40 protein-coding genes are annotated in these 50,881 nt (G+C 75.2%); 21 read left to right on the top strand and 19 right to left on the bottom strand.

What is annotated here, in order from left to right; translation table 11 throughout:
• Positions 1-149: 149 nt before the first annotated feature.
• Together CS2_RS07390 and rfbB are read right to left on the bottom strand one after the other, a co-directional pair.
• Positions 150-1,400 carry an LCP family protein gene (locus CS2_RS07390; RefSeq protein WP_233421098.1) on the bottom strand — a complete coding sequence of 417 codons (1,251 nt, stop codon included), beginning with the start codon at positions 1,398-1,400 and terminating at the stop codon, positions 150-152.
• Positions 1,401-1,512: 112 nt separating this feature from the next.
• On the bottom strand, positions 1,513-2,508 hold the full coding sequence (gene rfbB / locus CS2_RS07385) for a dTDP-glucose 4,6-dehydratase (RefSeq protein ID WP_070319479.1): 996 nt from the start codon (positions 2,506-2,508) through the stop codon (positions 1,513-1,515).
• A 304-nt stretch (positions 2,509-2,812) separates the two neighbouring features.
• Between rfbB and CS2_RS07380 the strand changes: the two genes are divergently transcribed.
• From CS2_RS07380 to CS2_RS07360, 5 genes are all read left to right on the top strand, one after another.
• Positions 2,813-5,521, top strand: a complete 2,709-nt coding sequence (locus CS2_RS07380; protein WP_156442038.1) for an N-acetylmuramoyl-L-alanine amidase — start codon at positions 2,813-2,815, stop codon at positions 5,519-5,521.
• A gap of 69 nt (positions 5,522-5,590) precedes the next feature.
• Positions 5,591-6,466 (top strand): class I SAM-dependent methyltransferase, encoded by an 876-nt coding sequence (locus tag CS2_RS07375; RefSeq protein WP_070319477.1) that lies wholly within the window; start codon positions 5,591-5,593, stop codon positions 6,464-6,466.
• A gap of 5 nt (positions 6,467-6,471) precedes the next feature.
• The gene (locus CS2_RS07370) at positions 6,472-7,299 is read left to right on the top strand and encodes an ABC transporter permease (protein WP_070319483.1); all 828 of its coding nucleotides are present in this window, start codon (positions 6,472-6,474) and stop codon (positions 7,297-7,299) included.
• A complete protein-coding gene (locus tag CS2_RS07365) occupies positions 7,296-8,477 on the top strand; it encodes an ABC transporter ATP-binding protein (RefSeq protein ID WP_070319476.1) in 1,182 nt (393 codons plus the stop codon). Before CS2_RS07370 ends, CS2_RS07365 begins: the two co-directional genes overlap by 4 nt.
• Positions 8,474-9,871 (top strand): glycosyltransferase, encoded by a 1,398-nt coding sequence (locus tag CS2_RS07360; protein ID WP_233421097.1) that lies wholly within the window; start codon positions 8,474-8,476, stop codon positions 9,869-9,871. The genes CS2_RS07365 and CS2_RS07360 overlap by 4 nt, the downstream gene beginning before the upstream one ends.
• Before the next feature lie 37 nt (positions 9,872-9,908).
• On the opposite strand, the gene CS2_RS07355 is transcribed toward CS2_RS07360, so the two are convergent.
• Both CS2_RS07355 and CS2_RS07350 read right to left on the bottom strand, forming a co-directional pair.
• Complete coding sequence (locus CS2_RS07355) at positions 9,909-11,408, bottom strand: glycosyltransferase family 2 protein (protein WP_070319475.1); 1,500 nt, start codon at positions 11,406-11,408, stop codon at positions 9,909-9,911.
• Positions 11,405-11,755 (bottom strand): hypothetical protein, encoded by a 351-nt coding sequence (locus CS2_RS07350; protein ID WP_070319474.1) that lies wholly within the window; start codon positions 11,753-11,755, stop codon positions 11,405-11,407. Before CS2_RS07350 ends, CS2_RS07355 begins: the two co-directional genes overlap by 4 nt.
• A 68-nt stretch (positions 11,756-11,823) precedes the next feature.
• On the opposite strand from CS2_RS07350, the gene CS2_RS07345 reads away from it, so the two are divergent.
• Together CS2_RS07345 and CS2_RS07340 are read left to right on the top strand one after the other, a co-directional pair.
• Positions 11,824-14,400, top strand: a complete 2,577-nt coding sequence (locus CS2_RS07345; protein WP_070319473.1) for a glycosyltransferase — start codon at positions 11,824-11,826, stop codon at positions 14,398-14,400.
• A gap of 122 nt (positions 14,401-14,522) precedes the next feature.
• The gene (locus CS2_RS07340) at positions 14,523-17,183 is read left to right on the top strand and encodes a SpoIID/LytB domain-containing protein (RefSeq protein ID WP_070319472.1); all 2,661 of its coding nucleotides are present in this window, start codon (positions 14,523-14,525) and stop codon (positions 17,181-17,183) included.
• Between the two features lie 187 nt (positions 17,184-17,370).
• Here CS2_RS07340 and CS2_RS07335 read toward each other — a convergent pair whose 3' ends face one another.
• The 7 genes from CS2_RS07335 to CS2_RS07305 are packed head-to-tail and all read right to left on the bottom strand — an operon-like array spanning position 17,371 to position 23,531.
• Positions 17,371-17,772 (bottom strand): DUF2304 domain-containing protein, encoded by a 402-nt coding sequence (locus CS2_RS07335; RefSeq protein WP_070319471.1) that lies wholly within the window; start codon positions 17,770-17,772, stop codon positions 17,371-17,373.
• Positions 17,769-18,551 carry a glycosyltransferase family 2 protein gene (locus tag CS2_RS07330; RefSeq protein WP_070319470.1) on the bottom strand — a complete coding sequence of 261 codons (783 nt, stop codon included), beginning with the start codon at positions 18,549-18,551 and terminating at the stop codon, positions 17,769-17,771. The genes CS2_RS07335 and CS2_RS07330 overlap by 4 nt, the downstream gene beginning before the upstream one ends.
• Before the next feature lie 47 nt (positions 18,552-18,598).
• Positions 18,599-20,068 carry a lipopolysaccharide biosynthesis protein gene (locus CS2_RS07325; RefSeq protein ID WP_156442036.1) on the bottom strand — a complete coding sequence of 490 codons (1,470 nt, stop codon included), beginning with the start codon at positions 20,066-20,068 and terminating at the stop codon, positions 18,599-18,601.
• Positions 20,065-20,940, bottom strand: coding sequence for a glycosyltransferase (locus tag CS2_RS07320; protein WP_070319468.1), 876 nt, complete (start codon positions 20,938-20,940; stop codon positions 20,065-20,067). Before CS2_RS07320 ends, CS2_RS07325 begins: the two co-directional genes overlap by 4 nt.
• Positions 20,937-21,992 carry a glycosyltransferase family 2 protein gene (locus tag CS2_RS07315; RefSeq protein ID WP_070319467.1) on the bottom strand — a complete coding sequence of 352 codons (1,056 nt, stop codon included), beginning with the start codon at positions 21,990-21,992 and terminating at the stop codon, positions 20,937-20,939. The genes CS2_RS07320 and CS2_RS07315 overlap by 4 nt, the downstream gene beginning before the upstream one ends.
• Positions 21,989-22,921: a glycosyltransferase family 2 protein gene (locus tag CS2_RS07310; protein ID WP_070319466.1), complete on the bottom strand. Its 933-nt coding sequence runs from the start codon at positions 22,919-22,921 to the stop codon at positions 21,989-21,991. Before CS2_RS07310 ends, CS2_RS07315 begins: the two co-directional genes overlap by 4 nt.
• Positions 22,914-23,531 carry a dTDP-4-dehydrorhamnose 3,5-epimerase family protein gene (locus CS2_RS07305; protein WP_070319465.1) on the bottom strand — a complete coding sequence of 206 codons (618 nt, stop codon included), beginning with the start codon at positions 23,529-23,531 and terminating at the stop codon, positions 22,914-22,916. The genes CS2_RS07310 and CS2_RS07305 overlap by 8 nt, the downstream gene beginning before the upstream one ends.
• 104 nt (positions 23,532-23,635) lie before the next feature.
• On the opposite strand from CS2_RS07305, the gene rfbD reads away from it, so the two are divergent.
• Positions 23,636-24,481, top strand: coding sequence for a dTDP-4-dehydrorhamnose reductase (gene rfbD, locus CS2_RS07300; protein ID WP_070319464.1), 846 nt, complete (start codon positions 23,636-23,638; stop codon positions 24,479-24,481).
• On the top strand, positions 24,481-25,536 hold the full coding sequence (gene pseI, locus CS2_RS07295) for a pseudaminic acid synthase (RefSeq protein WP_070319463.1): 1,056 nt from the start codon (positions 24,481-24,483) through the stop codon (positions 25,534-25,536). Before rfbD ends, pseI begins: the two co-directional genes overlap by 1 nt.
• 40 nt (positions 25,537-25,576) lie before the next feature.
• Here the strand turns inward: pseI and CS2_RS07290 are convergent, their stop codons facing one another.
• Positions 25,577-27,022: a bifunctional UDP-2,4-diacetamido-2,4,6-trideoxy-beta-L-altropyranose hydrolase/GNAT family N-acetyltransferase gene (locus tag CS2_RS07290; RefSeq protein ID WP_070319462.1), complete on the bottom strand. Its 1,446-nt coding sequence runs from the start codon at positions 27,020-27,022 to the stop codon at positions 25,577-25,579.
• A complete protein-coding gene (locus tag CS2_RS07285) occupies positions 27,022-27,777 on the bottom strand; it encodes a cytidylyltransferase domain-containing protein (protein ID WP_233421096.1) in 756 nt (251 codons plus the stop codon). The genes CS2_RS07290 and CS2_RS07285 overlap by 1 nt, the downstream gene beginning before the upstream one ends.
• Positions 27,778-27,859: 82 nt before the next feature.
• Between CS2_RS07285 and pseB the strand changes: the two genes are divergently transcribed.
• Genes pseB through CS2_RS07270 form a run of 3 tightly spaced genes read left to right on the top strand, consistent with a single transcriptional unit; the run spans position 27,860 to position 31,451 of the window.
• The gene (gene pseB / locus CS2_RS07280) at positions 27,860-28,843 is read left to right on the top strand and encodes a UDP-N-acetylglucosamine 4,6-dehydratase (inverting) (RefSeq protein WP_070319461.1); all 984 of its coding nucleotides are present in this window, start codon (positions 27,860-27,862) and stop codon (positions 28,841-28,843) included.
• A gap of 10 nt (positions 28,844-28,853) precedes the next feature.
• Positions 28,854-29,984: a UDP-4-amino-4,6-dideoxy-N-acetyl-beta-L-altrosamine transaminase gene (gene pseC, locus CS2_RS07275; protein ID WP_070319460.1), complete on the top strand. Its 1,131-nt coding sequence runs from the start codon at positions 28,854-28,856 to the stop codon at positions 29,982-29,984.
• Between the two features lie 3 nt (positions 29,985-29,987).
• The gene (locus tag CS2_RS07270) at positions 29,988-31,451 is read left to right on the top strand and encodes a lipopolysaccharide biosynthesis protein (RefSeq protein WP_070319459.1); all 1,464 of its coding nucleotides are present in this window, start codon (positions 29,988-29,990) and stop codon (positions 31,449-31,451) included.
• A 42-nt stretch (positions 31,452-31,493) separates the two neighbouring features.
• Here CS2_RS07270 and CS2_RS07265 read toward each other — a convergent pair whose 3' ends face one another.
• Genes CS2_RS07265 through CS2_RS07255 form a run of 3 tightly spaced genes read right to left on the bottom strand, consistent with a single transcriptional unit; the run spans position 31,494 to position 35,265 of the window.
• On the bottom strand, positions 31,494-33,857 hold the full coding sequence (locus CS2_RS07265; protein WP_070319458.1) for a hypothetical protein: 2,364 nt from the start codon (positions 33,855-33,857) through the stop codon (positions 31,494-31,496).
• Entirely contained in the window at positions 33,854-34,819 is a 966-nt protein-coding gene (locus CS2_RS07260; protein WP_070319457.1) for a glycosyltransferase family 2 protein, read from the bottom strand. The genes CS2_RS07265 and CS2_RS07260 overlap by 4 nt, the downstream gene beginning before the upstream one ends.
• A 35-nt stretch (positions 34,820-34,854) precedes the next feature.
• Positions 34,855-35,265, bottom strand: coding sequence for a GtrA family protein (locus CS2_RS07255; protein WP_070319456.1), 411 nt, complete (start codon positions 35,263-35,265; stop codon positions 34,855-34,857).
• Between the two features lie 94 nt (positions 35,266-35,359).
• Here CS2_RS07255 and rffA point away from each other — a divergent pair, with 94 nt between their 5' ends.
• Entirely contained in the window at positions 35,360-36,508 is a 1,149-nt protein-coding gene (rffA, locus tag CS2_RS07250) for a dTDP-4-amino-4,6-dideoxygalactose transaminase (protein WP_070319455.1), read from the top strand.
• Between the two features lie 3 nt (positions 36,509-36,511).
• On the top strand, positions 36,512-37,300 hold the full coding sequence (locus CS2_RS19410) for a GNAT family N-acetyltransferase (protein ID WP_070319454.1): 789 nt from the start codon (positions 36,512-36,514) through the stop codon (positions 37,298-37,300).
• Between the two features lie 19 nt (positions 37,301-37,319).
• On the opposite strand, the gene CS2_RS07240 is transcribed toward CS2_RS19410, so the two are convergent.
• Positions 37,320-38,348, bottom strand: coding sequence for a hypothetical protein (locus CS2_RS07240; RefSeq protein WP_156442034.1), 1,029 nt, complete (start codon positions 38,346-38,348; stop codon positions 37,320-37,322).
• 83 nt (positions 38,349-38,431) lie between these two features.
• Between CS2_RS07240 and CS2_RS07235 the strand changes: the two genes are divergently transcribed.
• From CS2_RS07235 to CS2_RS07220, 4 genes are all read left to right on the top strand, one after another.
• Positions 38,432-39,112: a glycosyltransferase family 2 protein gene (locus CS2_RS07235; RefSeq protein WP_070319452.1), complete on the top strand. Its 681-nt coding sequence runs from the start codon at positions 38,432-38,434 to the stop codon at positions 39,110-39,112.
• Positions 39,113-39,116: 4 nt separating this feature from the next.
• Positions 39,117-39,500 (top strand): DUF2304 domain-containing protein, encoded by a 384-nt coding sequence (locus CS2_RS07230; protein ID WP_070319451.1) that lies wholly within the window; start codon positions 39,117-39,119, stop codon positions 39,498-39,500.
• Between the two features lie 88 nt (positions 39,501-39,588).
• Positions 39,589-41,139, top strand: a complete 1,551-nt coding sequence (locus CS2_RS07225; protein WP_070319450.1) for a DUF2142 domain-containing protein — start codon at positions 39,589-39,591, stop codon at positions 41,137-41,139.
• Positions 41,140-41,280: 141 nt separating this feature from the next.
• Positions 41,281-43,344, top strand: a complete 2,064-nt coding sequence (locus CS2_RS07220; RefSeq protein WP_134850701.1) for a DUF2142 domain-containing protein — start codon at positions 41,281-41,283, stop codon at positions 43,342-43,344.
• Between the two features lie 69 nt (positions 43,345-43,413).
• Here the strand turns inward: CS2_RS07220 and rfbA are convergent, their stop codons facing one another.
• Both rfbA and CS2_RS07210 read right to left on the bottom strand, forming a co-directional pair.
• On the bottom strand, positions 43,414-44,286 hold the full coding sequence (gene rfbA, locus CS2_RS07215) for a glucose-1-phosphate thymidylyltransferase RfbA (RefSeq protein WP_070319448.1): 873 nt from the start codon (positions 44,284-44,286) through the stop codon (positions 43,414-43,416).
• Between the two features lie 85 nt (positions 44,287-44,371).
• Entirely contained in the window at positions 44,372-45,088 is a 717-nt protein-coding gene (locus CS2_RS07210) for a TIGR03089 family protein (RefSeq protein WP_070319447.1), read from the bottom strand.
• A 259-nt stretch (positions 45,089-45,347) separates the two neighbouring features.
• On the opposite strand from CS2_RS07210, the gene CS2_RS07205 reads away from it, so the two are divergent.
• From CS2_RS07205 to CS2_RS07195, 3 genes are all read left to right on the top strand, one after another.
• Entirely contained in the window at positions 45,348-45,677 is a 330-nt protein-coding gene (locus CS2_RS07205; protein ID WP_046528761.1) for a WhiB family transcriptional regulator, read from the top strand.
• Between the two features lie 82 nt (positions 45,678-45,759).
• On the top strand, positions 45,760-49,428 hold the full coding sequence (locus CS2_RS07200) for a glycosyltransferase (RefSeq protein WP_070319446.1): 3,669 nt from the start codon (positions 45,760-45,762) through the stop codon (positions 49,426-49,428).
• A partial coding sequence (locus CS2_RS07195) for a DUF5719 family protein (protein WP_070319445.1) occupies positions 49,425-50,881 on the top strand: 1,457 nt, incomplete at its 3' end. The genes CS2_RS07200 and CS2_RS07195, both read left to right, overlap by 4 nt.

Here is a 50,881-nt window from a genome sequence, read left to right as displayed (position 1 = left end):
GGGGTGTCCGCGGGCACGGGCCGGGCGGGGGAGGGCGGGCGCCGTGCGCCGGAGCCGACGACGCGCGCGCCGTCCGCACCCGGGCGAGGGCGGCCGCCGTCGGGGGCGAAGCTGGGGGGCGGGTCGTCCCTGCGGTCGGCCACGTGCCCTCAGCAGGTCGTCGCGGTCGCGTCCGCGGCCGTGAACGCGTCGACGCCGGGCGTCTTGGTCTCGGTCGGCGTGGGCGCGGCCGGGGTCTCGGGCGCCGCCGGCGGTGCCGCCGGGTCGCTCGCCGGCGGGTCCTCGCCCGCCGGCTCCTGACCGGCGGGCTGCTCGGGCTGCCCGAGCATCGGCCGGTCGGCGGCGATGTTCGCCCAGATCTCGTGCGCCGCGGACGTCCACTCCACGCGGTTCTTGTCGCTGCGCGCAGGGGCCCACGGCACGGTCATGAGCGTGATGTTGTCACGGCTCACCCCGCGCAGGCTGAACGCCAGGCCGGTGAGGTCGGTGACCGACAGGTTGGTCGTGACCGACTGCGTCGCCGCCGACAGGAACTGCATGAGCTGCGCCCCGTCGGTCAGCAGGTTCTTCGAGAGCACCTCGTTCGCGACCGACGCGATGAGGACCTGCTGCCGGCCCGCCCGCATCGTGTCGGACCCGTCGAAGCCCGTGCCGTGACGCGCCCGCGCGTACTGCAGCGCCGTGACGCCGTCCAGCACGTGCGTGCCGGCCGTGATGTCGAGCCCCGTGTAGGAGTCCTTGACGTCGTGCGGGATGCACATCGGCACGCCGCCGATGGCGTTGATCATGTTCTGGAAGCCCGCGAAGTCGACGACCACCACGTTGTCGATCGCGACGCCCGTGTTGGCCTGGACCGCGTTGACGGCGCACGCGGCGGCGGACTCCAGGTCGCCGCCGTTGTCCCACCCGATCGCGAACGCCGAGTTGAACATCGCCTTGCTCTGCGCGCGCGTCGTCTTGCCGTTGGTGAGCGTGCACGACGGGATCTGCACGAGCGAGTCGCGGGGGATCGACACCATCTCGACCCGCGAACGGTCGGCGGACACGTGCACGACGATCGAGGTGTCGGAGCGCATGCCCTCCTCGGCGCCGCCGATCTCGGCGTTCACGCCGTCGCGCTGGTCGGAGCCGAGCACGAGGATGTTCACCGCCTGCCCGGCGTGCATGTCGTCCGGGTCGGGCGGGGTCGTCGGGGTCGGAGCGGCCGCGACGAGGTCGTCGAGGTCGAGCCCGGCGACGTTGTTCGTCAGCCGGGCCGCGAACGCGGCGCCCGACGCGACGCCGAAGACGACCACGCCGCTCACGCCGAGGGCCAGGGCGCGCAGCACGGTGTGACTGCGCAGCGTGCGGGCGTGTCGAGGCGCGCGGGCGCGCCGAGCGGCGGCGTGGCGGATGGTCACGGTTCGATCGTAGGAGAGCGGTCGGGGCGACGAGCGGGAGCGGCGCAGCGACCGAGTGGAGGATTCGTGGAGATGGCGCCGCGAGACGGCGCCATCTCCACGAAAGCGACGGTCAGCGTCCGAGCACCGCGTACTTCGCCTCGGTCGCGTCCTTCTGCGGGCGCCACCACGACTCGTGCGTGCGGTACCAGTCGATCGTCGCCGCGAGGCCGTCCTCGAACGTCGTGTAGCGCGGCTCCCAGCCGAGCTCGGTGCGCAGCTTGGTCGCGTCGATCGCGTACCGCAGGTCGTGGCCCGGGCGGTCGTTGACGTGGTCGTACGCGTCCGGCTGCTGGCCCATGAGGCGCAGGATCAGCTCGATGACGGTCTTGTTGTCCTTCTCGCCGTCGGCGCCGATCAGGTAGGTCTCGCCCAGCCGGCCGTCCTCGATGATCCGCCACACCGCGGAGTTGTGGTCCTCGACGTGGATCCAGTCGCGCACGTTCTCGCCGGTGCCGTACAGCTTGGGCCGCACGCCGTCGATCACGTTGGTGATCTGGCGCGGGATGAACTTCTCGACGTGCTGGTACGGGCCGTAGTTGTTCGAGCAGTTCGAGATCGTCGCGCGCACGCCGAAGCTGCGGGCCCACGCGCGCACCAGCAGGTCGGACGACGCCTTCGTGGACGAGTACGGGCTCGACGGGTTGTACGGCGTGTCCGGCGTGAACTTCGCGGGGTCGTCGAGCTCGAGGTCGCCGTACACCTCGTCCGTCGAGACGTGGTGGTAGCGCACGTCGTGGCGCCGGACGGCCTCCAGCAGCTGGTAGGTGCCGATGACGTTGGTGCGCACGAACGGCCACGGGTCGTGCAGCGAGTTGTCGTTGTGCGACTCGGCCGCGAAGTGCACGACCAGGTCCACGTCCTTGACCAGCTGGTCGACGACGTCGGGGTCGGCGATGTCGCCCTTGGCGAAGACCACCTTGCCGTCGACCGGGTCGAGGCTGCGCTCGTCGCCCGCGTACGTCAGCGCGTCGAGCACCGTGACGTGCACGTCCGGGCGCTCACGCACGGTCTGGTGGACGAAGTTGGAGCCGATGAAGCCGGCCCCGCCGGTGACGAGCATGCGCACGGGAAGACCTCCGAGGGGAACGTGAGCACCCAGCCTACCGATGCCGCACGCCCACGTGTGCCGCGATCGACCGGACCCGTTCGCGGACACGCGCACGTCGTCCTTGACTGCCGTCACCCCGTGGCTGACGCTGCGGGGGTCCGACGTCATCCACCACGGGACGGCAGCCATGCCCACGCGTCTCCTCCTCGCCCTCGCCGTCTCCGCCGCGGTCGCCGTCCCCGGAGGCCCCCTCCCCGGGGTCGTCGCTGCGGCCGCCGCCCCGGCCGCGCTCGCGCCCTCCGCGACCTCCACGCCCTCCGGCGTGACCGAGAGCGCCCTCGCGGCGGGCCTCGGGGCGGCCGCCGAGCCCCCCGCGCCCGAACCGTCCGACAGCGCGGCGACGGTCGACGAGCTCCCCCTCGTCGTCGCCCCCCGGGACGAGGCGACGCCGGTGGACCCCGACGCCGTGACGTCGGACCGCGACGCGCGGGCGTCGCAGCCCCTCGACGGGACGCCCGCCGGCCCCGAGGACCTGCCGCCCGTGGACGACGACGCACCGGTCGTGGCCGACCTCGTCGACGACGCCGCGCCCGACCGCGTCGTGACGCCCCCCGTGGACACCGCCGACGTGCAGACCGTCGGCGTCACGTGGCCCGCAGGGGTCGAGGCCGCGGACCTGGCGCCGCGCGCGCGCTCGCTGACGGACGGGCAGTGGTCGCCGTGGTCCGACCTCGAGGCGTCGGACCTCGCGCCCGACGCCGGCGGCGTGGACGCGGCGCACCAGCTGCGCGGTGGCACCGACGCCCTGTGGATCGGCGACGCCGACGCGGTCCAGCTCTCGTTCGCCGGCACCGCGGACGGTGGACCGGCGGACATGGTGCTCGCCCTGGTGGGGTCGCCCGAGGAGGAGCCGGACGCGCCGACCGCGACGTCCGCACCGGCCACGTGGCGCGGCGACGACGCCACCGGCGGCGGTGCGACCGTCGTGCAGACGGCGGACGTCCGGACCTCGGCCGTCGCGCCCGCGTCGGTGGCGGCGCCCCGCGTCTACTCCCGTGCGGAGTGGGGCGCGCGCGCCCAGGCCTGCGCGCCGGACGTCGCGCGGACGCTGCTCGCCGCCGTCGTGCACCACACCGCCGGCAGCAACGCCTACGCCTCCGTCGCCCAGGCGATGCAGCAGATCCGCAACGACCAGGCGTACCACATCACGGGGCGCGGCTGGTGCGACATCGGCTACAACTTCCTCGTCGACAAGTGGGGCAACGTCTACGAGGGGCGCGCCAACTCGGGCACGCAGCCCGTGATCGGCGTCCACGCCGGCGGCTTCAACACGTCGACCGTCGGCGTCTCCATGCTCGGCGACTACAGCAGCACGACGCCGTCGGCCGCGACCCAGGAGTCCGTCGCCCGGGTGATCGCCTGGCGTCTCGCGTCGTACCACCGCGACCCGATGAGCACGGTCGGCTACACGACGCAGGGCGGCGAGAACTCGCGGTTCGGGCCCGGGACGATCGCGCTCCCCGTCGTCGTCGGCCACCGGGACACGGCGTACACCGCCTGCCCCGGCAACGGCGGCTACGCGGTGCTCGGCGCCATCAAGAGCCGTGCACGGGCGCTCATCGGCGCCGGGTTCGTGAACCCGGCCACGACGACCACCTCGATGGGGATCGGCGGGTCCGTCTCGGTCACCGGTGGAGTCATCACGGGGGCGAGCTGGTCGCTGGCCGTCACCGACACCCGCACGGGGATCATCGTGCAGCGCGTGAACGGCAGCTCCGGCGCCTCCGGCGGCGGGACGATCGCAACGTGGGACGGCAAGGTCCCGGCCGGCACCGCCGCCGGCCCGGGGACCTACCGCCTCACCCTGACCGGCACCTACGGCGCGACCACGCTGGTCCCGTACGAGACCACCGTCACGGTGACGGGCAGCCAGAACCCGCCGACCGTCGCCCCGGTCCCGCTCACGGGAGACCTGGGGTTCGTCCCGATGACACCCGTGCGGGTCCTCGACACCCGCCCGTCGGCGGGCGCCCTCGGGCCGGCGTCCCGCGTGGACGTGCAGGTCGCCGGGGTGGCGGGCGTCCCGGCCGACGCCAAGGCGGTCGCCATGACGGTCACGGCCGTCAACTCGTCGACCATCACCCACGTGCGTGCCTGGCCCGCGGGCCAGGCTCGCCCCGACGCGTCGGTCCTCAACACCGACCCGGGGCGCACCACCGCGGGGTCGCTCGTGGTCGGCGTCGGCGGCGAGGGCAAGGTCAGCCTCTGGAACAACCTCGGCAGCACGCACCTCGTCGTCGACGTCACCGGGTACTACACGACGGCCTCGAGCACGGGGTACGCGGCGCTCGGAACGGCGACCCGTGTCCTCGACACGCGAGTCTCCGGCGAGGTCGTCCAGCCACGGGTCCGTCGCACCGTGCAGGTCGCCGGCGTCGGAGGGGTGCCGGCGGACGCCACGGCCGTGGCCGTCAACGTCGTGTCCGTCCGGCCGGGCGGGTTCGGCTACGTCGCCGTGGTGCCGAGCGGGGCCGCGGTCGGCACGACCTCGACGGTGAACAACCAGCCGGGGCGGGACACGGCGAACCGTGCCGTGGTCACGCTGACGAACGGCGGCCTCGACGTGTACGTGGACGGGGTCGCGCAGCACGTCGTCGTCGACGTGGTCGGCTGGTACGGGTCGGGCGCGACCGCCGAGTTCACGCCCGTCGCACCCGTCCGGGCGTTCGACACGCGCTCCGGCACGCCGCTCGGGGCGGGCGAGACGCGCTCGCTGGTGGTCTCCGGGCTGCCCGCGGACGCCCGCTCGGTGGCCATGAACCTCACGTCCACGGGCGCGACCTCGGCGGCGACGTACCTGACGGTGTGGGGAGCCGGCGGGCGGCCCGGCACGTCCGACCTCAACGCCGGTGCGGGTCGCGACCAGGCCAACCAGGTCTACGTGTCGCCCGCCGGGGGACGCGTCAACGTGTACAACGACCTCGGCAGCAGCCACGTGGTCGCGGACGTGTTCGGGTACTTCGCCGACTGACCGGGGGCGTCGGGCGCCGCGGGTATGCTGACGCGGCGCTCGCGTCCCCGGACGATCGGAAGTCTCCCCATGTCGCAGTACGACACGACGCTGGACCTGTCGGTGTCGAACACCAGCCACGCCCAGGTGGTCAGCCTGGTACCCGCCGGCAGCGACGTGCTCGACGTCGGCTGCGCCACCGGGTACCTGGCCGAGGCGCTCAACCAGCGCGGCTGCACCGTGAGCGGTGTCGAGTACGACGCGGAGGCGGCCGAGAAGGCGCGTCCGCACCTCGACCACCTCGTGGTCGGCGACCTGAACACGATGGACGTCGACGCCGCCCTCGGCGGCCGCACGTTCGACGTGCTCGTGCTCGCGGACGTGCTGGAGCACGTCCTCGACCCGGTGGACGTGCTGCGCCGACTGCTCCCGCTGCTGCGGCCCGGGGGCTCGGTGGTCATGTCGATCCCGAACGTGGCCCACGGCTCGTTGCGCCTGGCGTTGCTGCAGGGCCGCTGGCAGTACACGGACGTGGGGCTGCTCGACCGGACGCACATCCGGTTCTTCACGCGACGGTCGGTGCTCGAGCTGCTCGCGGACACGGGACTCGCGGCCGCCGAGCTGCGGACGACGACGCGCGATCCCCTGACCGCGGACGTCGAGATCGACGCCGACGCGCTCCCGGAGGGCGTCGTCGACTGGGTGCGGGCCCAGGAGGACGCCATGACGTTCCAGTTCGTGCTGCGTGCGGTCCGCGACGACGCCGAGGCGAGCCTCGGCCGCGCCGTCGCCGAGCGCGAGGCGCTGAGGTCCGAGGTCGCGGCGCTGCGGCGGTCCGCCGAGCTCGCGCACGCGCAGCGCGACGCCGCGGTCGCGTCGCTGCGCGAGGTGCAGGGGACGCGGGCGTGGCGCCTGCTGCGCGTGCCCCGGGCCCTCTACGGCAAGATCCGTGGGGGTGCCCGGTGATCACCATGGTGCGCGAGCTGCGGCAGGCGCCGGAGCTCCTCACGAACCTCACGCGGCGCGAGGTCAAGGGCAAGTACAAGCGGACCGTGCTGGGTCAGCTCTGGTCGCTCGTGAACCCGCTGGCGCAGATGCTGATCTTCACGGCCGTCTTCTCGTTCGTGCTCCGGGTCCCGATCCCGACCGGCAACCCCTCGGGGCTGCACAACTTCGCGGTCTTCCTGCTCTGCGGGCTCCTGCCCTGGGGTTTCTTCGTCAACGTGCTGAACGGCGGCATGGGCTCCCTGGTGGGCAACGAGAACCTCATCAAGAAGGTGGCGTTCCCGCGGGCCGCGCTGCCGCTGTCGAACGCGTTCTCGCTGGTGTTCTCGTGGTCCATCGAGATGGTCGTGCTGCTCGTCGCGCTGACCCTGCTCGGGGCCGCGTCGCTGCTGTGGACGCCGGCGGTGGTCGTGGTGATGGCGCTGCTGTTCCTGTTCGCGTTCGGCGTCTCGCTCATGCTGTCGGTCGCGAACGTGTACTTCCGCGACACGCAGCACTTCGTCGGCATCCTCACGCAGGCGTGGTTCTACGCGACCCCGATCGTGTACCCGACATCGTTGGTCCTCGAGCAGTCCGACAAGCTCGGGCCCCTGCTGGGCTCGTGGACGCTGTACGACTTCTACCGGCTGAACCCCATGGAGCGTTTCGTCGAGCTGTTCCGCGCGCCGCTCTACGACAACGCGTGGCCCCCGCTCGACTCGGTCCTGTACTGCGTGGCCTGGTCCCTGGTGTCCGTGGTCGTCGGCGTCTGGGTGTTCAGCCGGCACGAGAAGAAGCTGGCGGAGGTGCTGTGAGCGAGGCAGCCGTCACGGTCGACGCCGTGACGAAGAAGTTCCGGGTGTACCACGAGCGGAACCAGACGCTGAAGGCCGCCGTCATGCGGCGTCGGCGGTCGGTGTACGAGGACTTCCTCGCGCTCGACGACGTCGGCTTCGAGATCCCCCGGGGCAGCACCTTCGGCCTCGTGGGCGACAACGGGTCGGGCAAGTCGACCCTGCTGAAGTGCCTGGCCCGGATCCTGTACCCCGACTCCGGCACGGTCACCACGCGCGGTCGTGTGGCGGCCCTCCTCGAGGTGGGCTCCGGGTTCCACCCCGAGCTCTCGGGACGTGACAACGTCTACCTCAACGGCTCGATCCTCGGGATGAGCCGCGCGGAGATCGACCGGAAGTTCGACGCGATCGTCGACTTCTCCGGGGTCGAGCAGTTCATCGACCAGCCCGTCAAGAACTACTCGTCGGGCATGTACGTGCGGCTCGGCTTCTCGGTCGCGATCCACGTCGACCCCGAGATCCTGCTGGTCGACGAGGTGCTCGCCGTCGGGGACGCCGCCTTCCAGGAGAAGTGCACCGAGAAGTTCGTCGAGTTCCGCCGCGACGGCCGCACGGTCGTCGTCGTGAGCCACTCGATGCCGTCGCTGCGCAACATGTGCGACAGCGTCGCGTGGCTCTCGCACGGCCGGCTCGTCGAGACCGGCGAGGCGAAGCCGATCCTCGAGCGCTACCTCGACTCGACGCGCACCGACCAGCGGACGGGTGACGCGGGCGAGGTGCGCTGGGGCTCCGGCGAGGCGCAGATCGACGCCGTCGAGCTGGTCGGCCCGAGGGGCCCCGCGGCGTCGTTCCGGACGGGCGACGAGGTCACGATCCGCATCAGGTACACCGCGCACCAGCCGATCGCGAACCCCGTCTTCGGGCTCGCGCTCGAGTCGCACGACGGCGTCTACCTGTGGGCCAACAACACGCGCGACCTGGGCCACCGGATCGACCGGATCCACGGGTCGGGCGTGGTCGAGTGCACGATCCCGCGGCTCGCGCTGCAGCCCGGCACGTTCCAGGTCATGGCGTCCGTCGTGGACGAGAGCACGACCCACGTGTACGACTACGTCCGTGAGGGGGCGCGGCTCGTCGTGGACTTCGGGACCCCCGTCGAGTCCGGCGGCTACCTCGCGCTCGACGGGCGCTGGTCGTGACGGCGCCGGCGGTCCCCGCGACGCGCCGACGCGTCCTCGTGGTCACGCTCGACACGATCGCCGACCGGATGGCCGGCCCCGCGATCAGGGCGTGGGAGATCTCCCGCGCCCTGAGCGAGGAGCACGACGTGCGGCTCGTCACGTTCGGGCGCTGCACCCGGGACGGTGACGGGTTCCGTGCGGAGCGTACGACGGTCGAGGCGTTCCGTGACGACGTGGACGCGTCCGACGTCGTGGTCGTGCAGGGCTTCGTCTTCAACGCGTTCGCGTGGTTGCAGGACTGCCCGCAGGTCATCGTCGTCGACCTGTACGACCCCTTCCAGATCGAGACGCTCGAGGTCGACCGGTACAAGCCCGCGGCGGAGCGTGAGCGTGCCCTCGCGTTCGCACTGGGGGAGCTGCGCGACCAGCTGCGGCGCGGCGACTTCTTCCTGTGCGCCTCGCGGCGCCAGCGCGACCTGTGGTTCGGGCACCTGTCGGCGGCCGGCCGGATCAACCCGGACACCTACGACGCCGACCCCAGCCTCGCGTCGCTGCTCACGATCGTGCCGTTCGGCACCTCGGCCGAGCCCCCGACGCAGGCCCGGCACGCGATCAAGGGCGCGACGCCCGGCATCGCTCGCGACGACAAGGTGGTCCTGTGGGGCGGGGGGGTCTACAACTGGTTCGACCCGCTGACGCTCGTGCGCGCGATCGACCGCGTGCGCGGCCGGGTCCCCGAGGTGCGGCTCTACTTCCTCGGCATGAAGCACCCCAACCCCGACGTCCCGGAGATGGCGGTCGCGTCCCGGACGCGCGAGCTCGCCGACGAGCTCGGGCTCACGGGGACGCACGTGTTCTTCAACGACGACTGGGTGCCGTACGAGACGCGCGCGGACTACCTCATGGACGCCGACGTGGGCGTGAGCTGCCACTACCCCCACGTCGAGACGGAGTTCTCGTTCCGCACGCGCATCCTGGACTACCTGTGGGCGGGCATGCCGATCGTCTCGACGGAGGGCGACGGGTTCGCGGACCTCGTGCGGGAGCGCGGCCTCGGGCGCGCCGTCCCGCCGGAGGACGTGGACGCCCTCGCGGACGCCCTCGCGGAGCTGCTCACCGACGCCGAGGCGGCGACCTCGGCGCGGGCCGCGGTCGAGGCGACGGCCCGGGAGTTCACCTGGCCGGTCGTCCTGGCACCGCTGGTCGAGTTCTGCCGTGCGCCTCGTCGCGCCGCCGACGCGCACCGGCTCGCGACGTCGGACCCCGCAGCGCCGGTCCCGGTCGCCGTCCCGCCCGTCGGGCGGTGGCGGGCGCTGCGTGCCGACGCCGGCGCGGTGTGGCGGCACCTGCGGGCGGGTGGCGTGCGCCAGGTGGTCGCGAAGATCCGGTGGCGCCTGGCCCGTCGTCGCTGAGGAGAGCGGGCGCCGGGACGTCGGCGCGCCGCCCCGTTCAGCGCACCGAACGGTGGTTGACGTGCGGGTCGTGCTTCGCCAGCTCGACCGTCTTGTCGACGAGGTACTGGCGCTCGAACGGACGCACGTCCGCGACGCGCGTCGAGCTCTCGTAGTGGTACAGCGTCGCGAATGGCGTGCAGACGACCGAGCGCCCCGCAGCGACCACCTTGTGGCAGAAGTCCACGTCGTTGAACGCCATCGGGAGCTCCTCGCTGAAACCCCCCAGCTCGAGGTAGAGCTGCCGCGGGACCAGCACGCACGCCGCCGTCACCGCGAGGTAGTCGACGTCGACGATCTTGGCGCCGAAGTGGCTCGCGTCGTCGGCGCCCACCCGGTGCGCGTGCACCGGGAGCCACGCGTCGTCGTGGACGATCCCCACGTGCTGGATCGTGCCGTCCTCGAAGAGCAGCTTGGCCCCGACCGCGCCCACGGTCGGGTCCTGGGCGACGGCCACCATGCGGTCCAGCCACCGCGGCTCGACGACCTCGGTGTCGTCGTTCAGCAGCACGACGAGCTCGCCGCGAGCGAGCCGCACGCCCTCGTTGACCGAGTGCGAGAACGAGAACTCTCCCGAGACCGGGGCGACCGTCAGCCGGTCCCCGGCGATCTCCTGCACCTTGTCGACCACGTCCGCGGGCGTGTTCTCGCTCGTGACGAGGACGATCTCCCAGCGTGGGTACGTCGTGCGCTCGACGAGCGAGCGGACGGCGGTCTCGACGACGAGCACGGACTCGCCGCGCACCTCGCGTCGTCCGCCACCGGTCGGGATGACCACCGAGACCAGCGGGGGCGGGTCGGGGAGCGCTCGCCACACGCGCAGGTAGCCCGCCGGGTGGGCGACCTCGACGTCCGCGGCGACGCCGAGCCGTTCGTAGCGGGCCGCGACCGCGCGCCGTCCCGCCTCGACCACGTCGGGCTGCGTCGAGGGCGGCTGGAGCCGGGTCACGCCGATCACCGGCAGGTGCTCGACGCGGTCGGTCACCTCGGTGACCCGCAGGTGCAGGTCCCACTCGGCCGCCGGGCCGTCGCCGAGGCCTCCCACCTGCTCGACGAGCGTCGAGCGCACCAGGCACAGGCGACCGAGGTAGTCCCAGCCCTCGAGGTAGTGCGGCGCCCAGCCGGGCTTCGTGCAGATGCCCTCGATGCCCGGGGCAGCCCACTGCTCGTCGACGTACAGCACGTCGGTCGCGGGGCGGGCCGTGAGGTACTCGGCCACGGCCGACAGGACCCCCGGCTCGACCTCGTCGCCCGGGGCCAGGAGGCCGACGTAACGGCCCTGCGCTGCGGCGACCCGCGTGTGCAGCGGCCCGGACGTCCACTGCACCCGGCCGGGCAGTGCCGCGTCCACCGCCGCGCGACCGTCGGCGGAGACGCTCGCCGCGTCGGCGACGAGCCGAGCGGGGGCGTCGGGGTCGAGCGCGACGCTCCGGGCGGTGCGCAGGACCGTCGCGTCGTCGCCCCCGGTGAGCAGGACGACCGACAGGAAGGTGCTCATCGCTGGGAGAGGGCCGCGCGCACGAGCCGACCGACGCGTCGGCGCACCCGCCGCGCCACGCCCCGGAGCGTGCCGGACGCCGACCTCGGCGTGCTCTCGAGCCGTGCCTCCAGCTCGCGCACGTAGGCCTCGCGCTCCCGCAGCGCGGCCGTCTGCTCGCGCAGCAGCGCGTCGCGGCGGGCGACCGCCGCACGCAGCACGTGCAGCTCGGCCGTCACGGCGTCGAACCGCTGCTGGAGCAGCGGCTCGGCGGTCGTGGCGGCGCGTTCGGCCATGCGTCGGTGCGCGGACTGGTCGTGTCGCGCGAGGTCGGCGTGCCACGTCGCACGGGTCGACGGTTCGGACATGGCCGGAAGACTAGAGCATCCGCGCCGTCCGGGCGTCAGCCGGTGGCGCAACGTCTAGACTCGTCCGGGTGCGTGTCGTCCAGGTGTCTGCCCACTTCCCGCCCAACCTGGTCAGCGGGGGCACGCTGGTTCCGCAGCGGATCGCGCGCGGGCTCGCCGACCGCGGCCACGACGTGCACGTGTACGCCGGGTACCTCGACGAGGACCGCGAGCCGCTGACCGTGTGGACCGAGGACGACGGGCACGGTGTCGCGGTCCGCTGGGTGGTCACCACGCCGTGGACGGCCTGGTCGGACCCGCGCAACAGCCTCAACCCCGCCGTCACGGACGACTTCGAGCGCTGGCTCGCCGACGTGCGTCCCGACGTGGTGCACCTGCACTCGCTGCAGACGCTCGGCGCCGGGCTCGTCGGTGCCGCGCACCGGTCGGGGGCGAAGGTCGTCGTGACGATGCACGACTTCTGGTGGTCGTGCGCGCGGCAGTTCCTCGTCGCGCCCGACATGCGGCCGTGCAGCCTGGTGGTGGACTGCGGGACCTGCCCCTGCGCGGTGGACCACGCGTGGCTCGAGCGCCGCAACGCGCTCCTGGCCGCGGAGCTCGTGCACGCCGACGTCGTGCTCGCGCCGTCGGCGAGCGCCGCACGGGTGCTCGCCGCCAACGGCGTCGACCCCGCACGCCTGGTCGTGGACGAGAACGGCGTGCCGGACGACGACCGTGCGCCGCGAGCCGACCCGGCCGCCACGAGCGGGTCGGACGGGTCGGTGCGGCTCATGTTCGCCGGCGGCAGCGACCCGATGAAGGGCCTGCCGGTCCTGCTCGAGGCGGTCGCGGCCCTGCCGCCCGACGGCTGGACGCTCGACCTGTACGGCGTCGACCCCCGCGTCGCGCGCGGCGCGGGTCCGCTGCCCGCCGCCGTGCGCTTCCTGCCGGCGTACGACCGCGCGTCCGTCGCGGGCGTCATGGCGACGCACGACGTCCTCGTGCTGCCGTCGGTGATGCGGGAGTCGCACTCGATCGTCACGCGGGAGGCGCTCGCCGCGGGGCTGGCGGTGGTGTGCACCGACACGCTCGGACCCGAGGAGGTCGTGGAGGACGGCGTCAACGGCGTCGTCGTGCCCGCGGCCGACGCCGAGGCGCTGGGCACGGCACTCGCGCGGCTCGCGAACGACCCGGCGCTGGTCGCCCGTCTGCGCGGCGGGAAGCGCGACGTGCCGATCCGCGACTTCACGGACCAGCTCGACGGCCTGGAGGGCCTGTACACCGACCTGGTCCGCCCGTCGCACGAGGAGGAGGACCGCGTGTCCGAGCTGGACGCCCTGGACGCGGAGGACGCGCTGCTGCAGCGCGTGCTGTTCGTCGTCGGGATCCGTGGTGCCGCGCTGCGGTACCGCGGGTTCCTGCCCGCCGAGGCGCTGCGCCTGCGTGGCGTGCACGCGGACGTCCGGCACTACCGCGATCCCGAGGTGCCCCGGCTCGCCGCCCGGGCCGACGCCCTGGTGCTGTACCGCGTGCCCGCGACCACGCAGATCCTGCAGGTCGTCGAGGACGTGCGCGCGCGCCCCCGACCGGTGCCCGTCCTGTTCGACATCGACGACCTGATCTTCGACCCCGCGCTCGAGGGCCAGGTCCACGGGCTCGACGTCCTGTCGCCCGAGGAGCACGCCCTGTGGTGGCGCGGCGTGGCGCGGTACCGCACCACCATGGAGCTCGCCGACGCGTACGTCGGGAGCACCGAGCGTCTGTGCGAGCACGCCACGGCGACGACCGGGCTGCCGGCGTTCCGGTTCGCGAACGGCGTCGGCGTCGACCTCGCCCGGCAGAGCGACCGCGCCCGCGGCCGCGCCCGCGCGGCGGGGCCGCTGAGGATCGGCTACTTCTCCGGGACGAACACGCACGACGCCGACTGGGCCGTCGTCGAGCCCGCGGTCGCGCGCGTGCTGGCGCAGCGTCCCGACGTCGAGCTGTGGATCGGGGGATTCCTCACCACCGGCGCCGCGCTCGAACCGTACGCCGACCGGGTGCGTCGCCTGCCGATGCTGCCCTGGTACGAGCTGCCCGGCCGGCTGCGGGACGTCGACGTCAACCTGGCCCCGCTCGTGCTCGACAACACCTTCAACGAGGCCAAGTCGGCCATCAAGTGGCTCGAGGCGGCGCTCGTCGAGACGCCCACCGTGGCGTCGCCGACGCAGCCGTTCCGCGAGGCGATCGAGGACGGGCGGACGGGGTTCCTCGCGGCCGACGTCGACGCGTGGGAGAGGGCGATCGGCGACCTGCTCGACGACGCGCTGCTCCGTCGCCGGGTCGGCGCCGCGGCACGTCGTGAGGCGTTGCTCCGCTGGGGACCGCACGCTCAGGCGGGCGCGTACCTCGACGCGCTCCGGGGGGCGGCGGCCGTGCGCCGCGCGCACGGGCCGCGCCGGTCCACGGGCTGGGTGCCGGTCCAGGACGACGAGCCGTTCGACGTCGCCGAGGGGTGGATCGACGCGCACCCCGGGATCCCCGACGACACGCGGGCGCGTCTCGTCGCGCGGGCGGCCGGGCTCCCCGGGGGACGGCAGGCCCTGGCCGCCGCGCGCGTCCTGCGCGCCGGCGGGCCGTCGGCGCTCGCCAGGAAGATCGCCGACCGGGCACGCGCCGCGCGCTGAGCGTCGGGTCGACCCTGCCGGACATGCCGGGGCGATCCGCCCACGTGCGGCGTGAGGTGCCCGACGGCGACCTGGGGTCCCTATCCTGGGGCATCCCCGCCGCCCCACCCCGAGGACCTGCCGTGAACCTCCTGCGCCGTCTGACCGCCACGGTGGTCGCCGCCGTCCTCACCGGGGTCGCGCTCGTCGCGGTCGCGCCGGCCGCACTGGCGGCCGAGGTGTACCCGGCCCCGGCGTCCGGGTCGTGGACCGTCGACGGGCGCGCCTTCGGGCACGGCCGCGGCATGTCGCAGTGGGGTGCGCAGGGTGCGGCGCTGCAGGGCCGCACCGCGGCCGAGATCCTGGCGTTCTACTACCCGGGCACGACCACGGGGTCCATCGCCGGCGAGTACGTCAAGGCGACGCTCGCGGCGTTCGCCCCCTCCGACACCGTGACCGTCTGGAGCCCCGCGAACCGCAGCATCCGCATGGGGGAGCTCAACAAGGAGGTGGTGCTGCCGCCCGGGCGGTGGACCATCACCGTGGCCGGCCAGGACATCACGGCGGTGAAGCGGGACGTCGTCAACGGGCCGATCGTCGACCGCCGGAGCTACCGCGGCGTGCTGCGCCTCGAGTCGCAGAACGAGGTCGGCATGATCATCGCGAAGAACCAGTCGGACACCACCGGGCGCTGGTACCGCGGGGACCTGCGGATCGAACCGACCTCGGGGGCCGCGTTCAACGTGACCAACAGCCTGCCGATCGAGGACTACCTGCGCAGCGTCGTGCCGCGCGAGTCGCCTGCGAGCTGGCAGCCGGCGGCGCTGCAGGCGCAGGCGGTCGCCGCGCGCTCCTACGCCTGGTGGAAGGTCCGCAACGGCCAGGTGCTGTGCGACACCACCTCCTGCCAGGTGTACTACGGGCGGGGCGTCGCGAACGCCGCGGGTGCGCTCACCACCTCGTACGAGGACGCGCGGACCGACGCCGCGATCGCGGCGACGGGCGGTCAGATCCGACTGTGGAACGGTGCCGTCGCGTTCACCGAGTTCTCCTCGTCGAACGGCGGCTGGACGGCCGCGGGCTCCGTGCCCTACCAGGTGGCCAAGGCCGACCCGTGGACCGGGACGGCGCCCGGCGACACCGTCACCTCCTGGACGGCGGAGCTCTCGGTCGCGCGCGTGGCGCAGTCCTGCCCGGCGAACGGGACCCTGCGCACCATGGTCGTCACCGGGCGTACCGGCAACGGGCCCCTCGGCGGCAGGATCTCCCAGGTCCGGCTCGAGTGCTCGACAGGGAACGCGACGGTCAACACCCCCGCCTTCGGCCTGCGGTCGAGCTGGTGGCAGCCCCGCGCCACCGCACCGGTGCTGGGATCGCCGGCCGTGTCGGCGGCGACGATCGACCACGGCGGCCAGGTGAGCGTCGGCGTCACGCCGAACGTCGCGATGTCCTGGACGCTGACGGTCGTCGACCGCAGCACGAACCGCCAGGTCCTGCGCACGACCGGCAGCGCACAGGCCGGCGTCAGGTTCAACGCCACGTGGTTCGGCACGTACGACGGACGCGCGGCGTCCGACCCGCAGTTCGTCGGTCCGGGCAGCTACGCGCTGACGCTCGTCGGCACCGACGCCGCAGGCCGGACGTCGAACGTCGTGACCACGACGGTCGCGGTCCGCCAGCCCGCCGACGCGGCACCGCCCGCCGCCGTCCCGCTGGTCGGGGACGGCGGGTACGTCCCCCTCACCCCTGCTCGCCTCGTCGACACCCGGACGACCTTCCAGGCGCTCGGCTCCGGTGCGCGCGCGGAGGTGCCCGTGCTGGGGCGCGGGGGCGTGCCCACGTCCGGCGTCACGGCCGTCGTCCTCAACGTCACGGCGGTCGGGACGAGCGTCGCCGGGCACCTGCGGGTGTGGCCGGCGGGCAGCGCGATGCCGAACGCCTCCGTGCTCAACACGTCGCCCGGCCGCACGCAGGCCAGCCAGGTGACCGTCGGTGTCGGCGGCGCCGGCGCCGTCAGCGTGTTCAACGCGATCGGCACGACCCACTACCTGGTGGACGTGCTCGGCTACTACACGTCGAGCACCGCGACGTCGGCGCGGTACGTCGCGGTCGACCCGGTCCGGGCCATGGACTCCCGCACCGCCGCCGCGATCGCGCCCGGCGCGACCCGCTCCGTCGACGTCGCCGCCGCGCTCGGGCTGCCGGCCTCCTCGCTGAGCGCCGTCACCGTGAACGTGACGACGACCCGGGCCACCGGCAACGGGTACGTCGTGGCCTACGGCTCGGGCGCGCTGCCGTCGACGTCCACGGTCAACCTGGTGCCCGGCGCGGACATCGCGAACCGCGCCGTGGTCCCCGTCGTCGACGGCCGGATCACGGTGGCGGTGCAGGGCTCGTCCAGCCACGTCGTCGTCGACGTCGTCGGCTGGTACGGCACCCGCGGCGCGACGACGGGCGCGCTGTTCACACCGGTCCAGCCGGCCCGCGTCCTCGACACGCGCTCCGGAGCGCCGGTCGGGCCGACGGGCCAGGTGCAGGCCACGGTGACCGGCGGTGCGGTCCCCGTCGACGCGACGGCCGTCGTCGGCACCGTGACCGCCGTCGACCACACGGCGCCCTGGACGCACGTGCGGGTCTGGCCGGCGGGTCGCCCTCTCACCGGGACGTCGGACCTCAACGCGACGCGCGGGTTCACGCAGGCGAACGCCGTCGTGGTCCGCGTCGGGGACGGGGGAGCCGTGCGGCTCTACAACGACCAGGGCACGACCCACGTGCTGCTCGACGTGGCGGGCTTCTTCCGCTGACCCCCGCCGACGCCCCGGGGCCGTCGGGATCCGGCCACGACGCCTCGCCGTGGCCCGACGGCGCCCCGGCGAGGCGCCGTGGTCGGCCGTGCCCGGGGCCGCACCCGCCCCGCCCCGGCGGACACCTGCGCCGAGTGCGCCCCGCACGGCCGAGGGCCGGTGCCGACCCGGCCGCCCGTCCCGCCGGTCAGGCCGGCGGTGCGCCCGAGGGGCGGGCGTCCGGGTCGGCAGCGCCCTGCTGCGGGATCTGCGACCGCACGTCCTCGAGGTCGAGGCGCAGCAGCGCGATCTCCTCGGCGAGCGTCCGGGTCTCCTCCTCGAGCTGGGAGATCTCGACGCTGAACTGCACGCACACGATCAGCAGCACCACACCGCTGACGAGGAACAGCAGGTTGACGGGCGTCTGGACGCCGAGCAGCGTCGCGAGCCACGTCAGGACGGACGGCACGGCGCCGACGGTGACCACCGCCACGGCCAGTGCGATCCATGACGCGGCGTACTTCTCGCGGATGCGGCGTGACCGCAGCAGGTAGCCGATCGTGCCGACGGTCAGGGCGCACACGACGAGCGCCGTCAGGTAGCCCCTCACGCCTTCACCTCCGCCGCGGCGTGCAGCCGGGCACGTGCGGTGTGGCTCGACGGCCGGCTGAGCGCGATCACGAGGGCGAGCACGGCGCGCCCGAGGAAGATGGCCGCGTGCACCGGGCTGTGGGACGGCCTGCCGCCCTGCCGGGGCCGCATCGCGACGGGCACCTGCACGATCTCGAGGCCGGCGCGGGCGGCGATGACCAGGGACTCCACGGTGTCGCCGAGGTACTCGGCGGGGTACTCCGCGGCGAACAGCTCGACCGCGCGAGGCCCCGCGAGCTTGAAGCCCGACGTCGTGTCCGTCAGCCGGGTCCCGGTGACGCGTGACAGGACGCGCGCGAGGACACGCATCGCCGCACGGCGCGGGCCGCGGGCCTCGTACGAGCCCGCACCGGCGAACCGCGCGCCGATCACGACGTCGGCGCCGTGCTCGTGCGCCGCGCCGAGCAGCGCGGGGATCGCGGCCGGGTCGTGCTGCCCGTCGGCGTCCAGCTGCACGACCGCGTCGTAGCCGTGGCGCAGCGCGTACTTGAAGCCGGCGCGCATCGCACCGCCGACCCCGAGGTTGATGGGCAGGTCGAGCACGGGGACGCCTTCGGCGCGCGCGACCTCCGCGGTGCGGTCGCGGGACCCGTCGGAGACGACGACGACGTCCGTGGCGGACAGGGACTGCTCGGTGGCGCAGACGGCACGGACCTCGCGGAGGACACCCGGGAGAGCGTCCTCCTCGTTCCATGCCGGGATGACCACGAGCACGCGATCGAGGCTCGGGCGTGACACCCGTGCAGCGTACTCGTCACGCGGCGGCTGCGAGGCGTGGTCGCCGCTCACGCGGCCCGCCGAGCGCGCAGCACGGGTACCGCGGCGACCGCCGCCCCGGCCCCGGCGACCACGACGAGGCAGACCAGCGTCGTCCACCGGCCGTCGACCGCCCGGCTGACCACGAACGACAGGGCGCCCGTGCCGGCCGCGAGCGCGAGCGCGCGCAGCAGCTCCCGGGGGCCCACGCCCGACCCGGGCGCGACCAGGCCTCGCGAGCCGCGCACCAGGACCACGAGGGCGGCCACCGAGGCGAGGATGCCCGCGGCGGCGAGCCCGAGCATGCCTCCCACGACGGCCAGTGCCACACCGGCGACGATCTTCACGGCGGCGTACACGACGTACGAGCGCGTCTCGATGCCGGGGCGTCCGGCGGCGCGCACCACGACGGCGCGCGCGTTGCCGGCGAGCGTGACGACGAAACCGGCCGCCAGCAGCGCCGCGAGCGGTGTGATCGCACTGACCTCGGGACCGAGCCAGGCCGTCGCCGCGAACGGCAGCACCCCCAGCGCGAGCGCCCCGAACGGCAGCACCAGGCGCAGCCACCCGCGCTCGGCGCTCGCTCCGGCGGCGGCCAGGCCGGCGGGGTCCCGGCCGGCCTGCACGCTCAGCGAGGTGAAGACCGGCGTGAGCAGCACGGTGGGGGCGAGGCACGCGGCCGCGACGAGCGGTGCGGCCGCGGAGACGCTCGCGAGCGCGGCGGTCGACAGCATCACGCCCGCGATCACCACGTCGAGCTCGCGCTGCGCCACGAAACCCAGCGCGGACAGCTGGTTCCGCCACGAGTACGCCCACAGCTCACGGGTCTGCGCGCGGTCGGTGGGGCGGCGGACCTCGCGCAGCAGGTGCTGCCGGCACAGGACGACGCCCAGGAGGACGGCGACCCCGGCGTCGGCGAACGACGCGAGGAGCAGGCCGGGCAGGCCCTGGTCGGTGAGCAGGGCCCACGCGATCCCCCCGGCCAGGACCGCACGCGCCGCGAGCGACTGCACCGCGACCGCGACGAACCTCGAGTGCGCCGCGAGGTAGGAGCTGAACGCGAGCGCCACGAGCTGGAGCACCGCGAGCGTGCCGGCGTGCCGGAAGAGCAGCGCGGCGTCCGCCCGGACGGCGTCGGGCACGTCGACGACCGCCAGGACGCCCCGCGAGATCCAGGGCCCCAGCGCGACGACCGTCACCAGCAGTCCGGCCAGCACCAGCAGCACGGACGCCGTGATGCGCCCGCCGAGCCGGGCGTCCTGCTGACCGCGTGCGATCCCGTGGTACCGCTGCATGATGCCCACGACGCCGAGGTCGGCCGTGAGCAGGAGGTTGATCGTCGTCATCATGAGCGCCCACGCGGCGTACGCGGAGTCCCCGAGCCGGTCGAGCACGAGCGGCGTCGCCAGGAGCTGCACGCCGAGCGGCGCCATGCGCGCGACGGCGACCAGCAGCGCGTCCCGCCGGTACGAGGTGGCCGCGGCCGTCGGGGACGTCACCGCGCACCGCCCGGTCGCATCGCCGGGTCGGAGCGCCCCGACCACCCGTCCCGGGCGCCCCGCGCCAGCGTCGCCAGACGGCGGAGGCGGGGCGGCTCGAACAGCAGCACGGTGAGCGCGACGTACGCCTGCAGGGTGGCCGAGGTCGCGACCCACACCGGTTCGCGCCGCCAGTGCTCGCGCGCGAGGACGGTCCCGTTGCGGGCGGTCCAGTACAGACGCCACGTGGCGTGCGACGTCGAGCGCAGGCGGAAGGGTCCGACGCCGCGCCACCGGGTGTCCCCGAGGCTGTGCGGCAGCCGCACGGTCGCGTCCTGCACGACGCGCCAGCCCGCGCCGCGCACGCGCAGGCACAGGTCCTGGTCGACGCAGTCGACGAAGAAGTCCTCGCGGAAGGGGCCCACGGCGTCGAGCGCGGCGCGTCGGACGACCATGCCGGAGGTGATGACGACGGGCAGGTCGGCGAGCGGGGCGCGGTGCGTCGCTCGCGGGTCGAGCGGCCGGTCGGCGTCCGCGTCCCACGGCACCGGCCCGACGACCCCGATCCGCGGGTCCGCGTCCAGCCGGGCGGTGAGCCGCTCGACCAGTCCCGCGGGCACGGCCGAGTCCTGGTCGAGCAGCAGGAGGTCGTGCTCGGGCGACGCCTCGTGCACGCCGAGGTTGAGCGCTCCGGCGAGGCCCAGGTTCGTGCCGGGACGCAGGACCTGCGCGACGTCCGCGACGGCGGGCAGCGCGTCGACGCCGGGCTCGCCGGCGGGCGTGTTGTCGACGACCACGACGCGGGCGCACTGCGAGCCGGCCGACCGGACGACCTCCGTCAGCCGGGCGTCCGGCCGGAAGGCGGTGACGACCGCCGTGACCGCGGGGTTCACAGCACCCTCCGGACGAGTCGCCACCACAGCCGCAGGACGCCCTGCAGGGGCGCGGCGGCCGCGGGCAGGGGGAACTGCGCCGAGTCGAACGTGTCGGTCATGAGGTGCGTCAGGTCGCGGTCGGGCACCGTGCGGGAGCGCTGCACGGTGCGGCGCCGTCGCGCGACGACCCCGGGGTGGCGCAGCACCCAGCCCCAGCCGCGCAGCTTCTGCCGCCCCCAGCCCTGCGCGGTCGCGACCGCGAGCATGGCCACGTCGAAGGCGAGCAGCGGGACCGCCAGCAGTGCCAGGGTGCGGGCCTCGTAGGTCGTCAGCACGAACAGCAGCCGGTTGCGCTCGAGCAGGTACATCTTGAGGGGCGACCGGCCGAACTCGAAGTGGTGGACCGCGCTCGCCGCCGGCACGTACCGCACGGTGCGCCCGTGCTGCCACGCCCGCCAGGACAGCTCGAGGTCCTCGAGGTACGCGAAGTACTCCTCGGGGAACCCGCCGAGCTCGTCCCACAGCGCGCGGTCCACCGCGACGAGCGCGCCGCTGGCCGACGCGACCTCACGGCCGGTCGCGTGGGCCGCGACCGGCTCGTCGAGGCCACCGGCCCAGCACAGCCCGAGCACGTGCAGCGGGTTGCCCGCCGAGTTCACGCGGTCGGGGTCCGACGCGAGGCGCACCAGCCCGCCCGCGACGCCGAGGCGTGGGTCGTCCGCGAGGGCCGTGACAAGCGTGGCGACCGCGTCCGGCGCGACGACCGCGTCGGAGTTGACGAGCACGAGAGGACGGCCGGACGTTCCGGCCGCCGCGGCGTTCATCCCGCCCGTGAACCCGAGGTTGCTCCCCGGGACGACGAGCCGCACGCGCGGGTCCGGCGGGAGCGTCGCCACGGCGTCGGTGGTGCACCCGTTGTCCACCAGCGTCAGGCGGACGTCGACCCCCTCGGACGCGAGGACGGCGGCGACCGCCTCGTGGAGGTACGGCTCCGCGCCGAAGGCCAGCATGAGGACGTCGGCGGCGCCGGCGGTGGCCGTCGTGCCCTCGTGCCGTCGTGGGTCGGTCATCGGTCCTCCTGGAGCCGTCCCGTGCGGCCGCGGGCGCCGTCGAGCAGCCCGCGCAGCAGGAGCCGCGCGCGTCGCGCGCGCGGGGCCACCGCCAGCACGTAGAAGCCGGTGTACTTCGTGATCCACGCGAGGTAGCCCACGCGCCACGCCACGGGCAGCAGGCCCGAGCGCACCAGCAGCACGGTGTTGCGCGCCATGTAGTAGTTCCGCACGGGGGAGTGGATGTGCACGTCGCGCTCGCGCCCGGGGATCCGCTGCACGCGGTCGCCGAGGGCGTGGCCGAGCTGCGCGCCGACCACGCCGAACAGCCCGTAGCCGGCGCGACGCGCCCGCAGGCCCCACTCCAGGTCGACGTGGTCGATGAACCACGCGGCGTTCATCGGCCCCACCGCGTCGAGCGCGGCGACGTCCAGGAGGCAGCCCGAGGCGATGAGGAACGTCGCCGGTGCGAGCGCGCCGTCCTCGTCCGGGAGCAGCGCGCGTCGCGGGCCCCAGCGGTGGTCCGAGAAGAGCAGCGCGGCTCCGGCGTTGCGCTCGTCGACGGTCACGGGGCCGACGGCCGCGACGGGCCCGTGCTCGGCGCGCGCCCGCGCGAGGCCCGCGACGAGGCGCGCGACCATGTCGGCGGCCGGCACCGAGTCCTGGTCGGACAGCAGCACGGCCCGGGCCCCGAGCTCCCGCGCCCGCGCGATGCCGCGGTTCTGGGCCTCGCCGATGCCGAGGTTGGCGTCGAGGGTCAGCAGCTCGCCGCCGACGGCCGCGAGCTCGGCCCGCAGCGCGTCGACCGTCCCCCCGGGGCTGCCGTTGTCGACGACGACGACGTGCTCGACCTGCGGTGCGAGCGCGCGCAGCAGCACGGACGTGACGGCGACCTCGGGCTGGAACGTGACGACGACGGCGACGACCCCGCGGGCCGCCGTGTCAGGCACGCAGGCTCGCCAGGAACGCCTCGACGTCCGCGTGGCGGGGGAGCAGGCCGTCGGCCTGCGCCTGCACGAGCGTGGGGGCGGCCTCGTCCTTCTCGGAGAGCTGCGGCGTGAGCGGCCGTCCGTCGCGTCCCGTGGTGGGCCAGTCGATGCCGACGGTGGGGTCGAGCGGGTGGATGCCGTGCTCGCGCCCGGGCGCGTAGCCCGCCGAGCACAGGTAGAGCACCGTCGAGTCGTCCTCGAGGGACATGAACGCGTGGCCCAGGCCCTCGGCGAGGTAGATCGCGCGGCGGTCGACGTCGTCGAGCAGCACCGAGTCCCACTGCCCGAACGTCGGGGAGCCGACGCGGATGTCGACGACGACGTCGAGGACCGCGCCCCGCGCGCACGTCACGTACTTCGCCTGGCCGGGGGGGACGTCGGCGAAGTGGATGCCGCGCACGACGCCGGCCGCGGACACCGACAGGTTGGCCTGCTGGAGGTCGAACGCGTGGCCCGCGGCGTCCGCGAACGGCGCCGCCTTGAACCACTCGAGGAAGACGCCTCGCGGGTCGCCGAACTGCTTCGGGGTGATCTCCCACGCCCCGGGGACGGCGAGCTCGCGGTACTGCACGGCGGTTCTCCTTCGGTCGGTCGCCGCGCGGTCGTGCGGCCGGTCCAGCGTACCGGGGCCGACTAGGCTGGCCGCCGGACTGACGCCGACGAGATGAGGATGCGGTGCGCTGGTTGGTCACGGGTGCCCGGGGCATGCTGGGTCAGGACCTGGTCGCGCGGGTGCGTGCGGACGGGCACGAGGTCGTCGCGCTCGACCGCGACGAGCTCGACATCACGGACGGCGCCGCGGTGCTGGACGCCGTCGCCGGGTTCGACGTGGTGGCGAACTGCGCCGCGTGGACCGCGGTCGACGACGCGGAGACGCGCGAGGCCGAGGCGTTCGCGGTCAACTCCGTGGGGCCGCAGGCGCTCGCGCGGGCCGCGGTGCGGCACGGGGCGCGCCTCGTGCAGGTGTCGACCGACTACGTGTTCGACGGGCACGCGACCGACCCGTACGCGGAGGACGGCTTCGCCGCCCCGCGGTCGGCCTACGGCCGCACGAAGCTCGCGGGGGAGTGGGCGGTGCGCGCCGCGGGCGCCGACCACCTGATCCTGCGCACGGCGTGGCTGTACGGCGCGGGCGGCAGCTGCTTCCCCAAGACCATCGCCCGCGTCGCACGCGAGCGCGGCAGCCTCGACGTCGTGGACGACCAGGCGGGTCAGCCCACGTGGACCGTCGACGTCGCGGACCTCGCGGTGCGGCTGGTCGACGGCGGGGCACCCGCGGGCACCTACCACGCGACGTCGTCCGGCCGGACGACGTGGTGCGGCTTCGCGCGTGCCGTCGTCGCCGCCGCGGGTCTCGACCCGCAGATCGTGCGCCCGACCACGAGCGAGGGCGCCGCGCGCGCCGCCGAGCGTCCCGCGTTCTCCGTCCTCGGGCACGACGCGCTGCGCGCCGTCGGCGTCGAGCCGATCGGCGACTGGCAGCAGCGCTGGGCCGCGGCCGCTCCGGGGGTCCTCGGCTGATGGCGGACCGTTCGATCACCGTCGGCGCGCACGTCGTCGACGCCCACCACCGGCCGTTCGTGGTGGCGGAGATGTCCGGCAACCACAACGGCGACCTCGGCCGCGCGCTCGCCATCGTCGACGCGGTCGCCGCGTCGGGGGCGCAGGCGCTGAAGCTGCAGACCTACCGCGCGGACACGATCACCATCGACGCCGACGGCCCGGCCTTCCGCGTGTCCGCCGGGCACGAGCTGTGGGGCGGCAAGAACCTCTACCGGCTCTACGAGGAGGCGCACACGCCCTGGGAGTGGCACGCGCCGATCTTCGCCCGGGCGCGCGAGCACGGCCTCGTGCCGTTCTCGAGCCCGTTCGACGGGACCGCCGTCGACCTGCTCGAGGACCTCGACGTCGAGCTGTACAAGATCGCGTCGCTCGAGATCGGCGACCTCGCGCTGCTGCGCCGCGTCGCCCGCACCGGCAAGCCGGTCGTGATCTCGACGGGCGCCGCCTCGGTCACCGACGTCGACACCGCCGTACGGACGATCCGCGGCGAGGGCAACGACCAGGTCGTCGTCCTGGCGTGCACGTCGTCGTACCCGGCGTCGCCCAGCGAGTCGAACCTGCGCTCGATCCCGGTCATCCGTGACACGTTCGACGTCGTCGTGGGGCTGTCCGACCACACCAAGGGCATCGGCGCCGCCGTCGCGGGCGTCGCGCTCGGTGCGTGCCTCGTGGAGAAGCACGTCACGCTGGCGCGCGCGGACGGCGGGGTCGACTCCGACTTCTCGCTCGAGCCGCACGAGCTCGCCGCGCTCGCGACCGAGACCGAGGTCGCGTGGCAGGCGCTCGGGGAGGTCCGGCTCGACCCGACCGCCGGGGAGGACGAGAGCCGTCGGCTGCGCCGGTCGCTGTACGTCGTCGAGGACGTCCGGGCGGGCGACGTCGTCACGGCGGACAACGTGAGGTCGATCCGGCCGGCGGGCGGGCTCGAGCCCGTCCACCTCGACGTCGTGCTCGGGCGCACGTTCCGCGCCGACGTCGCCCGCGGCACCGCGCTGAGCTGGGACCTGGTCTGACCGCCGGTCGGTGACGCGCCCCCGGGGCGTCACCGACCCGTCAGCCGCCCGGGCGGACGTACCGGTCGAGCCCGTCGTCGCCGGGTGCCACGGGCCGGTAGCCCGCCGCCTCGAACAGCCGCGCCGACGCGACGTTGTCCGGACGCACGGACGCGAGCACCGCGGGGCCGGGGCCGACGCGGGCGCGCCACGCCCGCTCGCCCGCGGCGAGCACGTCGGGCGCGAGACCACGGCCCCGCGCGTGGGGCGCGAGCGTGATCGACACCTCCCACAGGTCGTCGTCCACGCGGTCGAACCGCACGGTCCCGGCGGGACGCCCGGTGCGCTCGACCACCAGCAGGAGCCTGTCGGGGGCGGCGAGCACGCGCGACAGCCACGTCACGTGCGCGTCGCGGGTCACGAGCCCCCGGTCGCGCGAGGCGGCGCGCGTGCCCGCGTCGTTGCGCCACCCGAGCAGCAGGTCGGCGTCGTCGGGGGTCGCCGTCCGGGCCGTCAGCACCGGGCGGCCCAGCGCCGCCCACCACGCGTCGAGCACGCGGTCGGCCCCGAGGCCGTCCACCAGACGGCGTCCCCGCTCGCCGAGCCGCGCACGCGCCCGGGGATCGGTCAGGAGCGCGCGCAGCGGGCCGACGGCCCGGTCGTCGCCCGCACGGACCGCGTCGAGGGGGCCGAGCCCCACGGCGATCCCCGCCGCCACCGCCCGCTCGTAACCGGTCCGCTGGTTCTCGGTGACCGCCACGACCGCCGTGGCGGCACCGACGCACGCGAGCTCCCACACCGACGTGCCCGCGGCGCTGACGACGACGCCCGAGGCCGCCGCGAGCGCGGGCAGGTCGTCCTGCGGCCCCAGGACCTCCGCCTCCGGGACCCGCGCACGCACCTGCGCGGCGCCCTCGCCCGTGGCCACGACGCGGACGCGAGGCGCACCCGCGGCGACCGCGAGGCGCGCCGCTGCGGCGCTCACCCCGAACGCGTCCGTGCCGCCCATGACGACCAGGACGTCGTCGCGCCGCTCGTCCGGCGCTGCGCGGCGCGCGGCGCGGACGGCGTCCCGCAGCGGCGCGTAGCGCACGCCGCGCAGGACCGTGCCGGAGCCGTCGGCGGGCCGGTCCGCGTGCTCCGCCCCGAGGGTGGAGTCGACGACCACGTCGGCGGGACGGCGGCCGAACGTGCCGTCCTCCATCGACGAGACCAGCGGACCGCCCGCGCGGCGCAGGTCGCCGTGCACGTCGTAGTGGTCGACGTGCAGCACGTCGGCCCCCACGAGGTCCGGCTGCTCGCGGACCGCGCGCGGCAGGTCGGCCGGGGCCGGGCGCACCTCGACGCCCGCCGCGGCCACCAGCCGCCGGCCGAGGGGTGCGTCGACGTCGCCGAGCAGCACCACGTCCCAGTCCCGCGCCCGCGCGGCCTCCGCGAGCGCCAGGCAGCGCACCAGGTGCCCCACGCCCGAGCCGGCGCTGGCGTCGCAGCGCAGCAGCACGCGCATCACGCCTCCTCGAGGGCCTTCTGCCGGACCTCGGCGTTCAGGGCGACGAGCTCGGGCCGCGACCGGAGCAGCGCCACGAGGTCGCGCCACGCGGGCGGCGCGTCGCCGAGCGCGGCGGTGACGGCCTCGAGCAGCGTCGCGTCCTGCGCGGTGTCGAGCGTGACCCGCAGGTCGTGCGCGTCCGGCGCCACGACGAGGCCCAGCGTCCGGTACGCGCCGGGCTCGGCGTACAGCGCGGAGGTCACGTGCACGCGGTGGTGGTCCCGCGCGACGGCGTCGGCACGGTCGAGCGCGTCGGAGGACACCAGCTCGACGTCGAGCCCGCGCGGCAGCGTGCGCACCAGCGTGGTCGCGACGTAGTCGAGGGACGGGTCGGCCCGCCACGCGCCGACGACCGCACCGACGAGCGCGGGGTCGAGCAGCGGGCAGTCGGCGGTGAGCCGCACGACCGCGTCGGCGGCGGTCGCGTCACGTGCCGCGACGAACCGCGACAGCACGTCGAGCTCGCTGCCGCGGACGACCCCGACGCCCAGGTCGGCCGCGAGGTCGGCCACGGCGTCGTCGCCGTCGGCCGTGGACGTGGCCACCACGACCTCGTCGACGCCCGGGGCGGCCAGGGCCGCGCGGACCACCCACCCGAGCACGGGACGGCCGGCCAGCGGCAGGAGCACCTTGCCGGGCAGCCGCGACGACCCGGTCCGGGCCTGGATCACGGCGACGACGCGAGCGGGGTGGGCGGTGGGGTCCGGGCGCACCGTGCCATGATGCTCTATCTGGCGTGCGGCCCCGTCGGCCCGCTGCCCGTCCACCGACCCGATCCGTCTGGAGTTCCACGGCATGTCTCTGCTCTCGGGAGCCTCGATCCTCGTCACCGGAGGCACCGGGTCCTTCGGCAAGGCGTTCCTCCGCGAGGTGCTGGAGCACCACGACCCTCGCCGCCTCGTGGTGTTCAGCCGGGACGAGCTCAAGCAGTACGAGGTCCGCCGCGAGCTCGACGACGACCCCCGCCTGCGCTGGTTCATCGGCGACGTCCGGGACCGCCAGCGCCTGACGCGCGCGATGCACGGCGTCGACCACGTCGTGCACGCGGCCGCGCTCAAGCAGGTCGACACCGCCGAGTACAACCCGTTCGAGTTCGTGCAGACCAACGTCAACGGGTCGCAGAACGTCATCGACGCCGCCATCGACGCCGGTGTCAAGAAGGTCGTCGCCCTGTCGACCGACAAGGCGTCGAGCCCGATCAACCTCTACGGGGCCACGAAGCTCTGCGGCGACCGGATGTTCGTGTCGGGCAACCACTACGCGGCGTCGTACGACACGCGGTTCTCCGTCGTCCGGTACGGCAACGTCATGGGCTCGCGCGGCTCGGTCATCCCGGTGTTCCGCCGGCTCGCCGAGCAGGGCGAGTCCCTGCCGATCACCGACCTGCGCATGACGCGGTTCTGGATCACGCTGCCGCAGGCCGTCCAGTTCGTCCTCGACTCGTTCGAACTCATGACCGGTGGCGAGCTGTACGTGCCGCGCATCCCGAGCATGAAGGTCACGGACCTGGCGCAGGCCGTCGCACCGGGCTCCGCGATGCACGAGATCGGCATCCGCCCGGGGGAGAAGCTGCACGAGGAGATGATCGCGCCCGACGACTCGCGGCGGACCGTGCGCCTGGGCGACCGGTACGTCGTGATGCCGTACGTGAGCGGCTGGGGCTACGAGGCGCCCGAGGGCGGCGAGCCGGTCGAGGACGGCTGGACCTACCGCTCCGACACCAACGACCTGTGGCTGGGCCCCGACGAGCTGCGCGACATGGTCGCGCGGTTCGCCTGAGGCGGCCGGCGTGCTGCCCTACGGTCGGCAGTCCGTCGACGACTCCGACGTCGAGGCGGTCGTCGCGGCGCTGCGCAGCGACTGGCTGACCACGGGCCCCGCGGTCGAGGCGTTCGAGCGCGCCGTCTCGGCCCACGTGGGGGGCGGTGCGGCCGTGAGCGTGACCTCCGGCACGGCGGCGCTGCACGTCGCGTACGCGGCCGCGGGCGTCGGCCCCGGCGACGAGGTCGTCACGACGCCGCTCACGTTCGTCGCGACGGCCGCCGCGGCGGCGCTGCACGGCGCGACGGTCGTGTTCGCCGACGTCGAGGCGGACACCGGCAACCTCGACGTCGAGGCCGCACACGCCGCGCTCACCGACCGCACGCGCGTGGTCGCCGCGGTGGACTACGCGGGCCTGCCCGCGAGCCCCGAGGCGTTCGCCGCGCTCGCGCACGAGCACGGCGCGCTGTACCTCGAGGACGCCGCCCACTCGATCGGCTCGCTGTGGCGCGGCCGGCCCGTCGGCTCCTTCGCCGACCTCACGACCCTCTCGTTCTTCCCGACGAAGAACCTCACGACCGCCGAGGGCGGCGCGGTCGTCACGTCCGACCCGGAGCTCGAGCGGCGCGCGCGCGGCTTCAAGAACCACGGCCTGGTGCGCGACCCCGCCCTGCAGCGGTTCCCCGACGAGGGCCCGTGGCACCAGGAGGTGCACGAGTTCGGCCTGAACTACCGGCTGCCCGACGTGCTGGCCGCGCTCGGCACGTCGCAGCTGCGCCGCCTCGAGGCGTTCCGCGCCCGGCGCGCCGAGATCCACGCCCGGTACGACGAGGGCCTGCGGGACCTGGACGGCGTGCTCACCCCGGCGCGCCGCACCGAGGCGGAGCCGGCGTGGCACCTGTACCCGCTGCGCGTGCTCGACGGCCGCCGGCGCGAGGTGTTCGAGGCGCTGCGCGCGGCGGGGATCGGCGTGCAGGTGAACTACGTGCCCGCCTACTGGCACCCCGTCTTCGCGGACCTCGGCTACCAGCGCGGCCAGTGCCCGAACGCCGAGGCCTACTACGCGCAGGAGATCTCCCTGCCGCTCTTCCCCGACCTCACGGACGCCCAGGTGGACCGCGTGATCGACGAGGTGCGGCGCGCGGTCGCGGGGCGCTAGGCCGTGACGGTCCCGGACCCGGGGGTCGGCGTGCCGCCGGCCGGGCCGGCTCCCGCCGCGGAGCCGTCCGCCACCCGCGCCGTTCTGGGCCGCGGGTCGCTGTACACGATCGCGACGGCCGGCCCGGCGCTCGCGTCGCTCGCGGTCATCCCGGTCGTCACCCGGCTGCTGCCGGTCGCGCAGTACGACCTGGTCGCGGTCGCGACCGTCGTCCTCCAGGTCGCCTACATCCTGGTCGCCCTCGGGCTCGGCGCGGCGATCACCAGGCAGTACATCCTCGACGCGGACGGCGCCGCCGGCGCGCGCGGCGTCGTCGTCGCGGGCGCAGGCATCGCGACGGTCCTGACCGCCGTGGTCGCGGCGACCGGGCCGCTATGGGCTCCCGTGCTGCTCGGACGGCCGTTCACCCTGGAGGTGCTGCTGGCGCTGGTCGCCGGGGCCGGGGGCGCGTGGATGGTGCTGGCGCAGGCCTTCCTCCGCGGCGCCGACCGGCCGGGACCCTTCGTGCTCCTCGCCGTCGCCGCCAGCCTGGTCGGGCCCGCCGCGGGTCTCGTGGCCGTCGTGGTAGCGGAGCGCACGGCGGCCGTCTACCTCGCAGGCGTCGCCGGCGGGTACCTGCTGGCCGGGGTCGCGGGCCTGGCGCTGGTGGCACGCTCGGGCCGGCCGCACCTCACCCGGCACGGGGTCGCCGCTGCGCTGCGCGTCGGCGCGCCGACCGTGCCGCACCAGGTGTCCCTCTACCTCGCGCTCGCCGGGCTGGTCGTCGTGGCCGACCGGGTGCTCGGCGACGGCGGGCGTGCGAACGTGGCGCTGACGGTCGGTGCCGGCGCCACCGTCGTGACCGCGGGGCTCAACAACGCGTGGGCGCCCGTGGTCTACCGCGCCGCGCGGACGGACCGCGCCCGAGTGCTCGACGAGACGACGCGGGTGATCGCGTTGGTCGCGGCGGTGCTCGCCGGCGGCGTGGCGCTGCTGGCGCCCTGGCTGGTCCGGCTGGCGGCGCCCGCCACGTACGGTCACGCGGAGCTGGTCCCCGCCGTCGCGCTGGCCTCCGCCGCTGCGCTCCCGTCCGTGGTGTACCTGGCGAGCGGCCACCTCGTGTTCGCGCGGGGTCGCACCGGCTGGCTCGCGCTGAGCACCCCGTTCGCGGTGGCGGTAGGGCTGGGCGCGGCCGCGGCGCTCGCCGCGACCACCGGCCTGGCCGGGATCGGCGCCGGCTACCTGGTCGCCTACCTGCTTCTCGCCGCCGGGACCACCGCAGTGCAGCGACGGGTCGCGGAGTACCCCTGGTGGCCGCCGGCGATGCCGCTGGTGATGCTGCTCTGGGCGGCCGTGAGCGCCCTCGGGGCGCTCCTGCCGGTCGACGGGGCCTGGTCGGCCACCCGGGTCGCCGCGGCGGCGGTGATGGCGGTCGCGGGGCTGCTCGTGGTGCGTCGGTCCGCGCGGGCGCGCGCGGTGACCGCCTGAGCCTGCCCGCCGGAGCCCGACACCCGCGCCCGGCTGGCGGGGTCAGCCGATCCGGTAGACCGCGGCGTCGTCGAGCTCGAGCTCGAGCGTGGCGTGCTCCCGCAGCTCCGGGCTCTCGACGCCCATCGTCCGGTCGACCACGAGCCACCGGACGCCCCACTCGTTCCGCAGGCGGGCGACCGCCGCGTCCGACGGGTCGTCGAACACGGCCTCGTTGGCCTCGTAGCGGTCCGTGTCCCAGAACGGGCTGGTGCGGGTCAGGCCGGGCCGGAACCCCTCGGGGTACGCCCAGCCCTCCACCAGCACCCGGCGCTCGGTGAGCCCGGAGACCCAGAAGTGCCGCGCGTCGCAGGCGTCCTCGGGGCCGTAGCAGTGCGCGTTCGTCGCGACGACCTCGTCGGTGCCCGAGTGGTCCCGCACGTACAGCGCCGCCAGCGCCCCGTCGCGGGGGACCGGGTAGCCCTCGCCGGGGCCCTGGCCGTCCCGGACCACGGAGACCGCGGCGTGCGCCGTCTCGAGTGTCCGCTGGTAGAGGGAGGTCCCGGCCAGGAGCACCGCGAAGGTCAGCAGCCCCGCGGTCACCGGTGTGACGGCCGATCCCTCGCGGCGGCGCAGGCGCACGACCAGCGCGACGAGCGCGGCGGCGACGAGCGCGGCGCCCAGGAGCCAGAGCCATGGCCAGAGCATGGCCCGGTAGGGGAACGCGGGGGCGGGTGCGGCGGTCGGGGCCTCCAGACCGTCAGCGCGGCGCACGGCCCACACCAGCGCCGCGCCGGCGAGCAGGCCCACGGGAACGAGCGTGCGCGTCCACCGGGGCCAGGTGCGGGTGGCGGCGACCACGCCCCACGCCGTGAGGATGCCGAGCGCCGGCCAGGACGCGTACAGGAAGTACAGCTGGCTCAGCCCGTTGGCCGTCGTGAGCAGGCAGGCGCAGATGCCCGAGCCTGCGACCCCCAGCAGCAGCCAGAACGTGACGTCGCGCAGCGTCTCGCGCCGGGCCAGCAGCAGCACTCCCGCGCTCGCGCACAGCCACGACGCCAGGCCGAGCCCCGTGATCAGCAGGGTGTGGCGCGTGCTGGCCGGGTCGGCGACGAGCTGGGCCGCCGCGAACGCGCGCGTCGTGGTCAGCGGCGTGATCGCGAGGCTGCCCGACTGCCCACCGAGGACCACGACGAGCAGCAGGCCGAACCCGGCGACGCAGAGCCCCAGCAGCGCCGCGGCGACGCGTGCGGCACGGTCCCGCCGCACGAGGGCCGCGACGAGCGCGAGCCCCAGGCCGGCACCGAGCACCGGCAGGAACGTCGACTTCGACCCGCCCGCGCCCCAGGCGAGGACGGTGAAGACCGCGACCAGCGGCAGGTGGCGGCGGAGCCCTCCCTCGTGCAGCAGGACGACGGCCGCGGTGATCGCGGCGAGGAACAGGGTGAGGCCGAATGTCTGGGTGGGGCTCCGGTACACGGCGAAGTGCAGGAAGCCGGGGTTCTGGAACGGGAAGGGCGTCCAGCCGTACACGTTGGCGGCCGAGGAGGCTGTGACGACGGCAGCCGCGAGCGGGGCCGACCACGCGGACCCGGTGAGCCGGCGCGCGAGCACGCCGACCAGGACAACCCCCAGCGCCAGCAGCGCGGTGGGGGCGAGCCGGTACAGCAGCCACGTGAGGTCGAGCCCGGCCACGTGCGAGGCGGCCGCGAGGTGCTCGTACACGAAGAGGTGGTAGTGCAGCGGCTCGTCGTACAGGTACGGGTAGACGAGCGGGTAGTGGGCGTCCACGCCACCGGCGATGGCCTGGTGGAACGGGAGGTCGACGTACACCGAGACGGGCACCGCCCGGCTCCACGGGCCCCAGCCGTCGACGTAGGTCACCGGGTTCGCGGCCAGGGCGGTTGCGCCGAGCCACACGGTGGCGGCCAGGACGGTCGCCGCCTGCACCCACGCCGACCACGTCGCGGTCGAGGGGGTGGCGGGACGGCGCCAGGCGCGCGCTCGCCAGCCGGGCACGGCCACCGACGCGACGACGATGGCCGGCGCCCACAGCCAGGACCAGGTCGAGAGGTGCAGGGGCGCCAGAGCGAACGCCAGCAGGACCTGCGCGGCGAGGCCGATCGCGGTGCCGACCGCCAGGTCCTCGGTGAGCGAGACCCGTCGGCCGCGCACGGCGCGCCAGACCAGCGCGCCGGGCAGCGTCGCCGCCAGCCCGAGGTACCCGAGGTAGCCGAGGGTCACCGGCACCGGCGTGCCGTAGCGGTGCAGGACCGCCGCGATGCCGGCGAAGGCCACCACCGCGGGCAGGAGCGCGAGCGCCAGCGCCGGGAGCCCGTCGGTGCGGGGCGCGGCGTTGCGCCGGGACCGGCGCGTGGCACCCGCCCCGGGGGAGGGCAGGACCTCGGTGGACCGGTCCAGGGTCATGCGTCGCGCCCCTGGAGGTCCTCGTCTGCAGGCGCGGGCCCGGTGTCCCGCCGGACCGCGTAAGTCGGCTTGCCCATGCTCCGGGTGTGCAGCCGGCCGAGGTACTCGCCGATGACGCCGAGCGAGAGCATCTGCGCGCCGGAGAACAGCGCGACCATCGCGGCGATCGTCGTGAAGCCCGCGACGGTCGTGTCGCCCGCCGCGAACTTCCACACCACGACGGCGCCCAGCACCACGCCGAGCGCGGCGCAGAACCACCCGAGCCACGCCACCATCCGCAGCGGGACGTTGCTGTACCCGGTGACCATGTTGAGCGCGTGCCGCACGAGCGAGCGCAGCGTGTACGACGAGGTGCCGACCGTGCGCTCGTCCATGCGGACGACGACCCGGCCGATCGAGGTGGTCGCCCAGGACAGCAGCACGTCGAGCGACGAGTACGGGTCGGTCACGTGCCGGAAGGTGTCGCGCAGCGGGGTGCGGAACGCGCGGAACGCGGACACGTCGTCGGCCTTGGGAACGCCCGCCATCGCAAGGGTGCGCTTCACCATGCGGGAGGCGAGCGAGCGCAGCGCGCCGTGTTCCTCCTCGACCGCGACCCCGTAGACGAGGTCCACGTCGTCGCCGAGCGCGGCGAGCAGCAGCGGTATCTGGTCGGCGCGGTGCTGACGGTCGTCGTCCATCGTCACGACCACCGGGAAGCGGGCGCGGCGGATGCCCGCGATCAGGGCGTTGTGCTGGCCGTAGTTGCGCCGCAGCTCCACCGCGCGGACCCGGTCCGGGCGGGCCGCCGCGAGGTCGCGCGCGACGCGGGCGGTGCCGTCGGGGCTGCCGTCCACGACGAGGACGACCTCGAAGTCGTCGACGCCCGAGCCAGGGGAGCCGAGCAGCTCGACGACGTCGGCCACGACGTGGGGGACCGTGTCCTGCGAGCGGTAGCACGGGATGACGACGCTGACCTGCACCGGACCAGGATGCCGCACCGACGCGTCCGCCCCGGTCACCGGCGGCCGCCGAAGCTCAGGTACCGGTGGCCCAGGTAGGACAGCACGGCGACCACCACGACGGCGATCACCTGGGCGGGGAGCGGCGGGACGCCGGCGAGCTCGACGAGCGCGGGCGTCGCGACGACGCCCGCGACGAAGCCGCCGCCCCACACGCCCACGAAGCGCGGCAGGTCGCGGCGCCACGGGTTCGTGGACCGGAAGACCAGCCGGCGGTAGGTGGGGAACGCCACGGAGATGGTGACGGCCTGCGCCAGCAGGATCGCGTACATGTACGGCAGCCCGGTGGCGAGCAGGCCGGCCAGCAGCGCGAGGTACCCCAGCGTCGTCGTCCCCGCGACCAGCAGGTAGCGGACCTGCTCGTGGCCGAGGGCGCTCCGGACGAGCCCCCCGAGGGTCGCGGTCACGCGAGCGGGCGCGCGAAGACGCGCGCGGACGAGCTGAGGGGCACGCGCCGAGTGTACGGGAGCCCCCGCCTGCGGGGGCCTATCCTCGTCAACCATGACCGACGCCTGGATCCCGTTCTCCAAGCCGTTCCGCGCGCCTGGCGAGCTGGAGTACCTGGACGCGGTGCTCGAGAGCGGCCACACCCACGGCGACGGCCCGTTCACCTCCCGGGCCGCCCGCGGGATCGAGTCGATCACCGGCTCCCCGCACGCCCTGCTCACCGGTTCGGGCACGCACGCCCTGGAGCTGGCGAGCTGGCTGCTCGACCTCGGCCCCGGGGACGAGGTGGTCGTGCCGAGCTTCACGTTCTCCACGACGGCCGCGTCCATCATCATGACCGGCGCCACGCCGGTCTTCGTGGACATCGACCCCCGTACCGGGAGCCTCGACGTCGACGCCATGGAGGCGGCGGTCACCGAGCGCACCCGGGCCGTCTCGGTCGTGCACTACGGCGGCGTCGCGCCGGACATGGACCGGGTGCTCGCGATCGCGCACACGGCCGGCATCGCCGTGGTGGAGGACAACGCCCACGGGCTGGGCGCCCGCTGGGCCGGTCGGTCGTGCGGGACGTTCGGCGTCCTGGCGGCGCAGAGCTTCCACGCGACGAAGAACATCCAGTGCGGCGAGGGCGGTGCCCTGCTGATCAACGACCTCGCGCTACGCCCGCGGGCCGAGGTGCTGCGCGAGAAGGGCACCGACCGGTCTCGGTTCCTGCGCGGTGAGGTCGACAAGTACTCCTGGATCGACCGCGGCTCCAGCTACCTGCCGAGCGAGCTGACGGCGGCGGTGCTCACCGCCCAGCTGGAGGCGTTCGACGACGTCCAGAAGCGTCGGCACGCGATCTGGGACGCCTACGCCGAGGGCCTGGCGGACTGGGCGGACGCCTCCGGGGGCACGCTCATGTCACCGCCGGCGGAGGCCGAGCACCCGGCGCACGTGTTCTGGCTGCTGGCGCCGAGCAGGGGCTCGCGCGACGCGATGCTGGACCACCTGCGGGCGGCCGGTGTCGGCGCGACGTTCCACTACATCCCGCTGCACTCGTCGATCGCCGGCCGGCGGTTCGGCCGCACGCCCGCGCCGTGCCCGGCGACCGACGACTTCGCGGGGCGCCTGGTGCGGCTGCCGCTGTGGGCCGGGATGCCGGATTCCTCGGTCGAGCGCGTGCGGGACGCCGTCGTGGCGTTCCGCCCCGCGGCGGCCTGACCCGTGGCCTGGGACGCGCTCGCCGCACCCGGCGTGGTCTGCGCGCCCTCGCCCGCGGACACCGCCCGGTTCGGCGTCGAGGTGCACCGGCTGACGGTCGGGCCCGGGGAGGTGCGGGGGACCGAGCTGGTCGACCTGGTCGAGTCCTCGACCGCGGACGTGCTCGTCGCCCGGTACGACGTCGCGCGCCAGGACGTCCCGGCGCTGCTGGCCTCGACCTCGCGCGCGGTGCTGCCGGCCGGGGCGCTCACGTACTGGGAGAAGCCCGTCGTCGGCGGCGACCCGCCGACGCGGACGGACGTGGTCCCGTCGGGCGACCTCGACCGCGCGGCCGCCGAGGCGGCGGTGCGGTCGGTCGTGCGGGCCTCGTTCACCGCCTACGGCAACCACTACACGGCAGACCCGCTGCTCGACCCGGACGCGGCCCTCGCGGGTTACGAGGAGTGGGCCACCGGCACCGTGCGCCGCAGCCCCGACGACGTGCTCGTGCAGATGCTGGACGGGGAGCCGGTGGGCGTCGCCACCCTGGCGGAGGGGGACGACCACGTCGAGGTGCTGCTGGCGGGTCTCGTCCCGTCGGCGCAGGGCCGAGGGCTGTACGGCGACCTGCTCGCGGCCGTCGAGGACCGGGCCGCGGCGGCCGGCGCCGCGCGGCTGGTGATCTCGACGCAGGTGCAGAACGTGCGCGTGCAGCGCGCGTGGGCCCGCCGCGGCCTGCGCCCGTTCGCGGCCGTCGAGACGGTGCACCTCGTGCGCCGGGCGGCGCTGGCCGCGGCGACTGCGCGCGGCTGACCGCCGCGGCGCGCGTCCGTCAGTCGGGGACCGGCACCGCCAGCGGCTCCCCGGGTACCGCCGGGGCGGATCCCAGCGGGCGCGGCAGGTACTCCGTCGCGGCGGCGAACCACCGCCCGAAGGACAGCGAGGGTGCGTCCCCGGCGGGAGCGTCGGAGGCCGAGCCGGACGCCCGCCTGCCCAGCTGCGTCGCGGCGCGGTGCGCCGGCGCCCGCAGCCAGTGATCCAGCCACGGGCCGGGACGTCGGCGGTCCCAGCCCAGCAGCGCGCGAAGGTCGTCCGGCGTGAGCACGGCGTCGGCGCCGGTCTCGTCGCGGGCGACGCTCGTGCGCTCGGCGAGCGTGCTGCCCCGCTCGTAGAACTCGGGCCAGCGGGCCGCCACGGCGGCGGCGTCGTCCGGGCGCTCACCGGCCAGGCGCATGGCGTCACCCGAGACCACGGCGTCGACACCCGCCGCGGCGGCGTACACCACCGGGGTCGACAACCGGTTCGACACCACGCGTGCTGCACCGGTCAGCAACGTGTGGAGCCGTCCGAGGAACGCCGGGTCGGTGCGACGCCCGAGCGTGACCACCCGGTGACCCGCGTCCGCGTAGGCGCGGACCACGCGGGGGTCGTCGGCCTCGACGTGGTACAGGCACACGGTGGCCGGGCCCTCGGTCTCGGCCCACGCGCGAGCCACCGCGGCGTGGTCGCCGAGCAGCGGCTGCGTGGCGATCCCGTGCACCGGCAGGATCACGGTGCCCGAACCGGCGGGCCGCGGCCCGAGCGTCGCGCACAGGTAGTGCCACGGGGCGCCGATCGCGACGCTGCGCCGGCGGGCGGTGCGCGGGTCCCACGCGCGCGACGTGTGGGACCACACGAACAGGGAACGTCCTCGCCGACCGCCCGGGGCGCCGACCGCCGGGAAGTCCCGGAAGTGCGTCTCAAGCGGGGACGTCGCCGTCCAGCCGTGCTGCACGAGGCCGGGCAGGTGCCGGGGCCCTGGCAGCCCGGCGTACCGCGCGAGCGCGCTGCTGTGGCCGTAGTAGTGATTCTGGGACTCCACGCACCGAGCCTACGAGGCTCGGCTTCCCGGTCGGGCACGGGTAGGCTGTGCCGTCCGCTCCGTCCGAGGGAAGAGTCTGCACCGTGGCCCACCAGGCCCTCCACGACGACACGTGCGTGGTCGTGCCCCTGTTCAACGAGAGCGCGGTCGTCGGGGACGTGATCCGGGACCTGCGCACGTCGTTCCCCCTCGTCGTCGCCGTGGACGACGGCAGCACCGACGACTCGGCCGCGGTCGCGCGCGACGCCGGGGCGCTGGTGGTGGAGCACCCGATCAACCTGGGCCAGGGTGCCGCGCTGCAGACGGGCCTCGAGACGGCGCTGCGGCTCGGGGCGCAGTACGTGGTGACGTTCGACTCGGACGGTCAGCACCAGCGGGAGGACGCCGTGGCGATGGTGTCGCGGCTGCGGACGGACGAGGCCGACGTCGTCTTCGGGTCGCGCTTCCTCGACGCGCGGACACGGCCGGGAGCGGTCAAGCGCGCGGTGCTGCGTGCGGCGATCGTGTACTCCAACGCCACCACGGGCGTCCGCCTCACCGACACGCACAACGGCCTGCGGGCCCTCAACCGACGGGCGGCCGCGACGCTGCGGATCCGCCAGAACCGGATGGCGCACGCCTCGGAGATCATCGAGCAGGTCGGTCGCGCGGGTCTGCGCTGGGTCGAGCACCCGGTGCACATCCTCTACACCGACTACTCGCGCTCCAAGGGGCAGTCGGTGTTCAACGCCGTCAACATCCTGACCGAGATGATCTACAGGTAATCGCGTGCTGATCAAGCTGCTGCTCGTGGTCGCGATCGCGGCCGTCTTCGTCCTGGGGCTGCGCCCGCCCTCGGGTGCGCGTCACCTCGCGCTGCGTCGTGTGACCGTCGTCCTCGCGGCGCTGCTCGCGACGCTGTCGGTGATCTTCCCCGACACCTGGAACCTCATCGCCGAGTTCGTGGGCGTGGGCCGCGGCACCGACCTGCTGCTGTACGGGCTGATCATCGCGTTCCTGCTGTACATGGTGACGACCTACCGCCGGTTCCGGGACATGGAGCAGCAGATCACGTCGCTCGCGCGACGGATCGCCGTCGACGAGGCCGTGCCGCGCCCCGCCGTGGCGCCCGTCCCCCTCGACGAAGGGGCACGCGATGCCGACGAGCGCTGAGCAGCAGCCGGAGCCGTCGGTCCCCGTCGGTGCCGGACGGTCCGCACGCCCACGTCGGCGCGCCCGGTCGCCGTGGTCCCCCCGAGCGGTGTTCTGGCTCTCGTGGGCGGTGCTCACCGCGCTGGGCGGGGTCTGGGCGCTCGCGAGCCCCATGGCCGCAGGCCCCGACGAGCCGGCGCACATCGTGAGGGCGGCCGCGCTCGTGCGCGGCGCGCCGCTGGAGGAGGCCCGTGTCGGGGTCTGGCGGGCGGAGCTGCCTCGCATCTACGGCCTGACCGGCGAGATGCCCGGCTGCTTCGCGTTCAGGTCCAGCGAGCCGGCCTCGTGCTGGGACGCCGACTGGGGGGACGTGTCCGCGCCGCAGGGCGCGACGACCTCGGCCGGGAACTACAACCCGCTCTACTACGCCGTCGTCGGGCTGCCGACGGTGCTCGAGCCGAGGCTCGGCACCCTCTACCTCATGCGCTTCATGAGCGCGCTCCTCGGGGGGTTCTGCATCGCGCTCGGCCTGCGGTCCGTCGCCGAGACGGCGCGTCGCCGCTGGGTCGTCCCCGCCGTGGCCGTCGCCACGACGCCCATGGTCGTCTTCATGAACAGCACCGTGAACCCCAACGCGGTGGAGGCCGCCGCCGGGATCGGTCTGTGGCTCACGCTGACGATCGCGCTGCGCGAACCGGACGACCGGCTGGTGTCCCGCCGCTGGTGGCGTGCCGGCGTGCTCGTGGTCCTGCTGGTCAACGCGAAGGCGTTCTCCCCGCTGTTCCTGGCGATCATCGTGCTCGCGGCGGCCGTGCTCGCCGGCTGGCGGTGCGTGCGCGCCGCTCTCGTGGACGCGCGCGCGTGGCCCGGCCTGGGCCTGGGTGTCGTCGGCTCGGTCGCAGCCGTGCTCTGGATCCTGCGCGCGGGTGCGGTGTCCGGGGCGGGCATCATCGCCTACCCGGAGCTGACCACGGCGAAGGCGCTGAACGACGTGCTGCGTCTGACCTCGTCGTACGTCGAGCAGCAGTTCGGCCGGTTCGGGTGGCACGACACGCCCTCGCCGGGCAGCGTCTACCTGCTGCTCGCCGCCGCGCTGGGTCTCCTCGTCCTGCTCGCGCTCGCCGTCGCGCGGGGACGGGAGGCGCTGGCGCTCGCCGGCGTCGCCGCTCTGGTCGTCGCGCTCCCGGTCGTGCTCCAGGTCCCGAACGCCACCCAGGTGGGGCTGCCCTGGCAGGGGCGGTACCTCATGGCCGTCTCGGTCGGGGTCCCGCTCCTCGCGGGCGTGCTGCTCGACGCACGGTCACCGGTCACGGGCGCGGCCGCGCGTCGCGTGTCGTCGCTGCTGCTGGCGGTCGTGGGCGTCGTGCAGGTCCTCGCCTTCGGCGAGAACCTGCGCCGGTACGTCGCGGGGACGTCGGCACCGTGGTTCGAGCCGGTGGTGGACCCGTGGCAGCCCCCGCTGCCCGTCGCCGTGCTGGTCGGCGGGGCCGTGCTGGCGGTCCTCGCCTGGGTCGTGCTGCTGGCACGGGTGGCGCGCGAGGCCGATCCGGTGCCGGCGCCGGCCGTCGACGTCCGGCCCGTCGGTGCCGGTGCGTCGCCCGAGCCCGCGGCGGAGAACCTCGCCCGCGAGCAGGACGCCTCGGTCGCGTCTCGCACCTGAGCCCGCGCGCGTCCCTGCCGACGGACTCCCGGCCTCCGCGCCATGGAGCGTGTGGCACCATGGCTGGCCGTGTGCGCCGCCGGGTGCCGCACGTGAGGAGGCAAGGTGTCGGCGACCGCTGACGAGGGCACGGTGGGCAGCGTGGGACGACGTGAAGGCGGTCGGTGGGCGGTCCGTGCGCGCCGGTGGCTGGCACCGGTGCTCTGCGCGGCGGTCGTGCTGCTCGGTCTGGTGCTGGCGCTGTCCGCGCGTGTCGGCCCGCAGCAGGGCGCGGTCACGCAAGGGTTCACCCTGACCGAGGGCGACGGCGTGCTCGCGACGGGCGAGCCGTTCTCGTTCGACCTCACGGCGACCGAGGACGACCTGAGCGCGGTCGGCATGGTGCTCGGCACGTGGATGGACTCGGCCGACTGCACGCTGACGACGACGATCGAGCGGGACGGCGAGCAGCTCGCGTCGCAGGACACCGCGTGCGACGACCTCCCCGACACGGTCCTCACCCCGCTCGTCGAGTTCGAGCCGATCCCCGACTCGCAGGGCGAGGACTTCACCGTCACGCTCAGCGTGACGGAGGACTCCCCGCTTCCCCCGGCGATCTGGGAGACGCTCGACGGCAACCCCGCCGCCGTCGCGCTGTACGGCGAGCGGGACCGCCCGATGCTCTCGGTGGTCGACGACGTCCTCGACCGTGTGGCGGCCTACGCGCCCGTGTGGGGATCGCCCGCGTGGGTCGTCACCCTGGCCGCCCTCGTCCTGGCGGGTGTGGCGCTGCTCGCGCTGCGCCCACGCTGGGGACTGGTGACCGTGATCGTCCTGGTGCTGGCGCGAGGGCTGCTCTGGTCGGTCCTGATCCCCCCGCTGCAGGGCATGGACGAACCCGCCCACTTCGCGAACGTGCAGTTCATCGCGGAGGAGGGGCGGCTCCCCAACTGGAACACCGACGAGCGTTCGCAGGCCTACTCCGACTCGCTCGGCGCGGCGGCCCAGGAGATGCGGGTCTCGCGGTTCGCGCCCACCGACCGCCCGGACTACGACGACGCGTCGGTCGAGCGGCTGCGCCGCGAGGACGCGGCGGCCGGCACCGACTCCGACGGCACCGGCCCGGCGGCGTCCTACCCGCCGCCGTACTACGCGATCGGCGCGCTGTTCTACCAGCTGGCCCCGGACGACACGGTCGCGCAGGTGCACGCCGTCCGGCTCTGGTCGGCGCTCCTCGGCGTCGCCGCGATCGTCTTCGCCTGGCTGTTCGCCGGCGAGGTGCTGCCCGGCCGGCGCACGGCTCGCGCCGGGCTCGTGACCGCGATCGCCCTGCAGCCGATGCTCGCGCACCAGTTCGCCCTCGTGAACAACGACGGCTGGGTCATCGCCGCAGGCTTCGCGGCCCTGTGGATCGGCGCACGTCTGGTGCGCACGGCGCGCGGCCCGTGGTGGATGCTCGCCGCGGGGGCGGTCGCGGGCGCCGCCGCGCTCGGCAAGCCGTTCGCGGCGCTCATGGTCCTCCCGATCGCCCTCGGCTGGTTCCTGGGCAAGATCCGCTACCGGGTGCGCGACTGGCGGGTGCTGCTCGTCGAGCCGCTGCTCGCCGCCGTCGGCGTGGCACTGACCTACGGGGTGTGGCTGGTCGCTGCGCGCGTGCTCGGCATCGACACGGGGCTGGGCTTCCCGCAGGGCGCGCCCGACGGTCCGCGCGGCGTGCTCGACTACGTCCGGACGCAGGTCAGCACCGACCTCGCGGAGTTCCGTCAGCTCTGGGTCGACCAGATGTGGGGCAACTTCGGCTGGGTCAACACCCCGCTGCCGTTCGGCGCGCAGCAGGTGATCTGGGCGTCGTACCTGCTCCTCGCGGTGGCCACGATCACGTGGCTCGTGCTGCTGGTGCGGGACCGTCGCCGCGGGGTCGTGGACGAGGAGGTCCGGGGGATCGACCGCATGGTCGCGCTGTGCGTGCTGTCGGGTCTCGGGGCGCTGCTCGGCATGTACGTGGTCGAGTACGGGTACTTCCGGTCGACGGGCCTGACGAACCTGCTGCAGGGCCGGTACCTGCTGATGATCGTGCCGGCGCTGCTGGCGCTGCCGCCGCTGCTGGCGGAGCGGCTGAGCCGTCGTCGGCCGGCCGCGGCGGTCGCCGCCTGGGTGGTGGCCGTCGGGGTGCTCGCGCTGCACGTCACGAGCGTGCTGGTGATCGCGCAGAAGTACTACCTCTGAGACGAGGGCGGCCCGGCCCGGCACCGTCGGTGCCGAGCCGGGCCGCCACGTCCGTGGGACCGCCCGAGGTCAGCGGTCGCCCGACTCCAGCAGGCTCAGCAGGTAGCTCCCGTAGCCGGACTTCACGAGCTTCTCCGCGCGCACGCGCAGCTCGTCGTCCGAGAGGAATCCGCGCCGCCAGGCGACCTCCTCGGGCGAGCCGATCTTCAGGCCCTGGCGGCTCTCGATGGTCCGCACGTAGTCGGACGCCTCCAGCAGCGAGTCGAACGTGCCCGTGTCGAGCCAGGCCGTGCCGCGCGGCAGGACCTCGACCTGCAGGCGGCCCTGCTCGAGGTAGTGCCGGTTGACGTCGGTGATCTCGTACTCGCCGCGCGCCGACGGCCGCAGGTCGCGCGCGATCTCCACGACGTCGTTGTCGTAGAAGTACAGGCCGGGCACGGCGTACGACGACTTGGGGTGCGCCGGCTTCTCCTCGAGCGACAGCGCCCGCCCCTGGTCGTCGAACTCCACCACGCCGTACGCCGTGGGGTCCGCGACGCGGTACGCGAAGACGGCCGCGCCGTCGATCTGGTCGAACCGCTGCAGCTGGGTGCCGAGACCGGGGCCGTAGAAGATGTTGTCGCCCAGCACGAGCGCCGCGGCGTCGGAGCCGACGAAGTCGGCGCCGAGCACGAAGGCCTGGGCGAGCCCGTTGGGCTCGGCCTGCACGGTGTACGAGATCGAGATCCCGAACTGCGAGCCGTCGCCGAGCAGGCGCTGGAACTGCTCCGCGTCGTGCGGCGTGGTGATGACCAGGACGTCCCGGATGCCCGCGAGGAGGAGCGTCGAGAGCGGGTAGTAGATCATCGGCTTGTCGTACACCGGCACCAGCTGCTTGCTGACGCCGAGCGTGATCGGGTGCAGTCGCGTGCCGGATCCACCGGCCAGGATGATTCCTCGCATGCGGCCTAGTCTGGCGCATCGGTGCCCCGGCCGGGGCGTGCAGGTGCCGGCCGTCGTCGCGCCCGTTCGCGCCGGGGCGGACGCGTCAGGCGCTGCCCGTCGTGGCGCGCTCGGACTCGGCGACCCGCTCGACGTCCACGCCCGCGTCGGGCGCGACCAGCACGAGCGAGCCGTCGGCGGCCAGCACCGCGACCTCCCGCAGGAGCTCGGTGGGCGTCACGGCGCCGGTCGGCACGTGGTGCAGCAGCCGCGTGCCGGGCGCGACGTGGCCGTCGGCGCTCGTCAGGAGGCGGGCGTGCGGCACGCCGGGGAGCGCGTCGTGCGCCGCGTCGGGCTCGGGCACCCAGCCGAGCGCGTCGCCGTACGTCATGACCGCGGCCGCGGCGTCGACCGCACGCGGCGGCAGCGCGCCGTCGAACCGGCGTGCGAGCGCGGGGAGCGCGACGGCGACGACGTCGGCGGCGGCCGCGTGCGTCTCCGGGCGGTCGGTGACGACCACGTCGGGCGCCGGTGCGGGCGCGACGACGACGCCGGCCCCCGTGCGCCACGTCGCGAGGGCCCACACGAGGGTCCGCCAGTGCGGCGGGAGGTCCAGCAGCACCCGGGTCCCCGGCCCGGCGTCGAACTCCTCGACGAGCAGGTTGGTCGTCTTCGTCACCCAGTTCGCGAGGACCGCACCCGACAGCTCGACGCGTTCGCCGAGGCCGCCGTACCACGTGATCCGGGGGCGGCCGGGCTCGCGCTGCAGCTGCGTGAGCAGCGTCGCGACGTCGGACGGGGCGGGTGCGGCTGGTGTCTCCATGGGCCCTCAATCTAGACACGCGTGGACGCCACGCCGTACGCACGCAACTTTCACCCGGACAACTCGGGCATCTAGCACGCCTCCGGTTGACGATCGCGAACGACACGCGTGTAATTCCCTGAGAACTGACTCATGGAGCACGTCGGACGCGGCCGTCCGAGGGACCGGGCCGCACCGGCCGGTCCGTCGGATCAGGGACGAGACCCCGGCAGCCGGCCAGCACGAGCAGCACCGAGCACGAACACCCGCGGAGGCACGTATGTGGCACCTGCTCGACGACGAGAGCTTCCCGACCGACGCCGCGACCCCTGCTCCCGCGCCCGCGAACGGCAACGTGCTGTCGCTGTTCGGCACGCCCGAGGACGACGGCCCCATGGGGTGGCAGGAGCGCGCCCTGTGCGCGCAGACCGACCCCGAGGCGTTCTTCCCCGAGAAGGGCGGCTCGACGCGCGAGGCGAAGAAGGTCTGCACGCAGTGCGACGTGCGGTCCGAGTGCCTCGAGTACGCCCTGGCCAACGACGAGCGCTTCGGCATCTGGGGCGGCCTGTCCGAGCGCGAGCGCCGCAAGCTGAAGCGGCGCGTGGTCTGACGGCCCGCACGCACGGCACGTCGCGCCACGCCGGGGCGACCTGCCGTCGTGGACCCGCGCCGTCGCGCATCATGGCGCGAGCATGACTGACACGCTGTCCCCCGTGGACCCCCTCCTGACGACCGCTGCGGTACCGGTGACCACACCCGTGACCGCCGTGGTGGTCACCCGCGGACGCACGGGCTACCTCACGACGACGCTGCGGGCCCTCGCGTCGCAGACGCGGCGTCCGATGCGCGTGCTGCTCGTCGACGTCGCGCCGGGGGAGGACCAGCACGTCGGGCTCGTGCTCGACCAGGTCTTCGCGACCGCCCCGCAGCCGGTGCCGCGCCTGGCGACCGTCCGCGCGCCGCACGCGCGCACGTTCGGCGAGGCCGTGACGGCGGGCCTGACGACGCTCGCCGACGCGGTCGACGAGCGGCCCACGCCGTGGTTGTGGCTGCTGCACGACGACAGCGCCCCCGCGCCCGAGGCGCTGGCGCGCCTCGTCCGGACGGTCTCCAACGCGCCGTCCGTGGCCGTCGCGGGCTGCAAGCAGCGCACCTGGACCGAGCCCGAGCGCCTGCTCGAGGTCGGTGTGCGCACGACGCGCTCGGGCCGCCGGCACGCCGACGTCGAACCGGGAGAGCTCGACCAGGGTCAGCACGACGGCCGGACCGACGTCCTCGGCGTCGGCGTGGCCGGTGCGCTCGTCCGCCGCGACGTGTGGGACGCGCTGGGCGGCACCGACCCGGCGCTGGGGCCGTTCGGCGACGGGCTCGACCTGTCGCGCCGAGCCCGGCTGGCGGGCCACCGGGTCGTCGTCGTCCCCACGGCCGTCGTCAGGCACGCGCAGGCCGCGTACCACGGGCTCCGACCCGCCCGCGGCGGGGCGCGCGACGGCGACGGGCCCGCACCTCCCGAGGTGGACCTCGACGGCGACGGCGAGCCCGACTCGGCGGACCCGACGCGGTCGTTCGCGGCGCGCCGGTACGCCCTGCTGCACTCGCGGCTCGCGGGCGCCCCGCTCGCGCTGCTCCCCGCGGTCGTGGTCATGGTCGTCGCGGCCGCCGCGCTGCGGTGCCTCGGGCAGATCGCGCTCAAGCGGCCCCGGCTCGCGCTCGCCGAGGTGCGGGTCGCGCTCCTCGTGCTGCTCCGCCCGATGCCCGTGGTCCGTGCGCGACGCCGGGCGCGGGCGAGCCGGGCCGTCTCCCGCCGGACGCTGCGGCCGCTGCAGGCCGGGTGGCGCGACGTCTGGCGGCAGTCCCGCGACCGCCGCCTGGCGCGCCGCGAGGCGCGTCGGGTCACGTCGGCGCCCAGCGAGCTCGAGCTGCGCGAGCTCGCGGCGCTCGCGACCCGCCGCCGCGTGACGGCCGCCGTCGTCCTGGTGCTGCTCGTCGCGGCCTCGGCGGTGGCGCTGGGGCGGCTCGTCGGCCCGGTGGTCGCGGGCGCCCCGCTCGTGGGCGACGCGCTCGCGCGTGCCACGACCTCGCTCGGCGACGTGTGGGACGCCGCGACCTCGGGCTGGGTCTCGGGCGGCGTGGGCTCCCCGGGGCCGGCGGACCCGCTCGTCGTCGTGCTGGCCGCGCTGGCCGCCGTGCTGGGCGGTGACCCGGGTGCCGCGCTCGCGACCGTCGTGCTGGGCGGGGCCGTGATCGCGGGCGTCGGGGCGTGGTTCGCGGCCGGCGCCGCGACGCGCTCGGTCGGCGTGCGTGCGTGGGCCGCGCTCGTGTGGGCCTCGGCCCCGACGCTGCTCCTCGCGGTCGGGGACGGCCGGGTCGGTGCCGTGCTCGCGCACGCCGCGCTGCCGTGGGTCGCGCTCGGCCTCGCGCGCGCCGTCGGCGTGCAGCGCGTCGACCAGGTGCTGTCGGGGATCTCGACCGCGCGGCGCGACGAGCGCCTCGACGCGGACGCCGAGGCGGAGGCCCGGGCCGCCGCCGCCGCGGAGCGCTGGGACACCGCGTCCCACGCACGCGTGGGCGGCGGCCGGTCGACCGACCCCACGGCCGGTCCCGCGACCGCCGCGCCGCCCTCCCCGCCCCCGGCGGACGAGGCGCACGTCGAGACGCCGGTGCGCGGCGTGCCCGAGGTGCCGGCACCCCGCGGTCCCGTCTCGGGCGCCGTCGTCGCTGCCGCTCCGGTCACGCACGACCCCGCGCCCGCGTCGTCCGACGAGCGACCCGCGCCGGCGCTCGTGGGTGCGCCCGACCCCACGGGCTCGGTGGCGGCCGCCGCGGGTGCCGCGCTCGCGCTCGCCGTGGTGACGGCTGCAGCGCCCGTGCTGCTCGTCCCCGCCCTCGTGCTGCTCGTCCTGGTCGCGACCGTCGTGCCGCGGGCCCGGCTGCGTGTGCTCGCCACGGCGGTGCCGTCGCTCGTGCTGCTCGCGCCGCTCCTCGCCGAGGCCGGCGCACGAGGCGTCGAGGGCGTCCGGCTGCTGCTCGCCGACCCCGGTCCGGCCGCCGCGGCGGCGCCCGCGACCACGCTCGAACGTCTCCTCGGGGTGCCGACCGACCCCGCGGCCCTCGTGCCCGCGGCGCTCCCCGGCGTGCTCGCGCAGGTCTGGCCGTACCTCGGCGGAGCGGTGCTCCTCGCCCTGGCCGCCGCGGCGCTGCTGCGCGGCCGTGCGGTCGCGCGCGGCGTGCGCACGTGCTGGGCCGTCGCCGCCGTCGGGGTCGGTGCCGGCGTGCTGGTCCAGGCGCTGCCCGCCACCGTGACCGCGGACGCCGTCGCGCCGGCCTGGACGGGTGCGACCGTGTCGCTGACGCTGCTGGGGCTGCTCGGCGCCGCCGTTCTCGGTGCGGACGGCATGACCGACCGGCTCGCCCGCCAGACCTTCGGGTGGCGGCAGGCCGTCGTCGCCCTGGGCACGGCCGCCGGGGTCGTGGCCGTGACCACCGCGCTCGTCGGGTGGGGCTGGTCGGCCCGCACGAGCGACGCGGCGACCCTGCGCGCGCCGTCCGCACCGGTGGTCCCGGTCGTGGGGCAGCAGGGCGCGCAGTCCGACGCGGCGTCACGGATCCTGTCCCTCGAGGCGCGTGCGGACGGCACGGTGGGCTGGGCGCTCCTGCGCGCCGACGGCGACCAGCAGGTCGACCACGCGGCGGCCGTCGCGACCCGCGGCGTCACGGGGCCGCTCGACGCGCCGTCCGCCGTCGAGCGCGACGACGCCGCGACCGAGGTCGACGCGCTGGCGGCGCGGCTCGCGCAGGGCGCAGCGGGCGACGTCGCCCCCGACGTCGCCGCGCTCGGCGTCGCCGACGTGCTCGTCCCGGGGGTGCGCGAGGACGCACCCGCGGCACGGGCCGCGCGGTCCAGGCTCGTCGGCGTCCTCGACGCCACCGCCGGGCTCGAGCGCGTCACGCACGACGGCTCGGGCACCCTGTGGCGTGTCCGCGCGGCCGAGGGGACCGCCGTGGCCTCCTGGGCGCGTGTCCTCCCGGCGGGGGCGGACGTCGTCGACCCGGTCGCCGAGCCGGTCGCGGCGGACGCGCGTCGGGGCGGCACGACGCTCCCCGCGGGCGACGGCGACCGCGTCCTGGTGCTGGCCGAGCGCGCCGACGCGGGCTGGCGCGCGTGGCTCGACGGGCGTCCGCTGCCGGCGGCCGACGTGGGCTGGCGACAGGCGTTCGCGCTGGGTCCCGACGGAGGCACGCTCGAGATCCGTCACGTCACCCCGCTGCGCACCCCGTGGCTCCTGGCCCTCGGGGCGACGACGCTGGTGACCGTGCTGCTCGCGCTGCCGCTACGACGACGTCGAGGGGTGCGGACGTGACGCACGAGACCACCGCACCGGAACCCGAGGGCACGACGCGCCGCGAGCGTCCTGCCCGGCGGGGCGGGCGCGCCCTGCGCATCGTGTCCGGCGTCGCGGTGCTGGGCCTGACCGCCGGCGCCGTCGTCGCGGGCACGCAGCTCGGCACGGCCGACGCGCGCGCCCTGCCCGTGGTGGACGTCGAGGTGGCGCCGACCCCCGTCACGCTCGAGTGCCCGGGGCCGGTCCTGCTCCCGCAGCGCACGATCCGTGGCGACGCGGCGTTCGACCCGGCCCCCGTGGCACCCGTGGTCACGGTGGACGCCGTCACGGCGGAGGGCTCGGGCGCCGGTGCGCTGGCGGTCGCGCCGCTGGGCGGGGGCACCGCGCTCGCGGACCTCGTGGCCGGCGGGGGCGCTGCCCACCTCGCCGACGTCGCCGGTCCGCTGGTCGTGCGCGCGGAGCCGCGGGACGACGCGCCCGTGGCGGCCGCGACCGGCGCGTCGGTCGTGACGGACGGCGACGCGCGCGGTCTCGCGGCCGCCTCGTGCCGGGCGCCGTCCTCCGACGACTGGCTCGTCGGCGGCGCGACCGGCATCGGGTCCACGTCGACGCTCGTGCTGAGCAACCCGGGTCTCACCGCGGCCCAGGTCACGCTCGAGGTCTTCGGTCCGAACGGACCGGTCGAGCAGACGACCGCGCAGCACGTCGTGGGGCCGGGCGCGACCCGCACGGTCGACCTCGGCGGCACGGCCGGGGGGCAGTCGGCCCTCGTGGTGCACGTCACCGTGGCCGGCGGGCAGGTCGCCGCGCGCGTCCAGGACACCGCGGTGCTCGGTTTCACGCCGGCGGGCACCGACCTCGTCGTCCCGGGGGCGGCACCCGCCGCGCGGCAGGTCGTCACGGGTCTCGACGTGGAGGCCTCGGCCGTGGGGGCGTCGGACGCGCCGGTGCTGCGCCTGCTGGCTCCCGGTGACGCGGCGACGACGGCGCGCGTGTCGCTGCTGGGCGCCGACGGGCCCGTCGCGCTGCCCGGTGCGGACGAGGTGCCGCTCGCGCCCGGCGAGGTCGTGGACGTGCCGCTCGGAGGTCTGCCGGCGGGGACCTGGACCGCGGTGGTCGACGCGGACGTCCCGGTCGTGGCCGCGGCGGTCGTGTCGAGGTCGGGCGTGCCGGGCGCGTTGGACGACGAGGCGCGTGTCGAGCGCGCGTGGTCGGCGTCGACGGCGACGGACGTGCACGGCGTCGTCGCCCTGCCCCGGGGGATCGCGGCCCGGCTGGTGGTGGCCGCGGTCGGTCAGGACGACGAGGACCGCGGCAGGACGCGCGCGACGCTGCGTGCTCTGGACCGTGACGGGGCGGTCCTGTCGGAGGTCCCGGTGACGGTCGACGCCGGCACGACGGGCGCGTGGGACGTCGCCGACGTCGCGGCGGGTGCGGTCGCGCTGGAGCTCGAGCCGGACGGCGGCACGCC

Source organism: Cellulomonas iranensis NBRC 101100 = JCM 18110 (assembly GCF_001552375.1).
Classification (GTDB): domain Bacteria; phylum Actinomycetota; class Actinomycetes; order Actinomycetales; family Cellulomonadaceae; genus Cellulomonas; species Cellulomonas iranensis.
This window is presented reverse-complemented; position numbering and strand designations above follow the sequence as displayed.

Coding starts and splice junctions, on each gene's coding strand:
- CS2_RS07355 (WP_070319475.1), bottom strand. CDS start 11,408: ATGAGCACCTTCCTGTCGGTCGTCCTGCTCACCGGGGGCGACGACGCG.
- rfbA (WP_070319448.1), bottom strand. CDS start 44,286: ATGCGAGGAATCATCCTGGCCGGTGGATCCGGCACGCGACTGCACCCG.
- CS2_RS07375 (WP_070319477.1), top strand. CDS start 5,591: ATGTCGCAGTACGACACGACGCTGGACCTGTCGGTGTCGAACACCAGC.
- CS2_RS07205 (WP_046528761.1), top strand. CDS start 45,348: ATGTGGCACCTGCTCGACGACGAGAGCTTCCCGACCGACGCCGCGACC.
- CS2_RS07210 (WP_070319447.1), bottom strand. CDS start 45,088: ATGGAGACACCAGCCGCACCCGCCCCGTCCGACGTCGCGACGCTGCTC.
- pseI (WP_070319463.1), top strand. CDS start 24,481: ATGGCGGACCGTTCGATCACCGTCGGCGCGCACGTCGTCGACGCCCAC.
- CS2_RS07315 (WP_070319467.1), bottom strand. CDS start 21,992: ATGACCGACCCACGACGGCACGAGGGCACGACGGCCACCGCCGGCGCC.
- pseB (WP_070319461.1), top strand. CDS start 27,860: ATGTCTCTGCTCTCGGGAGCCTCGATCCTCGTCACCGGAGGCACCGGG.
- CS2_RS07290 (WP_070319462.1), bottom strand. CDS start 27,022: ATGCGCGTGCTGCTGCGCTGCGACGCCAGCGCCGGCTCGGGCGTGGGG.
- CS2_RS07370 (WP_070319483.1), top strand. CDS start 6,472: ATGGTGCGCGAGCTGCGGCAGGCGCCGGAGCTCCTCACGAACCTCACG.
- rffA (WP_070319455.1), top strand. CDS start 35,360: ATGACCGACGCCTGGATCCCGTTCTCCAAGCCGTTCCGCGCGCCTGGC.
- CS2_RS07350 (WP_070319474.1), bottom strand. CDS start 11,755: ATGTCCGAACCGTCGACCCGTGCGACGTGGCACGCCGACCTCGCGCGA.
- CS2_RS07200 (WP_070319446.1), top strand. CDS start 45,760: ATGACTGACACGCTGTCCCCCGTGGACCCCCTCCTGACGACCGCTGCG.
- CS2_RS07265 (WP_070319458.1), bottom strand. CDS start 33,857: ATGACCCTGGACCGGTCCACCGAGGTCCTGCCCTCCCCCGGGGCGGGT.